At 60.0% G+C, this 54085-nt stretch carries 63 protein-coding genes and 2 pseudogenes (2 of these 65 cut by a window edge); 43 read left to right on the plus strand and 22 right to left on the minus strand.

Annotation, left to right across the window (positions count from 1 at the left end):
• Together Q7F16_RS25130 and Q7F16_RS25135 are read left to right on the plus strand one after the other, a co-directional pair.
• Window positions 1-56: the 3' end of a hypothetical protein gene (locus tag Q7F16_RS25130; RefSeq protein WP_046063005.1), read on the plus strand. The gene continues 352 nt to the left of window position 1, outside the view; only the last 56 of its 408 coding nucleotides appear in the window; the start codon falls outside the window, past its left edge; it ends in the stop codon at window positions 54-56.
• 388 nt (window positions 57-444) lie between these two features.
• Complete coding sequence (locus tag Q7F16_RS25135) at window positions 445-2538, plus strand: LTA synthase family protein (RefSeq protein ID WP_409556454.1); 2094 nt, start codon at window positions 445-447, stop codon at window positions 2536-2538.
• 62 nt (window positions 2539-2600) lie between these two features.
• On the opposite strand, the gene Q7F16_RS25140 is transcribed toward Q7F16_RS25135, so the two are convergent.
• Window positions 2601-2753 carry a DUF3309 family protein gene (locus Q7F16_RS25140; protein ID WP_003183939.1) on the minus strand — a complete coding sequence of 51 codons (153 nt, stop codon included), beginning with the start codon at window positions 2751-2753 and terminating at the stop codon, window positions 2601-2603.
• A gap of 230 nt (window positions 2754-2983) precedes the next feature.
• Here Q7F16_RS25140 and Q7F16_RS25145 point away from each other — a divergent pair, with 230 nt between their 5' ends.
• The 3 genes from Q7F16_RS25145 (at window position 2984) to csrA (ending at window position 4542) form a co-directional block, all read left to right on the plus strand.
• Window positions 2984-3799, plus strand: coding sequence for an SDR family oxidoreductase (locus Q7F16_RS25145; protein WP_046063007.1), 816 nt, complete (start codon window positions 2984-2986; stop codon window positions 3797-3799).
• A 57-nt stretch (window positions 3800-3856) separates the two neighbouring features.
• Window positions 3857-4189: a YnfA family protein gene (locus tag Q7F16_RS25150; RefSeq protein ID WP_046063054.1), complete on the plus strand. Its 333-nt coding sequence runs from the start codon at window positions 3857-3859 to the stop codon at window positions 4187-4189.
• A gap of 152 nt (window positions 4190-4341) precedes the next feature.
• Window positions 4342-4542 carry a carbon storage regulator CsrA gene (gene csrA, locus Q7F16_RS25155; protein ID WP_046063008.1) on the plus strand — a complete coding sequence of 67 codons (201 nt, stop codon included), beginning with the start codon at window positions 4342-4344 and terminating at the stop codon, window positions 4540-4542.
• On the opposite strand, the gene Q7F16_RS25160 is transcribed toward csrA, so the two are convergent.
• From Q7F16_RS25160 to Q7F16_RS25205, 10 genes are all read right to left on the minus strand, one after another.
• Window positions 4531-4758, minus strand: a complete 228-nt coding sequence (locus tag Q7F16_RS25160) for a YheU family protein (RefSeq protein WP_003199186.1) — start codon at window positions 4756-4758, stop codon at window positions 4531-4533. The two genes, csrA and Q7F16_RS25160, sit on opposite strands and share 12 nt — an antisense overlap.
• Window positions 4759-4940: 182 nt before the next feature.
• A complete protein-coding gene (locus Q7F16_RS25165; protein ID WP_014337201.1) occupies window positions 4941-6131 on the minus strand; it encodes an osmoprotectant NAGGN system M42 family peptidase in 1191 nt (396 codons plus the stop codon).
• Between the two features lie 180 nt (window positions 6132-6311).
• A complete protein-coding gene (gene ngg / locus Q7F16_RS25170) occupies window positions 6312-8057 on the minus strand; it encodes an N-acetylglutaminylglutamine synthetase (RefSeq protein WP_409556455.1) in 1746 nt (581 codons plus the stop codon).
• A 3-nt stretch (window positions 8058-8060) separates the two neighbouring features.
• Window positions 8061-9833, minus strand: a complete 1773-nt coding sequence (locus Q7F16_RS25175; protein WP_046063010.1) for an N-acetylglutaminylglutamine amidotransferase — start codon at window positions 9831-9833, stop codon at window positions 8061-8063.
• 36 nt (window positions 9834-9869) lie between these two features.
• On the minus strand, window positions 9870-11054 hold the full coding sequence (locus tag Q7F16_RS25180; RefSeq protein WP_409556456.1) for a tyrosine-type recombinase/integrase: 1185 nt from the start codon (window positions 11052-11054) through the stop codon (window positions 9870-9872).
• 171 nt (window positions 11055-11225) lie between these two features.
• A complete protein-coding gene (locus Q7F16_RS25185; protein ID WP_409556457.1) occupies window positions 11226-11441 on the minus strand; it encodes a hypothetical protein in 216 nt (71 codons plus the stop codon).
• Window positions 11438-11731 carry a CopG family ribbon-helix-helix protein gene (locus tag Q7F16_RS25190; protein ID WP_409556458.1) on the minus strand — a complete coding sequence of 98 codons (294 nt, stop codon included), beginning with the start codon at window positions 11729-11731 and terminating at the stop codon, window positions 11438-11440. The genes Q7F16_RS25185 and Q7F16_RS25190 overlap by 4 nt, the downstream gene beginning before the upstream one ends.
• On the minus strand, window positions 11728-11970 hold the full coding sequence (locus Q7F16_RS25195; protein ID WP_409556459.1) for a hypothetical protein: 243 nt from the start codon (window positions 11968-11970) through the stop codon (window positions 11728-11730). The genes Q7F16_RS25190 and Q7F16_RS25195 overlap by 4 nt, the downstream gene beginning before the upstream one ends.
• A gap of 63 nt (window positions 11971-12033) precedes the next feature.
• Entirely contained in the window at window positions 12034-12411 is a 378-nt protein-coding gene (locus Q7F16_RS25200) for a LuxR C-terminal-related transcriptional regulator (RefSeq protein WP_409556460.1), read from the minus strand.
• Between the two features lie 82 nt (window positions 12412-12493).
• Entirely contained in the window at window positions 12494-13255 is a 762-nt protein-coding gene (locus tag Q7F16_RS25205) for a LexA family transcriptional regulator (RefSeq protein ID WP_409556461.1), read from the minus strand.
• A gap of 111 nt (window positions 13256-13366) precedes the next feature.
• Between Q7F16_RS25205 and Q7F16_RS25210 the strand changes: the two genes are divergently transcribed.
• The 34 genes from Q7F16_RS25210 (at window position 13367) to Q7F16_RS25375 (ending at window position 42077) form a co-directional block, all read left to right on the plus strand.
• The gene (locus Q7F16_RS25210) at window positions 13367-13651 is read left to right on the plus strand and encodes a Cro/CI family transcriptional regulator (RefSeq protein ID WP_409556462.1); all 285 of its coding nucleotides are present in this window, start codon (window positions 13367-13369) and stop codon (window positions 13649-13651) included.
• Window positions 13652-14145: 494 nt separating this feature from the next.
• The gene (locus Q7F16_RS25215) at window positions 14146-14478 is read left to right on the plus strand and encodes a hypothetical protein (RefSeq protein WP_409556463.1); all 333 of its coding nucleotides are present in this window, start codon (window positions 14146-14148) and stop codon (window positions 14476-14478) included.
• Window positions 14475-14810 carry a hypothetical protein gene (locus tag Q7F16_RS25220; RefSeq protein WP_409556464.1) on the plus strand — a complete coding sequence of 112 codons (336 nt, stop codon included), beginning with the start codon at window positions 14475-14477 and terminating at the stop codon, window positions 14808-14810. Before Q7F16_RS25215 ends, Q7F16_RS25220 begins: the two co-directional genes overlap by 4 nt.
• Window positions 14807-15106, plus strand: coding sequence for a hypothetical protein (locus Q7F16_RS25225; RefSeq protein ID WP_409556465.1), 300 nt, complete (start codon window positions 14807-14809; stop codon window positions 15104-15106). The genes Q7F16_RS25220 and Q7F16_RS25225 overlap by 4 nt, the downstream gene beginning before the upstream one ends.
• Entirely contained in the window at window positions 15103-15855 is a 753-nt protein-coding gene (locus Q7F16_RS25230) for a Rha family transcriptional regulator (protein WP_409556466.1), read from the plus strand. The genes Q7F16_RS25225 and Q7F16_RS25230 overlap by 4 nt, the downstream gene beginning before the upstream one ends.
• Complete coding sequence (locus Q7F16_RS25235; protein WP_409556467.1) at window positions 15852-16445, plus strand: hypothetical protein; 594 nt, start codon at window positions 15852-15854, stop codon at window positions 16443-16445. The genes Q7F16_RS25230 and Q7F16_RS25235 overlap by 4 nt, the downstream gene beginning before the upstream one ends.
• Entirely contained in the window at window positions 16442-16678 is a 237-nt protein-coding gene (locus Q7F16_RS25240; RefSeq protein WP_409556468.1) for a hypothetical protein, read from the plus strand. Before Q7F16_RS25235 ends, Q7F16_RS25240 begins: the two co-directional genes overlap by 4 nt.
• Window positions 16675-17478: a helix-turn-helix domain-containing protein gene (locus tag Q7F16_RS25245; RefSeq protein WP_409556469.1), complete on the plus strand. Its 804-nt coding sequence runs from the start codon at window positions 16675-16677 to the stop codon at window positions 17476-17478. The genes Q7F16_RS25240 and Q7F16_RS25245 overlap by 4 nt, the downstream gene beginning before the upstream one ends.
• On the plus strand, window positions 17462-18295 hold the full coding sequence (locus tag Q7F16_RS25250) for an ATP-binding protein (RefSeq protein ID WP_409556470.1): 834 nt from the start codon (window positions 17462-17464) through the stop codon (window positions 18293-18295). Before Q7F16_RS25245 ends, Q7F16_RS25250 begins: the two co-directional genes overlap by 17 nt.
• Window positions 18292-19689 carry a replicative DNA helicase gene (locus tag Q7F16_RS25255; RefSeq protein WP_409556471.1) on the plus strand — a complete coding sequence of 466 codons (1398 nt, stop codon included), beginning with the start codon at window positions 18292-18294 and terminating at the stop codon, window positions 19687-19689. Before Q7F16_RS25250 ends, Q7F16_RS25255 begins: the two co-directional genes overlap by 4 nt.
• Window positions 19682-19969: a hypothetical protein gene (locus Q7F16_RS25260; RefSeq protein ID WP_409556472.1), complete on the plus strand. Its 288-nt coding sequence runs from the start codon at window positions 19682-19684 to the stop codon at window positions 19967-19969. Before Q7F16_RS25255 ends, Q7F16_RS25260 begins: the two co-directional genes overlap by 8 nt.
• Window positions 19966-20367: an antiterminator Q family protein gene (locus Q7F16_RS25265; protein ID WP_409556473.1), complete on the plus strand. Its 402-nt coding sequence runs from the start codon at window positions 19966-19968 to the stop codon at window positions 20365-20367. Before Q7F16_RS25260 ends, Q7F16_RS25265 begins: the two co-directional genes overlap by 4 nt.
• Window positions 20368-20543: 176 nt before the next feature.
• Window positions 20544-20720 carry a hypothetical protein gene (locus Q7F16_RS25270; protein WP_409556474.1) on the plus strand — a complete coding sequence of 59 codons (177 nt, stop codon included), beginning with the start codon at window positions 20544-20546 and terminating at the stop codon, window positions 20718-20720.
• A 39-nt stretch (window positions 20721-20759) separates the two neighbouring features.
• Window positions 20760-21071, plus strand: a complete 312-nt coding sequence (locus Q7F16_RS25275) for a hypothetical protein (RefSeq protein WP_409556475.1) — start codon at window positions 20760-20762, stop codon at window positions 21069-21071.
• 185 nt (window positions 21072-21256) lie between these two features.
• Complete coding sequence (locus Q7F16_RS25280) at window positions 21257-21508, plus strand: holin (protein WP_409556476.1); 252 nt, start codon at window positions 21257-21259, stop codon at window positions 21506-21508.
• Window positions 21505-22014 (plus strand): glycoside hydrolase family protein, encoded by a 510-nt coding sequence (locus Q7F16_RS25285; RefSeq protein ID WP_409556477.1) that lies wholly within the window; start codon window positions 21505-21507, stop codon window positions 22012-22014. Before Q7F16_RS25280 ends, Q7F16_RS25285 begins: the two co-directional genes overlap by 4 nt.
• Before the next feature lie 23 nt (window positions 22015-22037).
• Entirely contained in the window at window positions 22038-22376 is a 339-nt protein-coding gene (locus Q7F16_RS25290) for a Gp49 family protein (protein ID WP_409556478.1), read from the plus strand.
• Between the two features lie 7 nt (window positions 22377-22383).
• Window positions 22384-22836 (plus strand): lysis system i-spanin subunit Rz, encoded by a 453-nt coding sequence (locus Q7F16_RS25295; protein ID WP_409556479.1) that lies wholly within the window; start codon window positions 22384-22386, stop codon window positions 22834-22836.
• A gap of 89 nt (window positions 22837-22925) precedes the next feature.
• Window positions 22926-23063, plus strand: a complete 138-nt coding sequence (locus tag Q7F16_RS25300) for a hypothetical protein (RefSeq protein ID WP_409556480.1) — start codon at window positions 22926-22928, stop codon at window positions 23061-23063.
• A gap of 2 nt (window positions 23064-23065) precedes the next feature.
• Window positions 23066-23602 (plus strand): terminase small subunit, encoded by a 537-nt coding sequence (locus tag Q7F16_RS25305; RefSeq protein ID WP_409556481.1) that lies wholly within the window; start codon window positions 23066-23068, stop codon window positions 23600-23602.
• Window positions 23580-25085, plus strand: a complete 1506-nt coding sequence (locus Q7F16_RS25310) for a terminase (RefSeq protein WP_409556482.1) — start codon at window positions 23580-23582, stop codon at window positions 25083-25085. Before Q7F16_RS25305 ends, Q7F16_RS25310 begins: the two co-directional genes overlap by 23 nt.
• 29 nt (window positions 25086-25114) lie before the next feature.
• Window positions 25115-25438, plus strand: a complete 324-nt coding sequence (locus Q7F16_RS25315) for a hypothetical protein (protein WP_409556483.1) — start codon at window positions 25115-25117, stop codon at window positions 25436-25438.
• Between the two features lies 1 nt (window position 25439).
• Window positions 25440-27134 (plus strand): portal protein, encoded by a 1695-nt coding sequence (locus tag Q7F16_RS25320; protein ID WP_409556484.1) that lies wholly within the window; start codon window positions 25440-25442, stop codon window positions 27132-27134.
• The gene (locus Q7F16_RS25325; protein WP_409556485.1) at window positions 27134-27445 is read left to right on the plus strand and encodes a Bbp19 family protein; all 312 of its coding nucleotides are present in this window, start codon (window positions 27134-27136) and stop codon (window positions 27443-27445) included. The genes Q7F16_RS25320 and Q7F16_RS25325 overlap by 1 nt, the downstream gene beginning before the upstream one ends.
• Entirely contained in the window at window positions 27438-28109 is a 672-nt protein-coding gene (locus Q7F16_RS25330) for a hypothetical protein (RefSeq protein ID WP_409556486.1), read from the plus strand. Before Q7F16_RS25325 ends, Q7F16_RS25330 begins: the two co-directional genes overlap by 8 nt.
• 17 nt (window positions 28110-28126) lie before the next feature.
• Complete coding sequence (locus Q7F16_RS25335; protein WP_409556487.1) at window positions 28127-29119, plus strand: major capsid protein; 993 nt, start codon at window positions 28127-28129, stop codon at window positions 29117-29119.
• Between the two features lie 33 nt (window positions 29120-29152).
• Entirely contained in the window at window positions 29153-29593 is a 441-nt protein-coding gene (locus Q7F16_RS25340; protein ID WP_409556488.1) for a Bbp16 family capsid cement protein, read from the plus strand.
• Window positions 29594-29604: 11 nt separating this feature from the next.
• Window positions 29605-29943 carry a hypothetical protein gene (locus tag Q7F16_RS25345; RefSeq protein WP_409556489.1) on the plus strand — a complete coding sequence of 113 codons (339 nt, stop codon included), beginning with the start codon at window positions 29605-29607 and terminating at the stop codon, window positions 29941-29943.
• Between the two features lie 59 nt (window positions 29944-30002).
• Complete coding sequence (locus tag Q7F16_RS25350; protein ID WP_409556490.1) at window positions 30003-30602, plus strand: hypothetical protein; 600 nt, start codon at window positions 30003-30005, stop codon at window positions 30600-30602.
• Window positions 30599-32941: a hypothetical protein gene (locus Q7F16_RS25355; protein ID WP_409556491.1), complete on the plus strand. Its 2343-nt coding sequence runs from the start codon at window positions 30599-30601 to the stop codon at window positions 32939-32941. The genes Q7F16_RS25350 and Q7F16_RS25355 overlap by 4 nt, the downstream gene beginning before the upstream one ends.
• Window positions 32931-33395 carry a hypothetical protein gene (locus Q7F16_RS25360; protein WP_409556492.1) on the plus strand — a complete coding sequence of 155 codons (465 nt, stop codon included), beginning with the start codon at window positions 32931-32933 and terminating at the stop codon, window positions 33393-33395. The genes Q7F16_RS25355 and Q7F16_RS25360 overlap by 11 nt, the downstream gene beginning before the upstream one ends.
• Before the next feature lie 11 nt (window positions 33396-33406).
• The gene (locus Q7F16_RS25365; protein WP_409556493.1) at window positions 33407-33871 is read left to right on the plus strand and encodes a hypothetical protein; all 465 of its coding nucleotides are present in this window, start codon (window positions 33407-33409) and stop codon (window positions 33869-33871) included.
• The gene (locus Q7F16_RS25370; protein ID WP_409556494.1) at window positions 33868-35967 is read left to right on the plus strand and encodes a transglycosylase SLT domain-containing protein; all 2100 of its coding nucleotides are present in this window, start codon (window positions 33868-33870) and stop codon (window positions 35965-35967) included. The genes Q7F16_RS25365 and Q7F16_RS25370 overlap by 4 nt, the downstream gene beginning before the upstream one ends.
• Window positions 35964-42077 carry a hypothetical protein gene (locus Q7F16_RS25375; RefSeq protein WP_409556495.1) on the plus strand — a complete coding sequence of 2038 codons (6114 nt, stop codon included), beginning with the start codon at window positions 35964-35966 and terminating at the stop codon, window positions 42075-42077. Before Q7F16_RS25370 ends, Q7F16_RS25375 begins: the two co-directional genes overlap by 4 nt.
• Here Q7F16_RS25375 and Q7F16_RS25380 read toward each other — a convergent pair.
• Window positions 42074-42427 (minus strand): hypothetical protein, encoded by a 354-nt coding sequence (locus tag Q7F16_RS25380; RefSeq protein ID WP_409556496.1) that lies wholly within the window; start codon window positions 42425-42427, stop codon window positions 42074-42076. The genes Q7F16_RS25375 and Q7F16_RS25380 overlap by 4 nt on opposite strands.
• 103 nt (window positions 42428-42530) lie before the next feature.
• Between Q7F16_RS25380 and Q7F16_RS25385 the strand changes: the two genes are divergently transcribed.
• Both Q7F16_RS25385 and Q7F16_RS25390 read left to right on the plus strand, forming a co-directional pair.
• Window positions 42531-44906 carry a hypothetical protein gene (locus tag Q7F16_RS25385; protein WP_409556497.1) on the plus strand — a complete coding sequence of 792 codons (2376 nt, stop codon included), beginning with the start codon at window positions 42531-42533 and terminating at the stop codon, window positions 44904-44906.
• 72 nt (window positions 44907-44978) lie between these two features.
• Window positions 44979-45137, plus strand: a pseudogene (locus tag Q7F16_RS25390) (lysis protein); the annotation flags it as partial.
• A 174-nt stretch (window positions 45138-45311) separates the two neighbouring features.
• On the opposite strand, the gene Q7F16_RS25395 reads toward Q7F16_RS25390, so the two are convergent.
• The 9 genes and pseudogenes from Q7F16_RS25395 to Q7F16_RS25435 form a co-directional block, all read right to left on the minus strand.
• Window positions 45312-45647 carry a hypothetical protein gene (locus Q7F16_RS25395; protein WP_409556498.1) on the minus strand — a complete coding sequence of 112 codons (336 nt, stop codon included), beginning with the start codon at window positions 45645-45647 and terminating at the stop codon, window positions 45312-45314.
• 228 nt (window positions 45648-45875) lie between these two features.
• Complete coding sequence (locus Q7F16_RS25400) at window positions 45876-46598, minus strand: SOS response-associated peptidase (protein WP_409556499.1); 723 nt, start codon at window positions 46596-46598, stop codon at window positions 45876-45878.
• Window positions 46599-46600: 2 nt separating this feature from the next.
• Window positions 46601-47341 (minus strand): hypothetical protein, encoded by a 741-nt coding sequence (locus tag Q7F16_RS25405; RefSeq protein WP_409556500.1) that lies wholly within the window; start codon window positions 47339-47341, stop codon window positions 46601-46603.
• 89 nt (window positions 47342-47430) lie between these two features.
• Window positions 47431-47639: pseudogene (locus Q7F16_RS25410) on the minus strand (hypothetical protein).
• Window positions 47640-48017: 378 nt separating this feature from the next.
• Window positions 48018-48329: a helix-turn-helix domain-containing protein gene (locus tag Q7F16_RS25415; protein WP_409556501.1), complete on the minus strand. Its 312-nt coding sequence runs from the start codon at window positions 48327-48329 to the stop codon at window positions 48018-48020.
• A gap of 32 nt (window positions 48330-48361) precedes the next feature.
• Complete coding sequence (locus Q7F16_RS25420; protein WP_409556502.1) at window positions 48362-48580, minus strand: helix-turn-helix transcriptional regulator; 219 nt, start codon at window positions 48578-48580, stop codon at window positions 48362-48364.
• A 14-nt stretch (window positions 48581-48594) separates the two neighbouring features.
• Window positions 48595-48846 carry a hypothetical protein gene (locus Q7F16_RS25425; protein WP_409556503.1) on the minus strand — a complete coding sequence of 84 codons (252 nt, stop codon included), beginning with the start codon at window positions 48844-48846 and terminating at the stop codon, window positions 48595-48597.
• Window positions 48847-48882: 36 nt separating this feature from the next.
• The gene (locus Q7F16_RS25430; RefSeq protein ID WP_409556504.1) at window positions 48883-49251 is read right to left on the minus strand and encodes a hypothetical protein; all 369 of its coding nucleotides are present in this window, start codon (window positions 49249-49251) and stop codon (window positions 48883-48885) included.
• Between the two features lie 330 nt (window positions 49252-49581).
• Entirely contained in the window at window positions 49582-49734 is a 153-nt protein-coding gene (locus Q7F16_RS25435) for a hypothetical protein (protein ID WP_409556505.1), read from the minus strand.
• 819 nt (window positions 49735-50553) lie between these two features.
• On the opposite strand from Q7F16_RS25435, the gene Q7F16_RS25440 reads away from it, so the two are divergent.
• A complete protein-coding gene (locus Q7F16_RS25440; protein WP_409556506.1) occupies window positions 50554-50823 on the plus strand; it encodes a hypothetical protein in 270 nt (89 codons plus the stop codon).
• Window positions 50824-51208: 385 nt separating this feature from the next.
• Here the strand turns inward: Q7F16_RS25440 and mnmC are convergent, their stop codons facing one another.
• On the minus strand, window positions 51209-53191 hold the full coding sequence (mnmC, locus tag Q7F16_RS25445) for a bifunctional tRNA (5-methylaminomethyl-2-thiouridine)(34)-methyltransferase MnmD/FAD-dependent 5-carboxymethylaminomethyl-2-thiouridine(34) oxidoreductase MnmC (protein WP_409556507.1): 1983 nt from the start codon (window positions 53189-53191) through the stop codon (window positions 51209-51211).
• 150 nt (window positions 53192-53341) lie between these two features.
• On the opposite strand from mnmC, the gene pap reads away from it, so the two are divergent.
• Window positions 53342-54085, plus strand: partial view of a polyphosphate:AMP phosphotransferase gene (gene pap / locus Q7F16_RS25450; protein ID WP_409556508.1) — the 5' portion only. The gene runs 771 nt beyond the window's last position; only the first 744 of its 1515 coding nucleotides appear in the window; its start codon is at window positions 53342-53344; its stop codon lies off the right edge, out of view.

The following is a 54085-nucleotide window of genomic DNA, read 5'->3' on the forward strand; positions in this document are numbered from 1 at the left end:
GGGAAGACACCACCATCGAAGGCGTGCCAGCGGGCTTGGGGCGTCAGTTCCATTAAGCACCGGGAACCCCTGGAGCCAGGGGGCATCTGTGGGAGCAAAGCTTGCTCGCGATAAAGGCGATGCGGTCTTTCAGGAATCGAGGCGCCTGTTTCGCGAGCAAGCTTTGCTCCCACAGATAAATCCCCTCGCCACAACAGCATTCGGCCCAAGCGCATCAGCAGGCTGGGCTTTTTGTGTTTCTGAATATTCTTTGAACGAAATTTTCACCAAGTCTTGCGGACAATCTCCTGCGCTCATATCGCCGCCGGTTATTTAATGGCAATGCCATAGCCGTTCGTGCAACATCTGCGCACTCGCGCAAGCCCCGAGGCCAGGCTTTGGTCAACAGAGGGCGCGCCGTTGTTTCTTTTTGTCACTCCAATTCCGATAGGGTCCTTAAACGACATGGCAATCCCGGACGCCCTGAGTCAGCAGCGCACTACGCATCGCCTGCTGCAACCGACCGTCAAATCGCACCTGTCCTACACGTTGCTTTGTGCCCTGGTGATGATGGTCATGTTCAGCCTGCTGCGCGTGGCGCTGCTGGTCTATAACCGCGAAATGATCCTCGACACGCCGGCCTCGACCTTCGTTGAAGCCTTCGTCAACGGCCTGCGTTTCGATTTGCGCCTGGTGGTCTACCTCTGCATCCCGTTGCTGCTGGCGTTGTTCAGCGCCAGGGCCATGGCCGCCCGCGGATTCTTTCGTTTCTGGCTGACCGTCACCTCCAGCATCGCGCTGTTCCTCGGCTTGATGGAAATGGATTTCTATCGTGAATTCCACCAGCGCCTCAACGGCCTGGTCTTCCAGTATGTAAAGGAAGACCCGAAAACCGTGATGAGCATGCTCTGGTACGGTTTCCCGGTGGTGCGTTACCTGCTGGCCTGGGTCGGCGGCACCCTCATCCTTGCCCTGGCGTTCAAGGGCGCGGACCGTGCGACCCGCCCGCGTGGGCCGTTCAGTGGCGGTACCATTGGCACCCGGCAGATCGCTCCGTGGTACGGTCGTGTCGCAGTGTTCATCGTCTGCTTGCTGGTCGCCGTGACCGCAGCCCGTGGCACCTTGCGGCAAGGGCCGCCCCTGCGCTGGGGTGACGTCTACACCACCGATTCGAACTTCGCCAACCAGTTGGGCCTCAACGGTACGCTGTCGCTGGTGGCCGCGGCCAAGAGCCGGATGTCCGAAGACCGTGACAACATCTGGAAAGCCACCCTTGAGCAACCGCTGGCACAGCAGACCGTGCGCGACATGCTGGTGATGCCTGACGATAAATTGGTGGACACCGCGACAGCCGCCGTGCGCCGCGACTACACGCCGCCGGCGGACAAGACCCTGCCGATCAAGAACGTGGTCGTCATCCTCATGGAAAGCATGGCCGGTCACTCGGTGGGCGCCCTGGGCGCGCCGGGCAACATCACGCCTTACCTGGACACACTGTCCAAGGAAGGCTTGCTGTTCGACCGTTTCTTCTCCAACGGTACCCATACCCACCAAGGCATGTTCGCCACCATGGCGTGCTTCCCGAACCTGCCCGGTTTCGAATACCTGATGCAAACGCCGGAGGGCAGTCACAAACTGTCCGGCCTGCCGCAACTGCTCAGCGCCCGTGACTATGACGATGTGTATGTCTACAACGGCGATTTCGCCTGGGACAACCAATCGGGTTTCTTCAGCAGCCAGGGCATGACCACGTTCATCGGGCGTAACGACTTCGTGAACCCGGTGTTCTCCGATCCGACCTGGGGCGTGTCCGACCAGGACATGTTCGACCGTGGCCTGATCGAGCTCAAGGCGCGGGAAAACGGCAAGCCGTTCTATGCCTTGCTGCAAACCCTGTCCAACCACACGCCCTATGCGTTGCCGACGCCGTTGCCGGTAGAGCGGGTCACCGACCGTGGCAGCCTGAATGAACACCTGACCGCCATGCGCTATTCCGACTGGGCGCTGGGCCAGTTCTTCGAGAAGGCCCGCAAGGAGCCTTACTTCAAGGAAACACTGTTCGTCGTGGTCGGCGACCATGGCTTTGGCAACGAACGCCAGATCACCGAGATGGACCTGGGCCGTTTCAACGTGCCGATGCTATTGATCGGCCCGGGCATCCAGGAAAAATTCGGCCAGCGTAGCCACACCGTGGGTACTCAGGTCGACATCGTGCCGACCATCATGGGTCGGATTGGCGGGCAAGTGCGCAATCAGTGCTGGGGCCGTGACCTGCTGAACCTGCCGCAAGGCGATCCCGGTTTTGGTGTGATCAAACCATCGGGCAGCGAACAGACCACGGCGATCATCCGCGATGATCACATCCTGGTCCTGCCGAAGGAAAAGGAAATGGCGCCGAAGATGTATCGCTATGAACTGGGTGCCAACCCGCGAGCGGAAATCATCCCGGATGCACCGGACACCGCGCCGATGAAACTCAAGCTCGAATCTTTCCTGCAAACCGCGACCAAGAGCCTGCTGGATAACACCGCCGGCGTTGTTGACGGCAAGCCGGACTGATAAACGGCGAGCATAAAAAAGAGGCCTGAAAAGGCCTCTTTTTTTTGCACTTACTTAGTGGTTTATATCTTGCCCAGTAATAGCAGGACCAGCAGCACCACCAACACGACACCGATGATACCGGACGGGCCGTAACCCCAACTTCTGGAGTGCGGGAAGACCGGAAGGCCACCGATCAGCAGGAGAATCAGGATAATGATGAGAATTGTGCCCATTGTAGATTTCCTTATTGGTCAGTTCTGGAGTGATACAACTTTCAACTGCCAGCGCGCATGCGTTAAATCCGGGCGGCTTAATAAATCCGACCGTAGCGCTCTGTAGAAAATTCAAAGTTTTTATACGTCTACGGTTTGCCCTTGCCATTCAGCAATCTGATGGAGCTTGGTCCGTCGAACGCCTTCGCTACACTCGGCCTATCTCTCCCGGAACAACAAGGCTGTTTGCTATGCAAAATCGCATGATGATCACTGGTGCCGGCTCTGGCCTGGGTCGCGAAATCGCGCTGCGCTGGGCCCGTGAAGGCTGGCGCCTGGCCTTGTCGGATGTCAGCGAGCCGGGTCTTGTGGAAACCCTCAAGCTAGTACGCGCCGCCGGTGGCGACGGCTTCATCCAGCGCTGCGATGTGCGCGACTACAGCCAGTTGACTGCGTTCGCCCAGGCCTGCGAAGAGAAGCTCGGTGGCATCGATATCATCGTCAACAATGCCGGCGTGGCCTCGGGCGGCTTCTTCAGTGAACTTTCGCTGGAGGATTGGGACTGGCAGATCGCGATCAACCTCATGGGCGTGGTCAAGGGCTGCAAGGCGTTCTTGCCGCTGCTGGAAAAAAGCCGCGGCAAGATCATCAACATCGCCTCCATGGCAGCCCTGATGCAGGGGCCGGCCATGAGCAACTACAACGTAGCCAAGGCTGGCGTCGTGGCGTTGTCGGAAAGCCTGCTGGTGGAGCTGGCGCAACAGGAAGTTGGTGTACACGTGGTGTGCCCGTCGTTCTTCCAGACCAATCTGCTGGACTCCTTCCGCGGCCCGACCCCGGCCATGAAGGCCCAGGTTGGCAAGTTGCTGGAAAGCTCGCCGATCAGCGCCAAGGATATTGCCGACTACATCTACCAGCAGGTCGCCCAGGGCCAGTTCATGATCCTGCCCCACGAACAGGGACGCATGGCTTGGGCGCTCAAGCAGAAGAATCCGCAGTTGCTGTACGACGAAATGACCGTCATGGCCGACAAGATGCGCGCCAAGGCCCGGCAAAACCTCAATTGACCTGGATGCCCGATGTCCTCAGGATGGCGCCATTCGGCCTTCCTGATGGACATCTGCATGCTCAATTACCTGTGGTTTTTTCTCGCCGCGCTGTTTGAGATCGCTGGCTGCTACGCCTTCTGGATGTGGTTGCGCCAGGGCAAGAGCGCCTGGTGGATCGTTCCGGCGTTGCTCAGCCTCACGTTGTTCGCCCTGTTGCTGACCCGCATCGAAGCGACGTATGCCGGGCGCGCCTACGCCGCCTATGGCGGCATCTATATCATTGCCTCGATCGGTTGGTTGGCCGTGGTGGAGCGGGTCCGGCCACTGGCTTGCGACTGGATCGGTGTGGCGCTCTGCGTGCTGGGGGCAAGTGTGATTCTATTCGGTCCACGGTTCTCAGCTTCCTGAAATAACCTACGGTCCAACAGGTTTTTTGCAGGAAGTTTCCGTCAGTCACGAGAACTTTGCTTGTAGGGCCTTACTGAATTCTCTCGGGTGTCTTGAGAACAGGAAACAGGCCGGGCATGGTCAGGGTCCAGACATTCTTAAGGACAAGAACCATGCTTGTACTAAGCCGCGCTGTAGGTGAGTTGATTTCCATCGGTGACGATATTTCCGTCCGTGTGCTGTCGGTCAGCGGCGGCACCGTGCGTTTTGGCGTGGAAGCGCCACGGCACGTCGATGTCCATCGCTCCGAAATCTACGACAAGATCCAGAGGAAAAAGGCCCTTGCCACTCGCAAGGCCTGTTCAGTCGAATAGGTGCTTGGGCACGTCGTGCTTGAGCATCAGTTGGCACTGTTCGCTTTCGGGGTCGAAGACGATCAACGCCTGGCCTTTGGTCAGGGCTTGCCTGACCCGTAGAACCCGGGTTTCCAGGGGCGTGTCGTCACCATTGTCGGTGCCGTCGCGGGTCACGAAATCCTCGATCAGGCGAGTGAGCGTGTCGACTTCGAGTTGGTCGTGGGGGATGAGCATGGGGTACCTCGGCTAGACAATAGGGCGATGCTACGGCCAATGGGCTTTTGCGGCTAGCCTTGGGTTTTGCGGCGTTTGTTCAGACCTCATCGCGAGCAGGCTCGCTCCCACAGGGGAATGCATTTCAAGTGTGGGAGCGAGCTTGCTCGCGATGGCAATAGCCCAGACAGTGAAATGCTGGGTCAGTTGTCGGAGCGCTGCCCCACCAGGCTATCCACCGACGGCACCCGGGTATCGCTTTCCATTTGTGCATCGTGCTCGATCTGGTGACTGAAGCGGTCCAGCGAACCCTGGGCCGGTTGCGCGTCGCTGGCGAACACTGGCGGGCTGAGGATGTAGGCGCCGAGTAGGCGGCTGAGGGCGGCCAGGCTGTCGATGTGGGTGCGTTCGTAGCCATGGGTGGCGTCGCAGCCGAAGGCGAGCAGGGCGGTGCGAATGTCGTGGCCGGCGGTAATGGCCGAATGGGCATCGCTGAAGTAGTAGCGGAACAGGTCGCGGCGTGCCGGTACGTCGTTTTCCTTGGCCAGTTTCAGCAGGTGCCGCGACAAGTGATAGTCGTAAGGGCCTCCGGAGTCCTGCATCGCCACGCTGACTGCATGTTCGCTGGAGTGCTGGCCAGGTGCGACGGGCGCGATGTCGATGCCGACGAATTCGCTGACATCCCAGGGCAGTGCGGCGGCCGCACCGCTGCCGGTTTCCTCGGTGATGGTGAACAGTGGGTGACAATCGATCAGCAGTTCTTCACCGCTGTCGACAATCGCCTTGAGCGCCGCCAGCAACGCCGCGACCCCGGCCTTGTCGTCCAGGTGCCGGGCGCTGATATGGCCACTTTCGGTGAACTCCGGCAAGGGATCGAAGGCGACGTAATCGCCGATGCCCACCCCCAGGGTTTCGCAATCGGCGCGGGTGGCGCAGTAGGCGTCCAGGCGCAGCTCGATGTGGTCCCAACTGATGGGCATTTCATCCACGGCGGTGTTGAACGCGTGCCCGGACGCCATCAACGGCAGCACGCTGCCACGAATCACCCCGGTGTCGGTAAACAGGCTGACCCGGCTGCCTTCGGCAAAGCGGCTGGACCAGCAACCCACCGGGGCCAGGGTCAGGCGGCCGTTGTCCTTGATGGCCCGCACCGAGGCACCGATGGTATCCAGGTGCGCCGACACGGCCCGGTCGGGGCTGCTCTTGCGCCCCTTGAGCGTAGCGCGGATCGTGCCTCGGCGGGTCATTTCAAAAGCAATACCCAGCTCTTCGAGCCGCTCGGCGACATAACGCACGATGGTGTCGGTAAAGCCGGTAGGGCTGGGAATGGCGAGCATCTCCAGCAGGACCTTTTGCAGGTATTCGAGATCCGGTTCGGGAATTTTGCTGATCATGGAAACTCCTCACGGAACGTTAAGTTGAATTAGGGGAACCTTGTGGAGAGGGAGCTTGCTTGCGCTGGACCGCGAAGCGGTCCCCTTTGAGCTCCAGGTCAATGCACAAACCCGGAGGGTTACGGGGAAGGGCCGCTTCGCAGCCCAGCGGGAGCAAGCTCCCTCGCCACAGAAGCAGGGCTAAGCCACCGGCTGGCTATGAGGAAACAACAAATCCACAAAGCGCTCGGCGGTGGGTTGTGGTTCGTGATTGGCCAGGCCTGCGCGTTCGTTGGCTTCGATGAACACGTACTCGGGTTGATCGGCCGCCGGCACCAGCAGGTCGAGGCCGACCATGGGAATGTCCAGCGCCCGTGCGGCGCGTACCGCCGCATCAGCGAGGGTCGGATGCAGGATGCCGGTGACATCCTCCAGCACGCCGCCGGTATGCAGGTTCGCCGTACGCCGTACGAACAGGTGCTCCCCAGCGGGCAGCACGCTGTCGTAGTCGAACCCTGCCGCGCTGAGCGTGCGCAGCGTCTCGGCGTCCATCGGGATTTTGCTTTCGCCGCCCGTGGCCGCTTGCCGTCGGCGGCTCTGGGCTTCGATCAACGCACCGATGGTGTGCCGGCCATCGCCAATCACCTCCGCCGGGCGCCGGATTGCCGCCGCCACCACTTCAAAACCGATCACCAGGATGCGCAGGTCCAGCCCCTCGTGGAAGCTCTCCAGCAAGACCCGGCTATCGAACTGCCGGGCCGCTTCGATGGCGCTCTGCACCTCCTCAATGGTGCGCAAATCCACCGCCACGCCTTGGCCCTGTTCACCGTCCAACGGCTTGACCACCACCCGTTCGTGCTCGTCGAGAAACGCCAGGTTGTCATCGGCATTGCCCGCCAGCTGTTGGGCTGGCAGGTTCAGGCCGGCGTTTTTCAGCACTTTGTGGGTCAGGCTTTTGTTCTGGCACAGCGTCATGCTGATGGCGCTGGTCAGGTCGCTCAAGGATTCGCGGCATCGGACCCGGCGGCTGCCATGGACCAGGGTGAACAAGCCGGCCTCGGCATCGTCCACCTGCACGTCAATGCCTCGGCGGTGAGCTTCTTCGACAATGATTCGCGCATAAGGATTGAACTGCGCCTCAGGGCCTGGCCCGAGGAACAAAGGCTGGTTGATGCCGTTCTTGCGTTTGATGGCGAAGGTTGAAAGATTGCGAAAGCCGAGTTTGGCGTAGAGGTTTTTCGCCAGGCGATTGTCGTGCAACACCGATAGGTCGAGGTAACTCAAGCCACGGCTCATGAAATGCTCGATGAGGTGACGCACCAGCACTTCGCCAACACCGGGCCGCGGACATTGCGGGTCGACGGCCAGGCACCAGAGGCTGCTGCCGTTTTCCGGGTCGTTGAAGGCCTTCTGGTGATTCAGGCCCATGACGCTGCCGATCACCGCACCGGTGTCATCATCTTCGGCCAGCCAGTAGACCGGGCCGCCCTCATGACGCGGGGTCAGGCGCAGCGGGTCGATGGGCAGCATGCCCCGGGCCTGGTAGAGCTGGTTGATGGCCTGCCAGTCGGTCTCGCTCTGGGCCCGGCGAATCCGGAAACCGCGAAACACCCGTGTGGACTGGCGATAGTCGCTGAACCACAAGCGCAAGGTGTCGGACGGATCGAGGAACAGTTGTGCCGGTTCCAGCCCCAGCACTTGCTGGGGCGCGGCCACGTACAAGGCAATGTCGCGTTCGCCGGGTTGTTCGTTGAGCAGTTCCTGGGCCAGGCTTGCCGGGTCCGGGAAGGTGTGGCCGATCAACAGTCGGCCCCAGCCGCAATGCACTGCGATCGGGTCGGCACCCAACTCGCTGCCGTCTTCGGCCAGGCGTGCCTGCAGGCGTTCATAGGAGGGGGCCTGGCCGCGCAAGAGGCGTTGGTTGTGAACCGTTGCATGAGGTTTCATCGATCAGATTCCTTGCTCGCTGAGCCACAGGTTCAGCGCCGCCAGTTGCCACAGCCGCGAGCCGCGCAACGGCGTGAGCTGGCCGTTGGGGTCGGTCAGCAGGCGGTCGAGCATGGCCGGGTTGAACAGGCCGCGGTCCTGGCTCGGGTCCAGCAGCAACTCGCGAACCCAGGCCAGGGTGTTGCCTTCCAGGTGCTTGAGGCCTGGCACCGGGAAATAGCCTTTCTTGCGGTCGATCACCTCGCCGGGGATCACCCGTCGGGCGGCTTCCTTGAGCACCTGCTTGCCGCCATCGGGCAGTTTGAACTTCGCTGGGACCCGCGCCGAGAGTTCCACCAGGCGGTAGTCCAGGAAGGGTGTGCGCGCTTCCAGGCCCCAGGCCATGGTCATGTTGTCGACACGCTTGACCGGGTCGTCCACCAGCATCACGGTGCTGTCCAGGCGCAGGGCCTTGTCTACCGCCGCATCGGCCCCGGGCTGGGCGAAATGTTCTTTGACGAAATCACCGGCCGCGTCGTTGGCCGTCAGCCATTTGGGCTGCACGGTGGCGGCATATTCTTCGTAGCTGCGGTCGAAGAACGCGGCGCGATAGGCCGCGTACGGATCGCTGGCGCCATCGACCTGCGGGTACCAGTGGTAACCGGCGAACAGCTCGTCGGCGCCCTGGCCGCTTTGCACCACTTTGCAGTGCTTGGCCACTTCCCGCGACAGCAGGTAGAAGGCGATGCAATCGTGGCTGACCATCGGCTCGCTCATGGCACGAAACGCTGCCGGCAGTTGCTCGATGATCTCTTTCTCGTCGATGCGCAGTTGGTGATGGCGGGTGCCGTAATGCTTGGCGATCAGGTCCGAATACTGGAACTCGTCACCGCGCTCGCCGCCGGCATCCTGGAAACCGATGGAAAACGTGGACAGGTCTTCAACGCCCACTTCGCGCAACAGGCCCACCAACATGCTCGAGTCCACGCCACCGGAAAGTAGCACGCCGACATCCACGGCGGCGCGTTGGCGAATGGCGACCGCTTCACGGGTGCTGTCGAGCACGCGATCGATCCAGTCTTCCAGGTTCAGGTGCTGTTCATCGGCTCGAGGGCCGTAAGGCAAGGTCCACCAGGTTTTCTGCTCGGTGCTGCCGTCGGCTTCGATGCGCATCCAGGTGGCGGGCGGCAGTTTTTCAACACCGGCCAGCAAGGTGCGGGGTGCCGGGACCACCGCGTGGAAATTCAGGTAATGGTTGAGCGCCACTGGGTCGAGCATCGGGTTGATGTCGCCGCCCTTGAGCAGCGCCGGCAACGCCGAGGCGAAACGCAGCCGCTGGCCGGTGCGTGACAGGTACAGCGGCTTGACGCCGAGGCGGTCGCGGGCGATGAACAGCCGCTTGGCATCGCGTTCCCAGATGGCGAAGGCGAACATGCCGTTGAGCTTGGGCAGCAGCGCTTCGCCCCAGGCGTGATAGCCCTTGAGCAGCACTTCGGTGTCACCCCCGGAATAGAAGCTGTAGCCCAGGCCTTCGAGCTCGCTGCGCAGTTCCGGGTAGTTGTAGATCGCGCCGTTGAAAGCCAGGGACAGGCCCAGCTGATTATCGATCATCGGCTGGGCCGAGCCGTCCGACAGGTCCATGATTTTCAGGCGCCGATGGCCCAGGGCAATTGGCCCCTGGCTATGAAAACCCCAGGCGTCGGGGCCGCGAGGGGCCAGGTGATGGGTGATTCGCTCTACGGCCGCAAGGTCCGCAGGTTGTTGATCGAAACGTAACTCTCCAGCTAATCCGCACATGTACTGTGAACCCTTTGTATTTCGGCATGTGTGTCGCTACTGGTGATTCTCTCGTACCGTTTTCGTACCACTTTCTACTCGGTCCAGTTTGTCCAGCTCTGCCCAGTCACTCGGGGAACTGATCCACTTGGCGTAGGTGGAAAGCAGCACTTGCACGCTGTGCCCGAGTTGCGCGGCGATGAATGCTGGATTCATGCCGGACATCAAACACATCGTGGCGTACGTATGGCGCGTGTCATACATTCTGCGATGCCGAATTCCTAACTTCCGCAGCGCGCTCAGCCAGTAGCGTTTTGGACCTGTCTCGGATCGAATGAACAGCTCAGCTTTATCGCCCGATCCTTCCGGCGCGAACACGTAATCGGATCGTGCCGCCGTTAAAGGTCTGGCTTTTTCGAGTGCCCGTAGCGCTCGATCGTTCAATAAAACTTCCCGAGTGACCTTCGTCTTGGTCCGCTCCTGGATCTTTCCGTAGATGCGAATCCGACAGACTTTGGCTGTCCGCTTGCGAATGTCCACTTCGCTCCAGCGCAGCGCCATTGCCTCTCCTGGCCGCATCCCTGTGTAGAAAGAGAACTCAAAAAAGCACGCGTAGATCTGCTGCAAACCGCTCGTCAATTCGTACAATTTCTCGACGACCAGATCTGCCTCGGCACGGGTGAAAGGGTCCAGGTCTCGCTTGGGCACCCTGGTCGGCGCTATCGAGTTGGCCGGGTTCCGAGTGATCAACTCGTCACGCACCGCCTGGGTGAGGATCGTGGTGACCAGGCGAACGGCGTCGCGCCGGCGGACTGGGGAGGGCCACTGAATGTCATTGACGATCTTTCGCATCAGCACGGGCGTGATGGTGTCGATACGTTTGGTTGCGAGGTAGGGCACCCAGTACGTTTGCAAGGTGGACCGGTAGTTTTTTCGGGTGCTCTCCACAATCTGCAGGCCGTCGAGCCAGTCCTGGGCATAGTCGAAAAAAATCGGGGCTGCCTTGGCCTCCAGGCTCCGTGTCCCTGGGAATAGCTCGGCGTATTTCTCAACACTGAGGGCGCCGAGCTTGTCCAGTTGCTTTACTTGAGCACGTAGGCCCGCTGCAGCAGCGATCCCTTTCGGGGTTTGAGGGAGGGCGAGCGTTTCACAGCAGCGCTTCTTGTTCCAGGTGAAACGAATTCGGATTGATCGCCCGACAAGCTCCACCCCTGCTGGCAGGTCCACAGGCTTTCTATCCATTCGTCATATCTCCGCTTGCTGTACATGATCCGCCCATCAATCTTCGCCCATACCCAGACGGGTATGACGTTCCTCTCCCGCTTGCGCTGCAGGGCCTTGGCCGTGCAACCCACCAATTCAGCCATCCTCTTCTCAGTGACCTTGTCGTGGGCGGTGTCGTGAAGAAGCTCTTCAGCTGCTGACATGGTTTCTCTCCGTCGCTTCTTGCGACTCAGCCACCATGCGCAGCTTGAGATCGATCCAACAGGCTTGGGCTAGGCGCATCAGTTCGCTGACCGTGGTGCTCGGCTCCTGCATGGCCTGGCCGAAGCGGACCAGGCGGGAGCCGAGCTGGCTGAACTCATCTTTAAGAGCAATCCGGCTGCCACTTGGCGATGCGGCTGTCATGGCTGCTCGCTCCCACAGACAGAGCCTTGCTGGATCTGGGTTTCAGCAGTATTTGAGCCTTGTTCGCTCCCACAGATAGCGGGCAGTTGCTTGCGCGCGGATGCTGCGCGCAGGGCGTCCAGCAATAGCTCTTGGCGGCGATTGAAATCGAGGTGGTTTCGGATCGCCTGAACAATCACGCTATTCATGCTGCGGTCTTCGAAGACCGCCAAGGCCTCGACATCGGCTCGCATGTCGTCTGGTAGGCGCACCACGAATTTATCGGCGGTGCGGGAGTCGTGCCGCTTCATGGTTGCTTCTCCGTGGTTTCGGCTGAATGCCATTTGTTGATGATGTAAACAGCGATGCATGCGGTGCAGATGAGCCACAGGACCGAACCTGCGAACCCAACGAGAACAGCGCCGGTTGAGACGCTGCTGATCATTTCCGGCGCGGCGAAGCCAAACCACGCGACCGTGAGCGCGACGTAGACGAACATGAACATCAGCACCTCAAAGAGGCGCATTGCCGATAAGCGTTTCTGTGTCATCACTTTCTCCAGGCCGAGCGAATCCCGGCCGCGTTGTTGGCTGTCGCAAAAAGTCAGGTTGAATTAGGCGGTGAGGGCGACCTCAATGCGGCGGACGGCCACGCGGGTTTCGACACGGCGCTCGCCTGGGCGTCGGATTCGGCTGAGCGGGTTGTCGCTGGTTGCTGACTGGCCCACAAGGATGGCGCAAAGGGCCATTATCATCGGGCTGATTAGCCCGCGGCGCATGGCCTCGGCGACAAGGGCAGGACGTTTATAGACGCCGAGCTTAAACATGGCTGATTCGATACGGCCTTTGATTGACCGAGGAGATAGACCGTCACGCCGCGCTATTTCTTTGTCAGTGTGGCCGGCAGCAACGGCGAGGACACAGATAAGCTCGCGCTCTGCAAGACCGTTGCCTAGTAAGCCTTTCCATGAACCGCAGGTGATTGATGCCATTGCGCGACGCTCCAGATCTTATTGAAGATGGAGCAATAGTGCTTGCGGGATTAACTGCTGTCAATGCCTGCGGGATTATTTCTTACAGGCCGTCCATTTTTGCGTCAATGACCCGACCGATCAGTAGCCAATCTTCACCGATTTCGAGCGGTTTAAACGAGGCGTTCAGCGGTACAAGGTAAAAAGCCCCTGCCTCCTTTACGAGCTGCCTAAAGGTCTTCTCTCCGTCCTTATTTTCAGCGACGTAATACTTGCCGCTGATCAAATCGAACCCTTGCGGCTTGATCAAGATTCGGGTCCCAACTGGGAAGCTAGGACTTCCGCTGTGGCTCATGGAAGATCCCTCAACGGTGAGCCAGTAGCCATTCTCGCCAGCGTCCTCTGTTGACGGTAAATACTCCATCCCCTGTTGTATCCTCTTATTCCTCAGTGAATTCAGCGGATGAACCTGGTTGTCGGTTTCCGACCACGATATCAGTGGGTACTTCTTTGCCTTTATCCACCGCTGGACGGCCGGATCCAAAGTGGATTCGTCGCGCTCTCCCTGATGCATGTCTGCAAGCCCTTCACCAGAGATCGACCGAGTCATCATCGCTATGTGTTTTGCGATGCGAGGCGAGAAGCTCTCGACAGGCACTCCAAGAAGCCGCGATACCTGTACTGCGAAAGGGGTGTTTATCAAATTTCTGCCATTGAGGTAGTGGCTGAATGACCCTTGGTTCATTCCTAGCGCAGCGGCGGCTTTTTCTTGCGTCAAGCCGAGCGCTTTACGCTTCTCCATGAAGATGGCCTTCAGCGCAGCACATTCCTCTTTGCCTACAGGTGAGAGCTCTTTCTTTTTCATAAATCGACCATATGTCCGGCGGCATTAAAATTCAAATGCCGCAGGCATTGACTTTAAAAAATCCCGCCAGCACTATTTAAAGAGAGAAAACGAAATTGTGGAGTGACTCCGGTGCAACGAATTCCCCTCGCTGAGTACGCAGCAAAGCGACATGCCCGGACAGCCGAAAAGCTCGGAATGAGCCAGGGTTCTTTGAGCAAGGCTATCCGTGAAGGTCGCTCCATCTTCGTGATTGTGCGCGACGACGGCAATCTGTTTGCCTTTGAAGAAAAACCATTTCCTGGTCAGAAACGGCGTAACGCGCCCAGCCAATGCTCAAATCATAATCCCGCAAGGCCTGAAGCATCAGGTTCGGATGTACCTGTAAATCCATCCAGTGCTTGGTCAGAGTCATGAAAACTTTCGCATGCGAAAACTTTAGATATTCCGCGCATGCGCAGGTATTTGGATTATTCGCATGCTATTTACGCCAAATCGTATGTCGTTCAAGCCAAAAGCTCCGATCTTCAAATTTTCTTTCCTTATCGGGGGTAGTTGCCCAGCACTACTTAGGTAAGGGCAGCAAATTTCGGAGCTATCACATGACCTCGCAGACGCGCACACCCAGAAAATCGACCCTCCTGAGGCCCTCGGTTAATGGGTACCTTACGGACCTGCACGTTTCCGGTGAAAAAGGAAGGCCCTCGCCAGGGCCTGTTCAGAGACTTCCAATGGTTGGCTTTTGCCTGCCCAATTAAAAGGAATCCGGCATGAGCCAGCGCATCCCATCTCAATTTTTGCTGTCCGGCTGACTTTCTTCCGGGCAACAAAAAGCCCGCTTCGCAGGCGGGCTTCTTAACCAGACCCTTCGCAGGGGTCTTCGTACTACTTCGTCTGTGGAGGACGATTTCATGCACCTGAAAAATAGCACCACCCAACATGCAGCGCAAGCATTGCTAACTTCGCAGGTTGGATTTCTTAACACTCCCATCGACAACAAAGGCGTCCAGATGCTCAACGTTGCGGCCGGCACGAACGCAGAAGACGCGCTACAGGCGGCGAGGGTCCTTTCTTCTGGCCTTGGCCAGATCTGCCGGCACCTGCACGACAGCCTCAATATGGGCGAGCTGGCTTACTGCGACGGTGTCGCGGCGTTGGGCTTCCTGGCTGAGACTGTGAGCGCGCTGGTTTGGGCGGCTGAAAAAGGCGTAGAGGCACATGCGGCAGAAGGGGGTGCCCAATGAGCGCCCCGCATTGGAACGCCATTATCCACGACGTAGAAATGCACCCGCGTTACGCCTGCGTCAGTGGTGCCCCGCTCACCGCCGACCAAGTTAAGAAGCTTGAAACGATTGAGGAAGCCGCTGAGCAATACGGCGATTCGATCTTGTACGGGCTGTCGGCTATCGGAGAGCTACTGGTGCGCACCGCCGAGAGTGGTGAGCTGACCAAAGACCTTGCGATGAACACCGGCTGGCTGGTGGATAACCTGGCGCGCCTGGCCTCCACGCTTTACGAGCGGGGTGCCGCAGCTAACTACAAGCTGCACAACAACCCTCGGGAGGCTGCCAAATGAACAAGCCAATTCCGACTATGCAAGAGGCTGCACAAGAGGCCGAGTTTCAGTTGCTCGTCGCCAAAGACACGCTTGAGTGGCAGTTCGCGCTGATCAACGCTGTTCACCTGGACCATCTGCACGGGGATGGCAAATCTGCCGCCGCCCTGGTTCAGATTTCGAAGTACTTCAGTGACACCGGCTTCGGGGGCGTTTACAGCGCTATCGACCTGTTCAAGGGGCTCGGCGAGACGGAGCCCGCGGCACAAACCGTGCAGTCCAAAAACGTGGCGCGGGAAAGTGGGGGCGGCCAATGACCATCGCCAAATTCCCAGGCGGCGATGCCGTCACCATGTCCTCCCGCGAGATCGCTGATCTGGTCGGCTCTCGGCATGACAAGGTCAAGCAATCGATTGAGCGCTTGTCTGCTCGCATCGACAACAGTGGAAAGCCCGTTATCGATCTTCCCCCACTGGGGGAATACCTCGATAGCCTCGGCCGGCCTGCTACTGAGTACTTGGTCAACAAGCGCGACAGTTTCGTTGTTGTGGCGCAGCTTTGCCCGGAATTCACCGCTGCGTTGGTAGATCGCTGGCAGGCCCTGGAAGAGCAGGCGGCCCGCCCAATGACCCAGGCCGAGATCACCGCCGCCAACGCGAACCACCTGGTGGCCGTGGAGCGCCAGCAGCGGGAGCAGCAGGTCGCGCTGGAGCGCATCGAAACCCGAGTGGCCAATGTTGAACAGGTACGTTACCTGGACTCCAGGCCGGCAGGCTTCGAGTCGATGACCTCGATCCGTGAGCGCATCAACCTGCGTTTTGGCCTTCCTCAGTGGGTGGTCAACGCTGTCATGCGCGATATCCCAGGCGCGCCCTTGCCATTCGCCATGGTACGCAGCAAGCACGCCGATGACGGCGCCCAGCCATACGCGATCTGGCCCAAGGCCGACATCACCCGCCGTTTTGACCGGTTCGCCGCCGAATGCACCTTCGTCACGGCTGAGCGCGCGACCCATCCCGATATTCAGCAAGGCCGCTTCAAGCTGTGCCAGAGGAATCCCGCATGAAGAACATACTGAATTTCCCCCAGCCGGCGCAGATCGTGGAGCATATTGATGAGGCGCACTTTGAGAAGTATCCCGACGTCGCCCTGTTGCTGAAGTGCTTCGAGGTCGTCAAGGACGCCCTGGACGTTATCGACGAGCCTGAATATTCCATTGAAAAGGAGGATGACACGCACATCGACCTGTATCGCGCCTACTACGCACTCAAGGTGCTGTTCAGGCGCAGGACCGGTCACGATGCGAGGGAAGTTGCTCAAGATCACTGGGAGGCAATGACCCGCCACCTGCTGGCAGGTGAGCCGCGCCCTGAAAACAAAATCCCCGTCGTCGTGTACCCGGTCGAGTGCCTGCCTGATGAAGCGTTCGAAGGCCTGACTGACCAACAGCTGGCTTGCGCGGCGTTCAACTACAGCGATCGCGTTCGAGTTCTGATCATGGAACACACACCGCAGGCTTTGGCGTTGGACGAGGCGCGCACGGTCTCCATTGATTCCACTACAGCACTCCGGTTGCTGGTCTTGCGCCTGTCTGGCGGCTCAGTGGAAGCCATGGGTGCCGGGATGTGTCGCAAGCCAGGGGAGACATTGCAATGATCATCCCTCCGAAAACAACTACCCAGAATTTGGGTGGTTTACTCGCCCCAGCACCGGTGATCGTGGGCCCATGGCCCAGCTATGCCGCGTTCGCCGATCTGCCGGAACAGAAACGCTGGTTGATGTACTCAGGCGCAAAGGCCCACCGGGAAATGCTGGAACAGGCGGGTTTCGTCATGGCCGAGGCTTATGACGACTTCGTGCGCCGTGTGACGCGGGAGTTGGACATATGAGTGTTCAAGCCATGTCCTGGGCGCTTACCCAGCAGGTTGTCACCGACTCGCACACACGGCATGTGCTGTTGTGCCTGGCCAACTATGCCGACCAGTCCGGTCGCGCTGCATTCCCTGCCGTTTCGAGCCTAGCGCTTGATACCGGCCTGGCACCCCGTACCGTTCAATATCGCCTCCGTGAATTGGAGTCGATTGGGTTGATAAAGCGCGGAAATCAAGCAGTTGCCGCCGCCTATATCACGCAGCGCGATCGTGTTCCGGTCTGCTACGACCTCGACCTTTCGCGGGGTGCACAGGATGCACCCCGCTCCGAACGGGGTGCACCTGAAGACGCAACGGGGTGCACGCCAGAACAGAACGGGGTGCACACCACGACCGAACGGGGTGCACCGGGTGCACCCAATCCATCCCTTAACCACCCATTAACCATCCTTAACCAAAAAGAAGGCGCCAAGGCACCTCAGAAGGTCGGGAAGGGGAAAGCTCAAAAGTTCGATCCACTGTCCGCCAAGCCATCGAACGCCTCCGAAAATGCCTGGGCAGACTTCTGTGAAATGCGAAAGGCGAAGCGGGCACCGTTGACTCTGAGAGCCTGTGAGCTGATCGCCAAGAAGCTGGCCAACCATCCAGACCCGGATGCCGTCCTGGATAAGTCCACCACCAGCAGCTGGTCGGACATCTACCCGGATTCGGTTCTGCCTGGTGCTGGAGCTAAAAACGGCAAAGCGCCGGCCTACACCAACCTGCCCGAACACACCGAAGACATGTACCAAGGAGGCGGCAATGGCCCAGCGTTCTAATTTCCGCCGTCAGCCTGAGATGCGCTCGTTCAACGGCAGTTGCCCACATCACCCTGAGGTGGTGACGCGCAGCGAGGTCGAGCAGTTCGACGGGACGATGCAGGTGCGTGCTTGCAAAAGCTGCCAGTACCACGGGCTACGGATTGCCCCCACCGGCAGCGAGGAGCACTCCCAGGCCCTGGCCAACCTCAAGGCCGAGAGCGTCAACATCGCGCTTATAGGCTCTGGCATCACGCCGCGGTTTGCAGACAGTTCGTTCGACAACTATCGCGCCACGATACCGGCCATGAGCCAGGCTCTTGAGCTGTGCCGGAACTACGCGGACCACTTCGGCGACCATTACCGCGCCGGCCGAAATCTGCTGCTGACCGGAAACGTCGGTACCGGCAAGACGCACCTGGCCTGCAGCATCGTCCAGCAGTTGATTCGCCGTGAGAACGCCGTGGCGGTGATCACCACTGCGGCCGAGATCATCCGGGTGTTCAAGCGTTCTATGGCCCGAGACTCTGGCTATACCGAGGGCGACGTGATCGACGAACTGGCGAGCTTTGACCTGCTGGCGATTGACGAAGTCGGCGCCCAGGCGGGCACACAGTACGAGCTGGCGGTCCTGCATGAGGTGATCGACCGCCGGTATCAATTGGTCAGGCCAACTGTGGTGGTTTCTAACCTGCCTGCCAAATCGAAGCAGGACGCCGAAGGAAAGCATGCCCCGAGCCTGGAGCAGTACATCGGCGCCCGGGCGCTCGATCGACTCCGTGAGAACGGCGCGTTCCTGGCCGGGTTCAGTTGGGCCTCGGCAAGGGGGCGCACATGAGTCAGGCAAGGGAGTACTACCTGCCGGAGGCTGAATACGGGGTGCTCGGTGCGATCATGCGGGCATCGCTTCAGGGCGATTCGGCGCTGGTAGACGAAATTGTCTCGCAGATGAAGTCCGCCGACTTTCATCACGAGGACAACGCCGCGCTGTTCGATGTCATCCACGACTGTCTTGCCCAGAAAATGCCCGTTGATGCGGTGACTGTTGGATCAATCCAGCGGTCACTGCCCAGCGGACAATCCACGATGGCCTACGCCGCGACCTTGAGCAGGGACGTTCCATCCACCGCCAACTGGAAGGCTTACGCCGATCATGTGAAGCAGTGGGCGGTGATCAGGCAATTCATCGGCGTCGGCAACATCGCCGTCGATGGGTTCCAGGCCGGTCTTCCAGCCTCGGAGATCATCACGCAATGCAAGCAGGCCCTGGCCGATCTTCGCGACTTACAGAGCGGAGGGAAGGCCGGCTACAAGCTGATGGCGGACGTGCTGCCCAAGGTGCTGGCCAGCATGGATGACGTGCTCAACGACCGGGCGCCGCCGAAGCTGTCCACCGGCCTGGCGGATCTGGACAAGTTGATTGGCTTCCTCCGGCCAAAGTCGATGGTTGTGATCGCTGGGAGGCCAGGCAGCGGCAAAACCATGCTCGGTTTGCAGATCGTCAACCATGTCGCCATCCGTGGCCAAGGTGTGGGTCTGATCATCAGCTTGGAAATGGGTGAAGAGGAGCTGACTGTCCGGACCATCGCTGCTCAGGGCGGCATTGATTTGCGCCGAATGGAGGAGGTGAAGTGTCTTGAGCGAGAGGAATGGGACCGCATCGGCGTTGCCGCAGGAAAGATCAACGGCGCCAAGCTGTACTTAAACGACACCCCTGGGCTGACGATGTCCGCGATCCGATCCGAAGCCCTGAAGCTTCAGCGAGAAATCGGTCTCGACATCCTGATGGTGGACTATTTGGGGTTGGTGGGTTCAGACGGCAAGGCGCAGAACCGGGGTGAGGCCGTCGGCAAGATATCGATCGCAATGAAAAACCTCAGCAAGGAGCTCGGCGTCCCGGTCTTGGTGCTGGCGCAGCTCAACCGAAACCCGGCCAGCCGCCCCGGGAAAAAGCCACAGGCCAGTGACCTGCGTGACTCCGGACAGATTGAACAAGACGCCGACGCGGTGCTTCTGGTTCACCACGACCCAGAGTCGGAAATGGGGGAGCAGGGTGTCTCCGAGCTGATCCTGGACAAGGGGCGCCAAGCCCCAGCTGGGTCATGCATGGTTCAACGGCAAGGGCAGTTCGCCCGATTCGTCAACTTCGCAGGCCGCGAGCCCACGCAGGAGGAGGTCGAAGCAAATCGCCCCTTCGCCGACCGCATCAAGGGGAGAGCAATTCATGAGTAACGTCGGAGCGGCGCTGCCGCGCAAAGCTATGAGCGACATCGAGTGCCAGTTCCTGAAAATCGCAGGCGAGGAGTTGGCCAAGGTCAAAATGGGAGGCCCGGCCGCGCTGGCAGCTCTGTTGGATATGGTTGCCAGTTGGCACTCGAGTCGCTTGCAGATCGGCTTTCATGACTACGGTCAGCGCTGGCTGCTGGAAGGCAATGCGAAGAAATCTGCAGCCGACCGGTTGCTTCGAGACCTGTTTGGCCTGAGTGATCCTGACCCGAGGAAAGCAGCATGAAAAAGCGCACCTATACGGACAAGCCCCTGGGAGATACGGAGTACTTGCTCGAGCAGTGGGGTTGGTGGCGCATGGACGGAATGGGCGTGCCTCGGTATGTCTCGCCGCAATTGGCGCTCATGCGGGACAATGTTCAAATGCCCAGCGTTTCCAGCTACGTGATCACGGACGACCAAGCTCTGGCAGTGGATTCCGCTATGGCCAAGCTCACGCAGCGCAACGCACAGATGGGCCTGTTTCTCTGGCTTTACTTCGGTGCCAAGTGGACGATGGCTCGAATAGGGGAATCGGCGGGAGGCGGGGAGGCAGGTATTTCTGAGCGTTCAACGAGAGAGATAATCAAGTCAGGTGTTGGTTGGATTGATGGCGTCCTGCACGGAATGAGCGATGCCGCGTAAATAAACCTTTCATGCCGGATAAACACCTGCTTTCATGGCATGGTGTTCAGCTGTTCCAGCACGACTCCACATACAAAAGTCCCGGCCTTCGAGTCGGGATTTTTTTTGTTTTATCCTCTACGATGGCAAAGCGCCAGATGCTCTGGGCTTAAAGAACGCGTAAGGAAGGAGTCGCCATGATGGAATTATTCGATGAGCAGGGTAAACCCGCCGCTACTGTGTCCTTTGACACGCTGAAAGCGTTAAGTCCCCTGACTGCTAACCCATCCGAAACCCTTAAGAAATTAGGGATCGACGATGCAGCGTTGGAAGCAGCACTTACCGAGATCGCCAGAATCACAGCCTCCCGCTGAGATCGCATAAGCTGCGCACCCAGCGCTATCGAGGTTGATATGCATAGAAGCAAACCGCTACTTCACGCGATCATGGATTTTTGCGTAAACGGAACCTCCGAATGGAATCTCCAACTGACTCGCGGGCAACTGTACGAATCGCTCGACAGTGAGCATAAGGCGCAGTGGCCGGAAACAGTGATAGAAGGGCATGTGCGCATACTGGGAGATATGGGATGCGTAACGGTGGATAGCTTTGGAGGAGTCGCCTCGATCGTGAGGGTCACATCCGCCGGTTATGACTATCTCGATGCTATCGAAAGTGCGGAGGCTTTGAAGAACAATCCGTTCTTGCGTTACCAGCAAGAATGACTAGCTGATCGCCCCACCTGGTGTGGGGCTCTTTGTTTATGCAGGTGTGGAGCGCCGCCGCTCCTCAGGCCCGGCCATTGAGTCGGGCTTTTTTGTATCTGAAATTTAACCCTGAGCCTCGCCACCGTGCGGGGCTTTTTCGTTTCTGGAGGCCCACCATGGCAGCCCCAGGCAGGAGTTCAAGCATGGCCAGCCCGACGCCCGAGAGCATCGTAGAGGTGGTGGGAGCGTCAGTGGCCAACAAAGGCATGATGGTTGGTGCAAGTGCTGGTTTCATTGGCTGGCTGTCCCAGGTGAACTGGATCGGGATTGCCGGTGTTGTTGTTGCAGTGCTTGGCCTGTTGATCAGCACTTATTTCCAGGTCCGTCGGGATCGCCGGGAGCACGCCGAGAGCGCCGCCCGTATCCAGGCCCTGCGCGATCAATGCCGGCCATGAACAGCCGCCAGCGCGTTGTCGTGGGCCTGCTCACCATGAGCCTGGCCGGCATCGGTGCCTGGAAAACGAACGAGGGCTACACCGACCACGCGGTCATCCCCACCAAGGGCGATGTACCTACGATCGGCCACGGCTCGACCCGCTACGAAGACGGCACACCCGTCCGCATGGGCGACACCATCACCCGGAAACGGGCTGACGTGCTGGCCCGCAACCTGATCAGCCAGGACGAGAAGCTGTTTGCCGCGTCCATCAAGGGCGTGAAGCTGTACCAGGACGAGTTCGATCTGTACATGGACTTCATAGGCCAGTACGGCATCGGCACCTGGCGCAAGGGCTCGCCCCGCAAGAGCCTGATTGCCGGGAACTACGTCCAGGCCTGCCACGACCTGCTCAAGTATCGCTTCGCCGCGGGCTTCGACTGCTCCACCCCAGGCAACAAGCGTTGCCCGGGTGTATGGACGCGCCAGCTCCAGCGCTATGCCAAGTGCATGGCGGTTCAATAACCCGTGCCCACCGAGAAACTCCAATGACCGATCAAGCGATAGAAATGGAAATCCAAGCCAAGGGCCTGACCGCGCCGCGTGTCAGTTTCGCAGATATGCAAGCCAATATTGCTCACACGGAGATCGTTAAACACGTTTCTCCCTCTGGCCAGGTCCTGCGCTGGGCTGTACTGACCACCGTCAATGGCTTCGCCGTGACTGGCCGGCCATCCGCAAGCGCGTCCTCGGCGAACGACAACGCAGAGATCGGCGAGAAGATCGCCATTGAGAACGCCACCCAGGAACTGTGGCCGCTGATGGGCTATGAGCTGAAGGAGCGCCTATACCAGCGCCGACTGCCAGCCCAAGCGCCGACCGAATAATCGAGCCATGAACCGCTACCTGATCGCCGCCCTGGCCGCCTGCATCCTGCTGATGTGGGGCGGCTGGCAGAAGATCAAAGGCCAGTCCGCTGCATTGCAGGCTGCCGGCGAACAGATCCAGTCCATGGAGCGCGCCGCCGAATCCCGCCGCAACACTCAGAAGCTGCTGGCCCAACTCGACACCGAACACACAAAGGCCCTGACCGATGCTCAAGCCGCTAATAACCAGCTTCGCACTGACGTCCGCAATGGCGCTCTCCGGCTGTCAGTCAAAGCCACCTGTCCCGCTGTGCGAGACGCCACCACCTCCACCGGCCTGGGTGATGCAGAAGCGCGAGCCGAACTTGACCCAGCGGCTGGTGAACGAATTGTCGCCATCACCGACGACGGCGACCAAGGACTGATCGCTCTGCGTGCTGCTCAGGCCTACATCGCCAACGTCTGCTTGAAAGGAAACTGACCATACCTACCTTCAACGTCCGCACGTACGAAGAGAATGTTACCGTCACTGCTGACCGCGTTGAGTTCTGTACTGATGGCGTCCGCCTGATGTTCATCACTGCCGATAAGGTCACCGCAGGCTTCTCCCGTTATCTGTGGGTGCGAGAGATGAACCTGAAGCCGGAAGCCGCACCAGAAACGCCAGCGACTGAAGAGCCGGCGCCTGCTGAGCCGGTGAGCGAATAACCATGGCTGATCCAACCGGTAAGCGTGCTCGTTTTGTGGATGAGTACCTTATCGACCTGAATGCCACTCAGGCAGCCGTACGGGCCGGATACAGCGAAAAGACGGCTTACTCCCAGGGTCAGCGCCTGTTGAAAGATGTTGAGGTTCAGTCGCAGCTACAGAAGCGCATGCAAGACCGTGAGAAGCGTACCGAGATCAATGCCGATTACGTGCTGAAGCGCCTGGTTGAGATCGATCAGCTGGACGTGCTGGACATCCTGCAGGACGACATGAGCTTCAAACCTCTGTCGGAATGGCCGAAGGGTTGGCGCCAATATCTGGTCGGCTTCGATATCGCTGAAATGTTCAAAGGTCATGGCGAAGATCGCTCAATGGTCGGCCTGATGAAGAAGATCAAGTGGCCGGACAAGGTCAAGAACCTCGAACTCCTTGGCAAGCACGTCAATGTGAACGCCTTCCGCGACCAGGTGAGCGTTGATGTCAACGTTTCCCTATCTGAGCGGATGGCAAAAGCCCGTGAACGCGCCTGCAAAGATTGACCTCGAACAGCAACTGGTCGAGGACATCCTTTCATTTGCTGATGATCCACTGGGCTATGTCTGGTACGCGTTCCCCTGGGGTGAGCCGGGCACTGAGCTGGCGAACAAGACCGGGCCCAGGCAGTGGCAGATAGATGTCCTTGACTCGATTGGCAAGAAGATCCGGGCCGGCGCCAAGGACTTGGGCGATGTCATCCATGAGGCTGTAGCCAGCGGCCACGGCATCGGCAAGTCCGCCTTGGTGTCCTGGATCATCAAGTGGGCATTGGACACAGCCATCGACACGCGCGGCGTTGTGACGGCCAACACGGAAACCCAGCTCAGGACCAAGACCTGGCCCGAGGTGGCGAAGTGGAACCGGCTATCCATCACGTCGCACTGGTTCAGGCTCACAGCCACAGCGCTGATCAGCACTGATCCGGAGCACGAAAAGAACTGGCGTATCGACGCCGTGCCCTGGTCCGAGAGCAACACCGAGGCCTTCGCCGGCCTGCACAACGAAGGTAAGCGCCTGTTGCTGATCTTCGACGAGGCCTCAGCCATTGCTGACCTGGTATGGGAGGTGGCCGAGGGTGCGCTGACGGACGAGAACACCGAGATCATCTGGGCCGCATTCGGCAACCCGACTAAAAACACTGGCCGGTTCCGCGAGTGCTTCACCCGATACAAACACCGCTGGAGTCACCGGCAAGTCGATAGCCGCACGGTGGACGGCACCAACAAGACGCAAATCGCCAAATGGCAGGCGGACTACGGCGAAGACAGCGACTTCTTCCGTATCCGTGTTCGCGGCATGTTCCCGAGGGCTTCCGAATTGCAACTGATCCCGTCCGACTGGGTAGCCGCGGCGATGAAGCGCGAGCCTGTGTATGGCCTGGATGACGCCATGGTATGCGGGATAGACATCGCCCGGGGCGGCGCAGACAGCAACGTGATCGTGTTCCGGCGCGGTCTCGATGCCCGCTCGATCAAAGCCATGAGCATCCCAGGTAGTGAGACACGCGACACCACTCTGTTCATCGCCAAGGTCTGCACGGTGGTCAAGGAGCACCGGCCTGATGCTGTGTTCGTTGACTCGACCGGCGTTGGTGGTCCAGTTGCTGACCAGCTGCGCCGCCTGATGCCAGGCATCGTCATCCTCGACGTGAACTTCGCCAGCGCCGCACCTGATCGCCACTACGCCAACATGCGCACCTACATGTGGTGGAAGTTGCGTGAAGGCCTGCGCGCCGGCCTGGCGCTCGAGGAAAACACCGAGCTTGAGTCGGAGCTGACCTCGCCCATGTACGGGCACAACGGCAGCGACCAGATCGCGTTGGAAAAGAAAGACGCCATCAAGAAGCGCCTCGGCCTGTCGCCTGACTACGCCGATGCCCTGGCCCTGACCTACGCAATGCCCGTGATGAAGAGCCAGTACACCGGAACCGGTGGCGGCCCCAACAGCGAACTGGAATCCGATTACGACCCCTATGCGGAGGCATAAACATGTGCGGCAAAAAGATTAAGAAGCTGATGAACAAGGTCATCGACCTGGACCCACTGCGCGGCGGCGACGTGATCCTGGAAGGTATGGGCCTGCCGAACCTGACCGGCGAGAACACCGGCTTCCTGAACAAGGCCGAGCGCGACAAGGCCGCTGCCGAGGCCATGACCGGCTCGGGTACCACGGCCAACCCAGCGGCACCGACCACTAGCAGCGACTCGGTGCAGGCCGCCATTGACGCCGAACGCCGCCGGCGCCTGGCCCAGTCCGGGCAGAACGGCACCATCCTGACCGGTGCATCTGGCCTGCTTGGCGGTGCCAACACCGGCCAGAAAACGCTGTTGGGGGTGTAAGTTGGCTGACTCCCTGCGCGAACAGCTCGACAAGCGCCTGGCAAGGCTGAAGCAGGAGCGCGACAGTAACTGGCTGCCTGAGTGGCAGGAGCTGAGCGACTACATCCTGCCCCGGGCTGGCCGGTTCAACACCACTGACGTGAACCGCGGGCAGCGCCGGGACAAGAAGATCATCAACCCGCGCGCCACGTTCGCCGCTCGGGTCCTGGCCGCCGGCATGCACAGCGGCATGACTAGCCCGGCATCGCCCTGGTTCAAGCTCGGCACACCTGATCCAGGCCTGATGCAGTACGGCCCGGTGAAGGAATGGCTGTACGCCGTTGAGAAAGCCATGCGCGAGGTCATGGCCCGCTCGAACCTCTATAACGTGCTGCCCACCGTGTACGGGGAAGAGGGTGTGTTCGGCACTGCCGCCATGGCTGCGCTTCCTGATGAGCGCGACACCGTGCGGTTCTACCCGTTCACCTGTGGCAGCTACATGATCGCCAACAGCGACCGCCAGCAGGTGGACACGCTGTATCGCGAGTTCAAGATGACCGCCCGCCAGATGGAACAGCAGTTTGGCAAGGAGGCGCTAAGCCAGACCGTGCGGACGCTGCTCGACAGCAACAGCGAAGCTTGGGTGGACGTGTGCCACGCGACCGAACCCAACGACAAGCGCGAGCAGGGCCGCAAAGACAACACCAACATGGCCTATCGGTCCGTGTACTGGGAGAAGGGCGGCGACAAGGACAAGGTGCTGCGCCAGTCGGGCTTCCAGGAATTCCCGGTCATGGCGCCACGCTGGGACGTGCTTGGCGAGGATGTCTACGGCACCGGCCCGGGCTCCCAGTGCATTGGCTCCACCAAGGCGTTGCAGCTCATGGAGCGTCGCAAGGCGGAAATGATGGAGAAGGGCGTTCGCCCGCCAATGGGTGCGCCTGCCAGTCTCAAGGGACAGCGCGCCTCGATCCTGCCAGGCGGCATCACCTACCTGAACGACATGCAGATCGGCGCCAAGTTCGAGCCGCTGTATATGGTCAACCCAGCGTGGATCGGCCAGTTGCGCGGTGAGATCCAGGCAGAAGAGCAGATCGCCGACACCGCGTTCTTCGTTGACCTGTTCCTGATGATCAGCCAGATGGACAGCGTGCGCACGGCCTACGAGATCGCCACGCGCAAGGAAGAGAAGATGCTGATGCTCGGCCCAGTGCTTGAGCGCCAGAACGACGACCTCCTGGACCCGTGCATCGACCAGGTGTTTCACCTGATGGTTGAGCAATCGATCCCGCGCTGGATGGGCCTTCTCCCAGGTAACCCGCTGTTGCCACCGCCACCGAAGGAACTGGGCAACCTGGACCTGCGCATTGAATACACCAGCATCCTGGCCCAGGCCCAGCGCGCGGTGGAAGGTGGCAGCATTGAGCGCGCTATTGGGTTCGCCGGCACTGTCGCCAACATCAAGCAAGACCCGTCGGCCCTGGACCTGCTCGACACTGACAGCGCCCTGCGCGAGTACTTCAAGGCTGTCAGCGTGCCGCCGACGCTGGTCCGCTCTGACGATGCCGTCCTGGCGATTCGCGAGCAGCGTGACCAGGCCATGCAGGCGCAGCAGATGCAGCAGGATCTGGGTGCGGTTATCCAAGGCGCGCAACTGCTCAGCGAAACCGACACCAGCGGCAACAACGCCCTGACTCAGTTGGCGGGTGCCGTGTGATGGATGACGTCAACGAACAGGAAGCGAAAGCCAGGCTTGAGGAAATGACCGCCCGTGATCAGGAGATCGCCGACTTCCTATGGCTGATGGATGACCCTCGCGGACGACGCTTTATGTGGCGAATGATGGGGGAGTGCAAGGTGTTCCAGCCCTCATTCAGCACCCATGGGGGCGTGATGAACTTCAACGAAGGCCAACGAAATGTTGGCCTTTTTCTTTTGGGCGAAGTGAACAAGCTGTGTCCGGCGCGATTCGCCGTCATGGCCTCCGAAAACGCCACGCAACCAGTAGAGGAAGAATCCCATGACTGATGTAACAGCCGCTCCCGCTCAGGACGCCACCGCCGCGCCAGCAGCCGCAACGCAGTCGGATACCACCGTGCTCACTCCGAGCACTCCAGCAGCCGACCCGGCCCCAGCCGCTGCCGATGCAGTAGCCAAGCCGGATGACACCAAGCCAGCCGACGCAAAGCCCAAGGAAGGCGATGCGGCTAAGCCAGAGGGCGCGCCCGAGGCCTACGCCGACTTCACCCTGCCGGAAGGCATGGAGCTGGATGCCGACGTTCTTGGCGAGTTCACCGCCTTTGCGAAGGAGCTGAACCTGCCCCAGGACAAGGCACAGAAGATCGTCGACTTCCAAACCAAGCTGGCAACCAAGCAGGCCGAGGAGTACCAGGCCGCTGCACTCAAACAGGGCCAGGAGTGGGCCGCGGCAGTCAAGAACGATCCAGAACTTGGCGGCGCCAACTACGACAAGAGCGTAGCCAGTGCCGTGAAGGTGATTCAGTCGTTCGGCGATGAGGGGTTGCGGGAGCTGCTCAACGGCTCCGGCCTGGGCAATCACCCCGCGCTGTTCAAGTTCTGCCACCGCATCAGCCAGGCGATCTCGGAAGACAAGTTCGTCTTGCCGGGCAGCCAATCATCCACCGGCCGCAAGTCGAACGAAGAAGTGTTCTACGGCGGCAGCAAGTCTTAACCACGGAGTAAACACGCATGGCTACCATCGCGAATACCGCCATCACCCTGGCGGACTGGGCAAAGCGTCAAGACCCAGACAACAAGCAGGCCCGCATCGTGGAGATGTTGGACCAGACCAACGAGATCCTGACCGACATGCTTTGGCTGGAAGGCAACCTGCCAACCGGTCACCGCACCACGGCTCGCACCGGTCTGCCCTCCGGCACCTGGCGTGCACTGAATGGCGGTATCGCCACCGGTAAGTCCACCACCGCACAGATTGATGAAACCTGCGCGATGTTGGAAAACCTCGGCGTCGTGGACGTTGCGCTTGCCGATCTGAACGGCAACACCGCGGCGTTCCGCCTCTCGGAAAACTCGGCCTTCATCGAGGGCATGAACCAGGACATGGCTACCGGCCTGTTCTACAACAACGACTCGCTGGCCCCGGCCCAGTTCCTGGGACTGGCGCCGCGCTACAACGACAGCACCGCAAAGAACGGCCAGAACATCATCAAGATGGGCGGCGCTGGCTCGGACAACACCTCGATCTGGCTGGTTGTGTGGGGTGATCAGTGCGTGCATGGCATCTACCCGAAAGGTTCGAAGGCCGGCATCGAACACAACGACATGGGCATTGAGCTGGTGGACGACGGTACCGGGAAGAAATTCCGCGCCTACCGCGACCACTACAAGTGGGTACCGGGCATCGCGCTTCGCGACTGGCGCTATGCGGTCCGCATTTGCAACATCGATGTTTCCGACCTGCTCGCCGACACCACTGGCGCGACGGTGAAGATCATCGAGGCGATGATCCGTGCCGTTCACCGCATCCCGAACCTGAAGATGGGCCGCGCAGCGTTCTACATGAACCGCACCATCCTGGAATGCCTGGACATCCAGGCGATGAACAAGTCCAACGTCCAACTCAAGATCCAAGAGTACGACGGCGAGTTCATCACCAGCCTGCGCGGCGTGCCTTTCCGCACCGTTGACGCCCTGCTCAACAACGAGGCGCCAGTGGTCTAAGGCCGCTGTCCCTCGCTCATTGGAGACCTGAACATGATCACCGACAAACTCAACACCTTCAGCAATGGCCAGGCGGTCACGGCTTCTGCCGCGTCCACTGATGTCCTGGACCTGGGGCCGCTGACCCACGGCAACACCCGCCGCGACATTGGTGCGGGCGAGCCGATTTACCTGGTGGTTGCCGCACTGACCACCGCCACGGCAGCCGGCGCCGCCACCACCAACATCCAGCTCCAGACCAGTGACGACAACAGCACCTGGGTGACGTTGTTTGATTCCGGCTCGCTGGCCTTGTCCGCCCTCACCGCCGGCGCTCGCCCGGTTCAGGTGGCCGTTCCGCGTGGAGTGCGCCGCTATCTGCGCGTGAACTACGTCATCGGCACCGGTCCACTCACTGCTGGTAGCTTCTTTGCCGGCCTGGTCAAAGACGTACAGGACAACACCAAGTACGCCAGCGGCTTCGCGATCCTGTAAGGGGGTGATCCATGCAAGTTACAGCGAAAGAGCGCGGCTTCTACGGCGCTGGCATCAAGGACCCGGGCGACACCTTCGTGCTGACCGACAAGAAACACTTCAGCGATCAATGGATGGTCAAGGGTACGGAAGCCCCGGCCAAGGATGCGCAGTCCTTCACCGGCTACGTGTCTGCTCGCAGCGCCGCCGGAAAGTTCGTCGTCAAGGATGCAGCCGGCCAGATGATCGGCACCTTCACCGGCACCAAGGCTGAAGCCGATGCAGAGGCCGAGCGCCTGAACCAGGGCGGCGCCATTGCCCCGGCCAAGGATGCGCAGGGCGACGACGGCAACGACCTGCCCGACGCCTGATTCACCTGCAACAAACCTAAGGGCCCTTCGGGGCCCTTTCTAATTTCTGGGGTTCCCGAATGCCAAGCGATATCGAGATCTGCAACGTCGCGCTTTCGCGGGTTGCGCACACTCAGCCGATTGTGTCGTTCACGGAAAAGAGCAAGGCGGCCGAGCTGTGCAGCGTCTTCTACGCCACGTTGCGCGAACTGGTGCTGGCCGACTTCCCGTGGCCGTTCGCTGAATCCATCGTGACCCTGGCCGATGTCGGGAGCCCTGCGCCGGGCTGGCTGTATCGCTACCGCTACCCGGCCGACTGCCTCAAGGTCCGGGAGATCATCATCCCGGGCCAGCGCCGACCACTGTCGAGCGATCAGCAGATTCCGTACAAAATCGGCTACGACTCCGGCGGCCGGGTGATCCACACCGACCAGGAAGAGGCCGGTGTGCGGTTCACGTTCAAGGTTGAGGACTCGACTTTCTTCGACCCCTTGTTTGCCGACGCACTGGCCTGGCGCCTGGGGCAGGACCTGGCCTTGCCGCTCAGCTCCAAGCCTGACTTGCAGCAGTACTGTCAGCAGCAATACGAAATGGCGAAGACGCAGGCCCAGGGGGCGGCCTTCGAAGAATCCCAGGATGATCCTGAGCCTGAGAGCGAATTCGTCACGGTGCGCTCATGACCAGTGCCTTGCAGCCAACCTTCGCCGCCGGCGAGCTGTCGCCATCTGCCAGCGCGCGTACCGACATCGCCCGCTATTACACCGGCCTGAAGCTGTGCCGCAACTTTATGGTGATGCCGTACGGCGGTGTCCGTAATCGGCCTGGCACCAAGTTCGTGTGTGAGGCGGCCGATTCAACGAAGCTGACACGCCTGATCCCGTTCCAGTTCAACGATGAGCAGACCTACATCCTTCAGTTCAGCGACCTGCAGATGCGTGTGATCAAGGATGGCGGCCAGGTGCTGTTTGGTCCTGGGCCATTCGTGGGCCTGCCGTATCAAATCACCATGCCCTATGGTCAGTTCGACCTGAAGCAATTGAACTTCACCCAGTCAGCCGACGTGATGACGTTCGCCCACACGTCATACAAGCCACGGGAACTAAGTCGCCTGGCCCATGACAACTGGACGACTGCCGAGCTGAACCTTGCGCCGCGCATTGCGGCACCAGCCTCGGCCACAGCGGTAGCGGTGGCAGGCACTGGCGTCACCCAGTCGTGGCGCTACCAGGTCACCGCCGTGCTGGATGACGGCAACAGCCTGGATGAGTCCCTGCCGGTCACATCCAACGCCGTGACAATCTTTGCCGATACGGCCGCCGCCACGATCACCTGGCCGGCGGTCACTGGGGCCACGTACTACATCGTCTACAAGGACAATGCCGGCGCTGGGATCTATGGGTTCATTGGCCGCGCCACGGAACTGACCTTCACGGACCGCAACATCACCGCCGTGAAGACTGACACGCCGCCCAATGGCAATGACCCGTTCGTGGGAGCGAACAACTACCCGGGCGCCGTGGGCTACTTCCAGCAGCGCCTGGTCTTCGCCGGCAGCAACCTGAGCCCGCAAACCTTCTGGATGAGCAAGACCGGCCTGTTCAAGAACTTCGGCTACTCGATCCCGAACAAGGACGACGACTCGATCACGTTCACCATTGCCAGCACGGAGGTGAACAAAGTCCGGCACCTGATAGGCCTGCGCAAGCTGCTGGGCCTGACCTCGGGTGGTGAATGGACGTTCACCGGGGGTGATTCTGGACTGACAGCCAAAACGATCCAGGCCAGCCAGGAAGGGTATGACGGTTCCGCTCTGGTCCCACCGGTCGTGGTCGGCACCAGTGCCGTGTACGTCCAGGCCCGGGGTAACCGGGTTTCGTCGTTCGGCTACTCGCTCGACGCCGATGGGTTCGCCGCTGATGATCTGACGCTGTTCAGCGCTCACCTGTTCCGCGGTTACGAGCTGACCAGCGTGGCCTACCAGAAAATCCCAGACTCGATCGTCTGGTACGTGCGCGACGACGGGAAGCTTCTGGGCATGACCTATCTGCCCGAGCAACAGCTTGTGGGCTGGCACTGGCACGACACTGACGGGTTCGTCGAGTCCATCGCCTGCATCCCTGAGGGCCAGGAGGACGCGCTTTACATGGTAGTGCGCCGGACGATCAGTGGCGTCCAGAAGCGCTACGTCGAGCGCATGGCAACGCGTCAGGTGCTGGAGATTGAGGACGCGTTCTTTGTGGATTGCGGCCTGACCTACGACGGGCGCAACACTGACGCTGCCAAGACGATGCGGCTATCTGGCGGCACCACCTGGCAATATCCCGAAGTCGTGACGATGACGGCCTCAGGGCATGCGCCGTTCACCGCCGGGAGTGTTGGCGTCAATTATTCGCTGAAGCTGGACACCACTGATGCGAATGAAGACACCGCGACCGAATCGGTTCGGGTTGAGGTGGTCGGTTACACCAGCTCGACGGTGGTTACCGCCAAGCTGTTGATCGCTTGCCCTGATGCACTGCGCAACGTGGCTGTATCGGGCTGGGCCCGGCAGGCAAGGACCATTTCAGGCTTGGCCCATCTGGAAGGCAAGACCGTTTCCATACTGTCCGACGGCAGTGTTCACCCGCAACGCGTGGTATCTGGCGGCTCCGTCGTGCTGCAAGAAGCCGCGGGCGTGGCGCACATCGGCCTGCCGTACAAGTCCGACATGGAAACCCTCGACCTTGAGCTGAAGAACGGCAACGAGACGGTTCTTGACAAGAAAATCGCCTTCACGTCGCTGACGGTCATGGTCGAGGAATCACGCGGCATCTTCGCCGGCAAGGACAAGAACTCGCTGTACGAGGCCAAAACCGAGCGAGACACCTACGAGCAGGCTCTTGATTCGATCACCGGCCAGGTCGAGATCAACGTTTCGAATGACTGGCAGGGCAAGGGGAGGGTGTTCATTCGCCAGTCCGACCCGCTGCCCCTGTCCGTGCTGGCCGTCATTCCAGAGGTGACCATCGGTGGCCGCTGAAGTCCTGCCGGTATCGGCTGAGGATGTGCCGGCCATCCTGCCCCTGGTGCGCCAGGCAGACATAGACGAAATCACCGAAGCCTTAGGCATCCCCATGGAAGAGGCATTGATTGATGCCGTCACGGACAGCCTCAACGCCAAGAAGATCGTGGTGGATGGCGAGGTGGTCGCGGTGTTCGGCGATGCCACCTACAGCATCCTCGGCTCGGTCGGCGTTCCGTGGCTAATCAGCACCGTGCACGTCGAGCGCCACGCCCGGGCCTTCCTGAAGGTCTGCAAGCCTGAGGTGCAAGGCATGCTCACCCGGCACAGTCACCTCCTGAACTACGTTGACGCCCGCAACACAGCCGCCATCCGCTGGCTGAAGTGGCTGGGCTTCACCTTTGGCCCGGCCATCCCCTACGGCCACAAGGGCTTCCCGTTTCACCCATTCACATTGAACAGAGAGAATTGATTATGTGCTGGATGGCATTGATCCCGGTCGCCATATCCCTGGTCGGCGGAATGATGGGCGCGCAGAACGCCAAGCAGGAAGGCGCGTTCAGCGCCGCAATGCTCAACCGCAACGCCCAGTTGAAGGACCAGACGGCCCAGGAAACGCTGTTCGCGGGCGACACCTCGGCAGACTGGCAGCGCGTGCGTACCGGGCAGGCCATCGGCACGCAGCGCGCCGTGCAGGCCGCCAACGGCATCGACGTGAACAGCGGTAGCGCGGCCCAGCTTCAGGACGACACGTCCATGATTGGCGAGCTGGATGCCCTGACCATCCAGAACAACGCCGCCCGGGAGGCCTACGGCTACCGGATCCAGGCTGACCAGGACCGGATGAACGCCAGGCAGACCCTGACCAACGCCGGCAACAAGGCCACAGGTTCGATCCTGGGCGGCATCGGCGGCGCGTTTGGCTCGTTCGCCGGGGGCATGTCATGAGGGTGCCAACGTTCGACACGGCGCAGATCCAGCAGCAGCCAGGGCGTGCCGTCGAGTTGCGCGGCGTGGCGCCGGATAACTCAGGGATCGAGCAGGGGCTGCGTAGTTTTCAGCGTGGCGCTGAGATTCTGGCCAGCAGGTCGAGAGAACAGGCCGATACTGCGTCAATCATGGATGCCGATCGCAAGCTGACCGAATGGCAGCAGAGCACGATGTTCAACCCTGAGGGCGGCGTCTACACCCGCAAGGGCGCAGCCGCTCTGGACATCACCAATCAAACGTTGAGCCAGTTCGAGGAAACTCAAGCCAAGATCGGGCAGACCCTGACCAGCGAGCAGCAGAGGGCCAGGTATGCGCAAATTGTTGCAGGTCGCCGTACCTCGCTATCCAACGAGCTGAACAAATACGAGTTCACCCAGCGGGAGCAGTATTACGACGATACCGCCGAAGGGCAGCGCAAGAGCGCCATTCAGGGCGCATCGCTGTACGCCGATGACCCGCAGCAGTTGGCCTATTACCAGACCAAAATGAATATCGTTGAGGGGGCTGAGGCGCAGCGCAAAGGGCTTCCTGCTGAACTGGCGGAACAGAAGCGTCTGGAGGCCAACACCAGGTTGAACGCTGCAGTTATCGAACAGCTCGCCGCACGCGATCCGATGAAGGCCCGGGAATATTTCACCAGCAACGCCATCAACATGACCGCTGACGCACAGATCAAGGCAGCGGAAATGCTCAAGCCGCTGATCGACCGCCAGGTCGGCGTCAGCGTTGGTTCCAAGGCAGTCGAGGCCGTGAGCAGTCAGGACAATCGCGTGTTCGCCTCAATCCTGCAGGCTGAAAGCGGTGGCAAGCAGTTCGATCGCAATGGGGAACCAATGACCTCCAGTCGTGGCGCTATCGGCACCGCCCAGATCATGCCGAGTACGGGGCCAGAAGCGGCAAGGCTTGCTGGCGTTGAATGGGATGAAAACCGCTTTCGCAATGATGCCGACTACAACCGGCAACTGGGCCAGGCTTATTTCCAGAAACTGACCAATGACTTCCGGTCGCCCGCGTTAGCGGTGGCAGCCTACAACGCTGGCCCGGGCATGGTGAACGACTGGATCAACGGCACCAATGCCACCGGAAAGAACGAGAGCAAACTCAAGCTGGGCGATCCGCGAACCGGCGAAGTGAGCCAAACCGAGTTTCTCGACCGGATCCCATTCAAGGAAACCCGCGAGTACACCCAAAAGGTGCTGGGCAAGGCATTGCAGGCGCAAGAGCCAAGCTTTGGTGAGGTGGCCCAGGCCATCGACTCGAGAGGCGACCTCACGGCAGATCAGAAAGCGATTGCCTTGAAAGCGGCGAAGGACCGGATCGACTGGCAGGCCGAACAGCGCAAGCAGCAGGACGCCCATAATCTGGAGTCCGCGTGGGATACCGTCTTGCAGGGCAATAGCTGGGATTCAATACCGGCCGCCACCTGGGCCGCGCTGCCCGCCGCGGGTCGCAAGCAGATCATGGAATACAAGCCTGGCCGGCCAACGGACCAGGAAGTCTACTACCGGGCCCGCGACGAGATCGTCAGTGGCAACGAGATGAACCTGCTGGCCATGCGCGGAAAGCTTTCCGACACCGACTTCCAGGAGCTGACCAAGCTTCAGCAGGACCGTCGGGAGAAGGGCGCCGAAGCCACGGCATCCATCGGTAGCAATGACGACATCTTCAAGGAGGCCTTGCGCATCGCTGGAATCGATCCGAGCGCCAAGGCCGGCAAGGCCGACGCCAAGTCTGTAGCGGCCGCTCGACGGTACGTCGATACCCAGATCCGCGCCTTGGAGCAGGACCAGGGCAAGAAGGCAACACCCGACCAGGTGCAGAAGGTCGTGGACCGGGCATTCATTCAGGGTGACGTGTCGGGTTCCGGCTTGATGGGGCTGTTTTCCACCAAGAAACGCACCTTCGAACGCGAGCCTGGCGATCAAGTGATCGTCCGGGACATCAAGCAGATTCCAGCCGACGAGCACCAGCAGATCGTCGAAGCGCTCAAGCGCCATGGCCGCGTGGCAAATGACGCTGAAATCCTGAAACTCTTCAACGAGGCCAATCAATGAGCCGTTACGACGACATTCTTTCCAGTGCCGACGGCCAGGGTGAGCCCAACAAATACGATGCAGTGATCCAGCGGCAGCGCGACCTGCCAAACCCACGTACAGCCTTGAGCTATGTAGCCGACACCAACCCGGACGAGCAGGCCAATATCCAACGTTTGGCTGAGCTGACCGGCCTGGCGCCGGAAATGGTATCGCGCAACCGGCCAGAGGTTGAGCGCAAGGCGAAGCTCGATGCCGTGGACTATGACGCACTGCTGAGCCGTGCTCCGGTTACAAACCAGTTCCTGACCGACCCAAACAATGCCGGTGTGGCCCACGACGACATCGACGCGCTGTCGGATGTTGAGGGCGCCTTCGACAGCTTCGTCAAAGAGTCGGGGCAGCAGCACTCAACCGATACGACTGACGCGCTTTCTCGCGGCATTGGGCAGCTTGGCCTGATCGGCGAGGCCGGTGCAAACCTGCTGGACCGCTCGCTGTCCTCGGTCGGCGGGTTCTTCGTCAACATGCTGGCCCCGCAAAGCGCCCTGGACCGCAATGGGACGGATGAACCGAACTACACCAGCCAGAGCGAGGGCGGCGTTGTAAGCGCTGTCGAGGGCTACATGTCCATGCCGCGTGACCAGCGCATTGCATTCGCCGGCCAGGTGTTCGACCAAGCCCGGGCGGGCGGTGCCGGGTTTGGCAGTGCGGCGGCTGATAGTGGTCAGTATGCATTGCGTAACCCGGGCCTGATTGGCAACGCATTGACTGAGGCATTGCCAAGCCTCGTGGTTGGCGGTGGTCTGGGCGGTATTGCGGCGCAGCCGGCGAAGAGCCTTGCCGTCAGTCGCCTTGCCAGCACCTTCGCCCAGCGCGCCGCCGAGAAGGCTATCGTGGTGGGCGGCGTGAACTTCGGCGCCGGTGTTGCTGGCGGGGCCGGGGAGAACCTGGCGGAAGGCTTCAAGAAAACCGGCGACATTGACCAGTCCTACGCCTACAGCCTCAAGCGCACGCTGGCCGAGGCTTCGGTGAACGCCCTGGGCGGCATGCTGCCCATTCCATTCGCTGGGCGAGGCATTGGTGGCAAGCTTGGAAACATCGCGGTCGAAGGCACCGCCCAGGCCGCTGGTGGTGCTGGTGGCGCAGCAGCAGGCGCCGCGGCCGTGGGCGAAGAGGCCACCGGGGGTGAGCTTTTCCTGAATGCCGCCCTGGGGCTGGCGACGGCGCCGGTTGACGTCGCCATTGCAGGGGCAAGCTCTGGCCGTCGCTACTGGCAGATCGAGCAGGACCTGGCCGCCGTCCAGCGCCTGGGCGACATGGCCGAGAACTCCAAGCTGTTCAAGCGCTCCCCGCCGCGCGCCGAAGCGCTGATTGCTCGACTGAAAGAGCAGGCCGGCGGAAACGTGGAAAACATCCTGGTGCCGGCCGAGCAGTTCCAGCGCTATTTCCAGGAAAACAACCTGGACCCTGAGCAGTTCGCCACCGCAGCCACGGGCAACGCTGACGCACTGGCTGAAGCGCTGACCCTGGGCAGCGATATCTCGATCCCGTTGGAGAAGTGGGCTTCGGTCATCGCGAAGGATGGGCACCACCGGGGGCTGGAGCAGGATATGCGCGCCACCCCTGACGCCATGACCCTGCGCGAACTGGCAGAGTTTCAGCAGCGCGCCCCGGAAGAGCTGGACCGGCTGCGTGACCGGGTCGAGCAGGATGCGATTGCCGCGTCTGATCGCCGGGTATTCGAAGACGTGCGCGGCCAGTTGCTGGGCATTGGCCGCGAGGCACAGACCGCCGACCGGGAAGCATCTCTGTACCAGTCGGCATTCCGTTCCCTGGGCGAGCGCTCCGGCATTGATCCTTATGAGCTGTTCAGCCAGTACCAGCTTCGTGTTGGGCGTGACATCCCGGAGGTGCTGCGCCGTCCGGGCGGCGCCGATCAGTTGGACCTCCTGCTTGACCGTTTGCGCACTGGCGATATCCCGGACGACGCAGCAATCAATGGTCCATCGCTGATCGACTTCATCCGTGAGCGGGGCGGTATCAACGATGAAGGCGGTGAACTGGCCGCCCGGGACGCCGATGTCGGACGTAGAGGCAATAACCGTATAGCCAGGAAGGGCGGGCGCAGCCTTGACGACATGGCCACCCAGGCCGCCGAGGCGGGCTATCTTGGCAATGTCCCGACCGCCACCCCCGACATGCTGCTCGCAGCGCTCGACAAGGAGCTTCGCGGCCAGCGCCAGTCTGCCCCTGGCAACATCAACCAGGAGAAGCTTAACGCTCGCGGGGCCCTGGACGAGCTGCAGCGAGCCATTGACCAGTCAGGCCTGGACCTGAGCGTGCTCGACAACGCAGCGGTGCGCAAGGCGCTGCTGGGCAGTGATGCCGTTCGCTTCGACCAGGAGGAGGGTGGTGCCCGCGGATTCATCCAGTTCGATGCCGGGCGCAAGTTCAACATCAAGCTGACGGACAAGGCCAACCTGTCGACCTTCCTGCATGAAACCGGGCATTTCTACCTTGAGGTCATGGGCGACCTGGCGGCGCGCACTGATGTGCCTGACCAAGTAAAGCAGGACTACCAAACGATCCTCGACTGGTTTGGCGTGAATGATCGTTCCGGCATCAAGGTTGAGCAGCACGAGCAATTTGCCCGCGGCTTCGAGGCGTACCTGCGCGAGGGCAAGGCCCCCAGCGCTGCGTTGCAGTCGGCGTTCTCCCGGTTCAAGGCCTGGCTGACCCAGATCTACCGCGATGCCAGTCGCCTCAACGTCCAGCTCAACGACGAGGTTCGCCGGGTGTTCGACCGGCTGTTGGCCACCGACGATGAGATTGCCGTGGCCCAGGCCCCGTACCGAAATCTGTTCGCCGATGCCAAGGTCGCCGGTATGTCGCCGGCCGAGTTCGACGCGTACCGTGCCGCCGCCGACAAGGCAGGCCAGGCCGCCGAGGAACGCCTGACGGCCGAAGCCCTGCACGAGTTGACTCGCGAGCAACAGAAATGGTGGAAGGAAGCCCGCGTCGTCATGCAGAACGCGGTAACCAAGGAGGTCGATGCCCAGCCCGCATATCGGGTGCAGGATCTGCTGCTCAAAGGGGTTCAAACCGACGGCACCGTGGGTGAGCCAGTAAAGCTTGCCCGGGGACCGCTGGTGGAACGTTATGGGAAGCCGGTGGTGTCGCGCCTGCGCGGCATGACCAGCGATGATGGAATCCATCCTGATCTGGTGGCCGAACAGTTCGGTTACACCTCCGGCGACGAAATGGTCCAAGCCCTGGTTGGCGCGCGCGCGCGCAAGGATCTGATCCAGGCTGAAACTGAGGCCAGGATGCGCGCCGAGTATGGCGATATGCTCAACGACGGGTCGCTGGCTGACCGTGCAATCGAAGCCGTGCACAACGATGACCGCGCCCAGGTGGTTCGTGCTGAGCTGCGCGCAATCGATCGCTTGCGCCGCCAAGTTGAAAAAGTCCAGCGGGCCCAGGATTCGAACTCTCGAGAGTTGCGTAATGACTCCTACAGCGCCATCCCATCGCTGAAGGACATTCGGGCCGTCGCTACCCAGGTGATCGCCGAGAAGACGGTGCGCGATATCCAGCCGCACCTGTACCTGAACGCCGAGCGCAAGGCCAACCGTGACGCCTTCAACTTCGCCAGCAAAAAACGCTGGCAGGAAGCCGCTGAGGCCAAGCAGCGAGAGCTGCTGAACCACTACCTATACCGGGAGGCCACCGCCGCCCGCAAGGAAGAGGAAAAGATCTACACCTTCATGCGCCGATTCGAAAAAGCATCGACTCGCGAGCGAATCGGCAAGGCTGGCGCCAGTTACCTGGAACAGATCGAAGGGCTGCTGGATCAGTACGAGTTCCGCAAAGTCAGCGGATCGCAGGTAGAGCGCCGCCGAAGCCTGGCCCAGTTTGTCAGCGAGCAGGAAGCGGCGGGCAATGTGGTCACCGTGCCCCAGCACCTGATCGAGCAAAGCGCCAAGGTCAACTATCGAGACCTGACCTTTGAAGAACTGAACGGCGTGCGCGATGCCGTGGTGAACATCGAGCACCTTGCCAGGCTGAAGAACAAGCTGCTGAACCGTAAGGACAAGCGCGACTACGAGCAGGCTCGCAGTGACCTGATCGGCGCCCTCAATAAAAACGTGCCTGTCGACGCGCGTAAGGTAGCGACGTCGGAAAGCAGCGAGAGCACCACCGATAAAGCCTACAACGCCCTGTCCGGGCTCGACGCCTCGCTGACCCGCATGGAGAACGTGATCAATCGCCTGGACGGCAAGAACACCAGCGGCCCCTGGCATGAATTGGTGTGGAACCCGCTGGCCGAGGCTCAGGCCAACGAACGCACGCTGTTCAAGAATGGCATTCGCTCCATCGTCGAGCGCTTCGCCGGCATGGACTCCAAGCGCCTGGCTGACCGTTTCTACATCGCCAGTGCCGGGAAGTCGTTCAATCGTCGCGAGATCCTGATGCACGCGCTGAACACCGGCAACGAATCGAATCGTACCAAGCTGCTCAAGGGCAACAAGCTGAACGACGCGGCCCTGGCCGACATGCTGGGCCGCCTGGACAAGCAGGACTGGGACCTGGTGCAGTCGGTGTGGGATTCCTTCGATGCGCTGTGGCCGGACATCGCTGCCATGTACAAGCGCCTGTCTGGCGTGGCGCCACCGCGCATTGAGCCGAAGCCGGTGAATACCGCCTTTGGTGAATACCGTGGCGGGTACTTCCCGATCATGTACGACCGCAAGCGAGCTGGTGCGCCACCGGCTGCCGTGGGCGGCGAACTGTTCAATGAAGGGTTTGAGGGGGCGCTGCCTTCCAACGGCTTCACCAACCAGCGGAACGACAACGCCAGCGGCCCGCTGCTGCTGGACCTGAGCGCCATTCCCCAGCGCCTGGCGCAGCACGTCCACGACCTGACGCACCGGGAAGCCCTGCAGGATGCTCACCGCCTGACCAAGGACCCGCAAATCAGGGCGGTGCTGATCGACAAGCTTGGACCGCGCGGTGCGGATTCTTTCTTGCCGTGGCTCAAGGCGATCGCCAACGACCGCAACCCGCCGGAGACCGGCAACTTTAACCGGTTCCTGGATGCTGCACGGACAAACACGTCGATTGTCGGCCTCGGCCTTTCCAGCACCACCATGCTGGCGCAGATCGGCGGCCTGATCCCCGGGCTGCGGTACGTCAAGCCAAGGCTGCTGGCGCAAAGCCTGCTCGACGGTATCCGCTCGCCGGTCGAGACATACCGGATGATCACCGACGCATCCCCGGCCATGCGCCTGCGCTGGGACACGGAGGATGGCCGGCTGGCTTCCAGCATGGCCGACCTGATCGGCAAGAACGCCTTCTTCCGCAAGCGCGACGACCTGGTGCGGTTCTCGTTCAACCTGCTGGGCTATCTGGACCGCGGCATTTCCGGCGCAATCTGGCTCGCCAGCTACCGCGAAGGACTGGCAGCGGGCAAGGAACCGGCCGCCGCCGCGCTCGATGGCGACAACGCCGTGCGACTTTCGCAGGGCGGTACCGGGGCTATGGATATCGCAGCCATTCAGCGCAAGGACCAGGGTGCGGCCATGCGCCTGCTGACCATGTTCTACACGCCGTTCTCGGCCTACTACAACCAGAACCGCGACCTGGCCTTCGAGGCCAAGCAAGGAACACGCACAGTGGCCAGTGCGGTCGCCTCGATGATCGCGCTGGCGTTCTTCCAGGGCGTGGTGGGCGACCTGCTCACCGGCAAAGGCCCGGACGAAGACGACAACCTGGCCGCCTGGATGGCGAAAAGCACGCTTGGCTTCGGCGTCTCCGGCTTCCCAGTGATACGCGACACCCTGGGTGCAGCACTCAGCGGCCACGCCGGATCGCTATCGCCGGCCTGGCAGGCCATCAATGCTGGCCGACAAGCTGCTGGAGCGATTACCGGCCTGGCAACGGGTGACAAGGAGGCCGGTGCCGCAGTCAAGTCCATGGTCACGGCCGGCGGCTACCTGATGGGCATTCCCACCAAACCGATAACGCGCCAGGGCTCGTACCTGTGGAACGTAGCCGTCGGAGACGAGACCCCAGAAGACGCGCCTGCGTTCATCAAGGCTTTATTGCATGGCGCGCCGAAGCACTAACGATCAAATGCATCAGCAGAAAGCGCCACATAGCGCCATCCAATACCTGGGGTTGATTGGATGGATACCATGATTGATGCGCCTGAAATAACAATTGATAGAGCTGCCGCTACAGCAAATATCCCTAGGTTACTGGTTTTCTTGGACAGTACTTTCACCACCCGGTAGGCAATTACAAATGGAAGCACGACAGATGGAATTACCAAAACGCCGGCCGACCACCACAGGAGGATTGAAGATATAAAGGCTTCGTCACCCCAAGCGATCCAGATCGCCTTGAACAGGAAAAATATCACAAGCGCAATGAAGGACATCCAGGCCAAAAGCGATACGACCTTTGTTGATTCCATTGTTTAGATCCTCCATTCACTAGTACCTAGCGAAGATACACGAACCCCATCAAGCCCGCCGCCGCGCGGGCTTTTTTTCGTCCAGAGAAAAGGAGTCACGACAGTGACCGTACCAACTCTAAACAGCGTCGCCGAGTTTTCAACTAATGGGGTGACCACGAATTTCCCGTTCTTCTTCAAGTTTCTGGCGAACGAGGACCTGATCGTCACTTACGTCAGCCCGGTAGGAGTGAGCACGCCGCTGACGTACGGGTCGCAATACACCGTAAATGGTGCTGGCGATGAAGGCGGCGGCAGCATTGTGACCACGACGGCCTTGGCCGGCCCCGGGCAATTGATCGTGTCGCGGGAAATGGACGCCTATCAGCAAACGTCCTTGCGCAACCAGGGCAAGTTCCTGGCCGAGACGCATGAAGACGTCTTCGACCGACTGACAATGCTGATCCAGCAGGGGTTCTCGATCTTCAAGCGGGCGCTCGTTCGCCCTCTGGGGCGAGACTACTACGACGCCGAGAATCGACGGATCGCCAATGTCGCCAATCCCACCCAGGATCAGGACGCCGCAACAAAATGGTGGGTAACGAAGTACATCGGTGATTTGCTGGCGGCGATTCAGGGGCCGATCAACAACGCGCTCAACATTTTCTATCAATACCCAGACGGCACGGCGCACGTTGTTCAGGATCTCTCCGGGCCTACAGGGGCTAGCGGTATCGGCGCCCCAGGCGGGACTGTGGTGGACTATCTTCCGGCCAGGGTCCATGTGCGGAAATTTGGCGTGAAGTCCGACGGGATAACCGATGACTCGACCGCCCTCGAAAATGCTCTGCTCGCCGGCGTACCGCTTGACTTCGGATCTGGAATAATTCGGATCACTCGCGCTCTGGGCAACCAGGCCTTGATTCCTGGCGCGATCAACTGGAAATCTAACGGCGCGAAGATTCAGTTGGACTCGGCCGTCATTACAGAATCGATGCTGTATTTCTCGGTATTGCCACTGAGCCACCGTATTGAGGGCGTGCTCATTCTTGATGGAGCCAGCAAGGCCTTCTGCGGCCTCTACTTGCGCAACAACTCCACGGACTTCTTCCCGATTGGTTATGGCACTTTCTACAGCGCCGATACCCAAGTGCAAAACATTCGTCGCGCCGATTCTACCTATGCAAACGGGGACGGCATTCTCATTCGCGGCGGGTTTACGACGGTTGTGTTCGATAGGCCTGTAGTAAAGAACGTTGTCCTTGCTTCTGGCGCCGGAATCCCGGGAATTGTCGGTGTGAGCGGGATCACCATCTTTGGCAACAGTGATGGCATCGGGTATCCACGCAGTGTGACGATCAATGACCCTGTCATTGACAATATCAGCAGTGAGGACGCCGCCTATAACTCTGATCAAGACGGCATCCGCTGCTTTGGCCCGCATGCGGTGACCGCGGGTACGGCAGCAATCAACTCAACCTTCAGGGTAAACGGGGGAGTATTCACAAACTGCTGGGGTCGCAGCATCAAGTCTCAGATGACTACTGGCGAGATTGTTGGGTCTAAATTTATCAGAACCACAGGGCCAACGGTTGGCGGAAACGAGGAGATTGGATTCCAGCAGGGGGCGGGGTTCGTCCAGGACATCACCTGCCTGTATTACGGCGGCAACGTGCCGTATTGCGTAATCAACGGAGGGCAGGGGACCGTTGATCGCAGGCGTCCAGCCCTGAAAGTGAATGGTGTGTTTATCGTGAATCACTCCTCTCCGGCAATTCAACATATCGTGCAAACGTTCTCGCCGGCGAACGATGCGGGGCTTGTTTCTATATCGAAGGTTGAAGTGCAGGGGCCGATAGACCGTTTGGTCGAATATCTGGTCGACGGGGACGCGAACGCCCTGAGCATTTCCGATATTTGCGTGAACAACCTTTCGTCCGAGCTTGTCAGGGTTAAAACTAGCGGCCTGTCATCGCCATTTGCTGCGAAGGTGTTCGCCACGACTTGCTATAACAGCGGGTCGATCAAACCGCTGCTGACCCATCGCGTCGCTGGGAACTCGGTCACGGCGGAGCTCAGTGAATATGCTTGCACTGGGTTCACTCGGGTTGGCTCCGCTGACACCTTTCTGCCCAACCCAGGAAGTCTTATGCGTCCCTTCGCTATTGCTGGCGAAGGGCAGGCCATAGGCGGGAGCATGCGAGTTCAGGGCACGAGTATCGTCGCTGGGGCTACTGGCACGTTGGCGGGTCACGGAGTGAATAACGGTACATGCCTGGCACTGTTCTCAGTAAACCGAGGAAATTTGTCGCAGGCCCTAATAGCAATCTCTCCAACTGGGGTGACGCTGTTAACGGCAGGCAGCACTGACATTGTGGTCGGTACCACGGCAGAGCCTGCGTCAGGGACTATTCGCCTCTGGGCAGGTGCCGGAGGGTTGTTGAACATTCGGAACGGCGATGCAAGTTCCCGCACCTTTACGCTGGTCAGCATTGGGTGAGGTTGGTGTGCCTACAGATCAGATTTAGGACAGGGCAGGGCGGGCGCCTGGAGCTGGAACGCAGCGCCTCCCGCCGCCGTCTCCGGCGGCGTGGTTCATGGAAGGGCAAGAGCCCCACTTGACCCAGCGCATGCTCAACGAATTATCGCCATCACCGATGCCGGCGATCGGGGGTTGATCGCGATGCAGGCGTGCCAGGCGTATGCCAGGGAGATAAACGTTCAGAAATGAAAAGGCCCCGCAATATGCGAGGCCTGGAATTTTTCGCGGCTTATTAAGCTGCTTGCTTGGCGCCTACATGGGATGCCAATGCTTTTTCGGTAGCGTCAAGCTTGCTCTCGATGGATTCGAGAATAGCTGCGGCGCGTTTAGCCAGTTTGGCAAATTCGAAATCGCTTAGCTTTTTCAAAGGAATGGCCTCATATCTAGTTGTTTAACAAAGCTGTCGAGTGCGTCGGCGTCGTCTTCATCAATCGCCTTCGCAATACCTTCCATGCAGCTCACGTACTCAGTAGCTTTCTGCGCCGTGTGAGCATCATCAATTTGGGCGGCGAGCAAATCGATGATCGAGCATACTTCCCTGAACTGTGCTGCAATCTCAGCGTACGTCGGGTTTTCAAGCTTGAGGACGCTGATCGAATAGTTTTTTGCCTGGTGCAATACTCGGTTTGCAGCGTGTAGCACAGCATCGTAGAGAATTGCAACAGTTTTTTGCTTCTTGCTTAGCTCTTCCTGAACCATCCCCGACGACCCTGCTCTTTAGTAAAAGGTCGCGGGATTCTATAGCTATTGGTGAGACTGTCAATCTAGCTTTCGGGTCACAATCCAAATATGGGCTAGGTTTTGCGTCTCGTCAATAAGAGTTACTTATCCATTCAATTCGTTTAATTAATGCGTCTAGCACGTGACATAGCGATTAAAAAAAATTTCTGATACGTAACGTCTGACCTAAAAAGATCGGCAAATGCTTCATTTTTCTTGAGTGCCGCTCGTCGGATTTACATGATCAGGAGGAGCAAGAGACCTGATCAGCTCGGGGCCCTGGTTCCGCACGTTGCCGACGGATCGGTCTACCCTGAACCACTCGAAGGCATCGGCCGGCTCGCCCTGCTGCATGACGATCTGCTCGGCGCGCTCCTTGGGTGTGGCCGGGTCCAGCCATTCGCGGGCCAGGTCCGCCCCCAGCACCACCGGTCGACGGTCGTGGATGTCGACCATGCCGCCCGCGCTGTCGGCGGTGATGATCACAAAGCCGTCGTGCTCACCCGGCTCCCGGCCATCGGTGGGGAACTGGCCGATGGACGCGCACAGGACAGGAGCCTGGTCCCGCCGGCGGATCAGGTAGGGCTGCTTCTTCGGTCCACCCTCGTCGACCCATTCAAACCAGCTATTGATCGGTGTGATGGCGCGGTTCGGCCAGATCGACCGGTAGAACGGACCGTGGGCGACTTTCTCGACCCGGGCATTGATCGGCGCTGCCCGGTCCTTGGCCCATGCCGGCCGCCAGCCCCAGCGCACCAGATCGGCGTGTAGGACATCATCCTCCAAGTGGAAGAGGGCGAGCTGCTGCGACGGCGCTCCGTTGTACCTCTCCAGCGGCAGATCGCCGGCGGAATTGACCAAAGCGTTGGGCATGCTCAAGGCCGCCACGAAGTCATGGATGCCGGAGTACTGCGAGAGTCGTCCGCACATATTCAGCCCTCTGAATTATGAAGATAGCTACGGCTCAAGAGCTTGGGGACGAAACCCTGGCCGTCGCATGCAGTGCAATCCTCTCGTTTGCCAAAGCTGTCTAGGCACGTCGAGCACTGACGGAATCTCGCCAGTTCCAGGAAGGGCCTGATTCTCTCCACGATGTCGACGTCCCGGGTTTCAGTAGCGACCTGGACGACATCGACCATCCAGCGATACACGTCTGGATCCTCAATAGCTGTGTACACCTTTCCCTGCACCATCCGCCTGGCCTCGATCAGGTCGAACTGCCTTCCGTCTGCCATAGTCAGGACCAACCCCTCGATGCTCCCGGTTTCCGTCGAGGAACTGTATTTCAGCACCAGCCCAGTCTCGTCCCGGTAAACCTTCCCATCATACGGGCGGAGTGAATCGCTACTGCTTGCATCCAGGCGAAGAACAGAATGGAAAATCGTCCCGATCCTTGGCCCTCCGCCTCGAGGGAGGACGTCATAACCATATGAGGGCCGGAAAATAGTCGGGTTCGATTGCAGCTCTTCCACGGCGTGCCAGTACGCGGCGTTCGCCATTTCATCCATCTCGAACTGTTCAATCCGATCAATGAGCCCTTCCTCTGCTAGCCGGGCGCTTGACTCGAGGAGGGTGGAACGATGCGCCTCCGGGCTCTCCATTCGGAAGTCGTGGTCGTCGAGGGTTGTTCGCCAGAGCTGGATCCTCAGCGCCTTGGCCTGTTCAAAGTTCATGATGGGGATCGCTTGCTAGATACTGTTTGTATGCACAGTAATCGAGGCGATGTGACCCGGGCGAGAGTGAGCCGACGAGCAGCGTTATTTCATTCCGGCGCCATCAGCACGGCAAGCGTCAGCTTGATAAATTCTTCGTTCCTGTCGATGGTGTCCAAGGCGCCGCGCACGTTGTCGGCTACGTCAGCCGACAACGTGCCTCCACCCAATTGGATAGCTCCATGATGGCGGCCTCAAGCGCGAGCTGGTTCTCGTTGATCTTGCACAGCAGGGAAGGGAGAAGGTCCGAGTTGGGCATTGGTGAACTCCTTTCTGGGAGGCTCCTCTTGCGAGGCTTAGACTAAAGGGGGCGGGCTGAGTGAAGGTTTATTTTTCATGAGTGAGGGCGATCTCAAGCATGGTTGCTTTGTTATTCTTCGAGGTTTTCCGTTTACCAACCACTCCTCAAACCCATGCACATCGATCAAAATCCGGTTGTCAGGGGCTCGCTTCCATACGTGATCTTCAATCCATGTTCCATCGGCGATTTTTGCTCTTATTGCCGCTTCAGTGTACCCGGACTCGTTCGAGAACTTTCTGATGGTCAAATAGCGCATATTTCCGTCCTTCGCAGTGTCGCGGCTGAACTCTTGGGAGCCCGCACGGTATTCGTGACCTGCGATTCGTGTGAGCTTGATCAATGGCTCTGGTTCTTCGGCCTGGCCTGGAGTAACTCGTCTAGCTCTCGCGTGAGACGGGCTGGTGAATTTAATCCGTAGGCTCCTGCTTCACCGGCAGCGCTGGAGGCTGGGTTGCAATTTGAGTGTCGGGCGGACGTCACGCTTGCGTCAGCTTCCGCATCAATCAAGGCTCGCAGTCGTTCTTCGTGAACCCTTAAGGGCCCAAAGCTTCGCACGCATGGGATGCGGCCTTCCTTCGCGAGACGATAGGCAGTGGTGCGACCGATGCCCAATATAGCCGCGGCCTTCGTGATTGATATCAGCGTCAAGATAGTGCTCTCCTATTCACAGGCTGCCGTCATCACCAGGGCTGATCTTTATTCGGCGTGAACGAATCCATCCATTCAATGATCGCCGACTGACGCCACGCGACTGAATTGGGGCCTATCCTAAGCTGCTTTGGAAATGTGCCTTCTCTGATGCGGCGATATACCGTGTTACGGCCAAGGCCGGTGACGTGAAGTACCTCGTCAAGGCGCATGAAGCGATCGATGCTGTTTGTTCCGGCTCTGGTTGGCATGGGTTGCTCTCTCTTCAGCGAAGAGTTACGAGCGTCGGCGGCGGGCGCCGCTTCCTGCCCACCTTCGGAGTTTTGTTCTCGCCATCCCGGCAAGCGCGCAGAAACTCCTTCACATCATCCTTGAGCCAGCAATGCCTGGTGCCCATTTTGAATCCCTTCGGCAGCCAATCCACGCCGCGGCGAATCCCTTCTCTTACCGAGGCTTCAGTTCGCCCGAGCATTTTTCCTAAGCCTGCTACATATACGACCTCACATTCATCGTCCATAGGCAACTTCCCCAGCAACGTATGCTTAGATCCTGATTAGAGCTTCCGTTTTCGCTTGCCCAAGATCGACTCTATCAATCTGTCAAATTCTTCCTTGGTTGCGTGATCTGGCGCCGTTTTCCTATTGAACACTCCAGACTGCCGTCGCGAGATTGGCTGCGCAGCGGCCTCAGGTAGTTTCGTTGCTGTGGAGGTCGCAGGATGTTTTGCGATGGCATTGGCGGCAATGTACGCATCCGCCCAGGTATCTAGCTCCACACGGTCAAAGCCGACGCCCCGTTTGCCGATCGGGAACTCGCGCACGTTCGGCCGTACTGTCTTGTTGAACTCGTCCCGGCACATACCCAGGTAAGTTGGCGCTTGAGAGGCCCTAAGGATTCGGGGCTGAACAAGTGGTTTGGTCATGGGCGCACACTTTCACGCTTTATGGGAGGTACGGCCACCTCTTGCTGCGCAGCGGGCGACAGTTTGACTCAAGTAGGAGGGGCCGTACTCGTTTGAGCGTAGCAGCCGCTAAAACGGCTCGCCAGTTGGTGCGTTGAATGGCTTTACCGCCTTTATAGCCGTGGGCCGAACCATGCTGGGGTACGCTGTCGGCGTTTGAGGATTAATCCGGCACCATACTCGACGCATGCGGGAACCGCGAAAATGAGCTGGTACTCAGGCGAGAAGACAGTCGGGGAGGAAATCGATAAGGTTCGAATGGCCATGTTCGCGCCCATGACCACCCTAGCCTTACACCCTGTTTAAAACAAAAGCAGCAATTAGCCCCAGCACAACAGCGATTACTGGTGCGACGCCGCAGGTGCAAAGCACCCCAACGAAGCTGCCCAACGCCGTGAGGCGAAGGTGTAAAGCTGCTGAACCAGCTTGTTCAGAAATGCCCATGGCAATCCTCCCTAGCTGTTCTCCCGAGCTCATGAAGCAGTTGGCAAGGAGGTTCAGACTGTCTCTGCCTATTCCCTTTTTCCGCTCGCGCGGTGTTTCCAGGAGGACGGTGGCAGATACCCAACTGGCCGGTCGCAGCACGATAAGTCGCATCGTGTGGCTGATGTACAGAAGGTGGCCAAACACTATCACATGCTTTGGTGAGCTGTCATATTGCTGCTACACCGATTTTCAAACACCCCAAGATGAACCAGATTAGAGGGGCTGCATGTGACGATAGGGATATGCAAGCTGACGTTGAAGCCAGGGAAGTTTGTCAAATCTCACTTAATCCCTAGGGCATTCACAGCCCCAAGCGATGGGCGGTTCTTCATCGACTGCGCACCTGGCGACCGACCGACTAGAAGGCCGACCAGTTGGTATGATCGGGGGCTCGTTACCCGGGCAGGTGAAGACATACTTGCAGAATTGGATGATTTCGCCGCAACAGAACTTCGTAGAGCTCGACTAGTATGGAGCGGTTGGGGAAAAGAAGTTGAGCTGTTGGAATATTTCGTTGCCTATCCAGGCTCTCCATATTCAGTAAGGTTGATACCAGGTTTAGATGTTCTACAGTTGAGAGTTTTTTTTCTGAGTTTGTTATGGCGATCTGCGGCTTCAAGCCTGAGACAAAACTCTGATGTCCATCTAAATGAAAGCGATCTAGACCAACTACGTCAGATGGTACTAAAGAAAGACCCTTACCCCTTGAGCTTCATGCCAATCCAATTGACGCAGCTTACAACCAAGGGAGGAAGGCACAACCTAGGTCCTCTACATATGGAGATGCCCCTGCAGGGAGAGAGGGGCAAGCCTCCAGCAATCGCACACAGCTATCGCTTTTATTTCGACGGTCTGATTGCCAATATCATGTGTCAGTTACCTCCGGAGCACTTCGAGGGCGCCTCGGCAATTTATGTCGGCGGGCACGAGGAAGTGCTCACGCTTGGCGTAAAATTTGAAGAATCATTTCAGGCATACAACATGATGCAGCATCAACACGAGGCAGTTACGAACCATCCCGAAATAATGTGTAAGCTGCTCAAGTAGTCTCGTACCACTTTTCGTACCAATCTGGCATTTTAGAGGGGGAAAAAGGGGAGCTACGCCCCCCTGAAACCCTTTGAAATCCCCAGCTTCAATACTCCAGCTAATCCGCACATAAGTCCTTACCGGTTTTTCCGTTGGGGAGGGGTCAAGCCGCACCCGCCAAAAGGGCGGGTACCCTGAAACTGACCGGAGGGATTGCTGTGAGTTTTAGATCGATGCGTTATAAGCCGGCGGGTAGGGGGTTGCCCCATGCCTCACGGGGAACCTGTGGGAGCGAGCTTGCTCGCGATAGCTGTGGGTCAGTCAACTCAGATGCCAACTGATCCACCGCTATCGCGAGCAAGCTCGCTCCCACAGGGGATGGGGGCACACCATTAAATGGGTGTTAGGCCTTGCCCCGAATCAATGCCCGCAACGCAAACCGGTTCGGATGGCAGGCTTCGGCCACGCTGCGGGGCAGGGGCAGGGGTTCGTTGTCCAGCCAGGCGGCGATCAGTTCGCCCGACAGCGGCGCGGTGATCAGGCCGCGGGAGCCGTGGCCGCTGTTGATGTACAGGCCATCGAGCCACGGGCAGGGAGCGTCTGGCACCTGGCGGGCGTCCTTGCCCAGGGCCGCATAGGTCTCGGTAAAGGCCTGGCGGTCCGCTAACGGTCCGACAATCGGCAGGTAATCCGGGCTGGTGCAACGGAATGCCGCGCGACCTTCGAGGCGTTCCGGGTCGAGGCTGCCGGCGTTCAGGCGGTCCACCAGGTCTTGGGAGATTTCTTCGAGCATCTGCAGGTTGCCGGCGTGCTCGGCGGCCGTGGGCGTCAGGTCGTCGCTGTTGAAATCGAAACTGGCGCCCAGGGTGTGCTCGCCCAGCCGCGGCGGAGCCACATAGCCTTCGGCGCACACCACGGTTGCCAGGCTCTGGCTGCGGCTGGTTTGCGGCAGTCGGGTGATTTGCCCGCGAATGCGCTTGAGCGGCAAGTCGGCGGCCGGTTCGAAACGTTTGATTTCGGCGGCGCTGGCGAGGATCACCACCGGCGCGCTGGCCAGGCAGCGTTTTCCGTCCCATGCCTGCCATTGGCCGTCGACTCGGCGCAGTTGCAGCACTTCATGATGGGGTTGCACATCAATCGCCGGCCTCGAGGCTTGCCAGCGACACAACGCCGGTGGATGCACCCAGCCGCCCTCGGGGTAAAACAGACCGCCACAGGCCAGGCCGATGCCGGACCGCACCTGCGCCTCGGATTGATCGAGGGGGTGCAGCAAATCCCTTGGGAACGCCTCGGCCAGTTGCGCCTGACGCTCGGCTTCCTTGTTGTTGAAGGCCAGTTGCAAGACCCCGCAGGCGTCCCAGTCAATGCCGCGTTGCAGTTGCTCCAGCACACGCCGGGTGTAGCCGAAGCCGCTGAGGATCATCTGCGATAACGCCGTGCCGTGGGCCGACAGCTTGAGGTACAGCACACCCTGGGGGTTGCCGGAAGCTTCCTCGGCCAACCCGGCATGACGCTCCAGCAGCGTCACCTGCCAGCCACGCGCGGCGAGGCTGGCAGCGCTGGCACAACCGGCCAGGCCGCCGCCGATCACCAGTGCCCGGCGCTCGCCGGTCAGCGCGGTGGGGCGGGCGTACCAGGGTTTTGCCGGGGACGGCGCCGGTGTCTGCTCCGGCCAGCCGAGAAACACACCGCGCAGGATTTCCCACTTATGGCCGATGCCCGGCGTGCGCTTCATCTTGAAGCCCGCCGCGTTCAGCAACCGCCGGACCCAACCGGTGCTGGTGAAGGTGCTGAGGGTGGCGTCGGGTGCGGCCAGCCGGGCCAGTTCGGCGAACAGCTCGGCGGTCCACATCTCGGGATTCCTGGCCGGCGCAAAACCGTCGAGGAACCAGGCGTCGATCTGCCCGTCCAGTTGCGGCAACTGCTCCAGGGCATCGCCGATCAACAAGGTCAGCGTCACCCGTCCGTCCGCCAAGACCAGGCGCTGGAAACCCTGGTGGATCGCCACGTACTGCTCAAGCAATTGCTCCGCCTGAAGGCTCAGTTGCGGCCACAAGGCCAGGGCCCGGCGCAGGTCCTCGGGGCTCAAGGGGTACTTCTCGACACTGACGAAATGCAGCCGGGCGCCTGCCGGTGCGCACTGTTCGAACAGTTGCCAGGCGCAGAGGAAATTCAAGCCGGTGCCAAATCCGGTTTCGCCGATCACCAGCCGCCCGTCATCGGTCAGGGCCGTGAAACGCTCGGCCAGGTTGTTCTGCTCAAGGAACACATAACGGGTTTCTTCCAGCCCCGACTGGTCGGAAAAATACACATCGTCGAACACCCGCGAACGCGGGCGACCCTGATCATCCCAGTCGAGTTGGGCGTGTTGCTGGATGGGCGTCATGGCTGGCTCGGTCAAAACTGAGCGGCCATTCTAGCCGATCGGTATCGGCTTGCTTGACCCATCGCAACAGAGCGCGAATCTGGATGGAATCTGCTGCACAGGACCGCATCCAATCCGCTAGTCTTGGCCCATCCCCGGAAGGAGCTGCCCATGTTTGAATCCGCTGAAATCGGTCATGTCATCGATAAAGACACCTTTGAGGCCGAGGTGCCGGCCCTGCGTGAAGCGCTGCTGGAGGCGCAATTCGAGTTGCAGCAGCAGGGCCGGTTTCCGGTCATCGTGTTGATCAACGGCATCGAAGGTGCGGGCAAGGGCGAGACGGTGAAGTTGCTCAACGAGTGGATGGACCCGCGGCTGATCGAAGTGCGCACCTTCGACCAACAGACCGACGAGGAGCTGGCGCGGCCTCCGGCGTGGCGCTACTGGCGGATGCTGCCGGCCAAGGGGCGCATGGGGATTTTCTTCGGCAACTGGTACAGTCAGATGCTGCAGGGCCGGGTCCATGGCGAGATAAAGGACCCGCGGCTCGACCAGGCGATTGCCGGTGCCGAGCGCCTGGAGAAAATGCTTTGCGATGAAGGCGCGCTGATCTTCAAGTTCTGGTTCCACCTGTCCAAGAAACAGATGAAGGCTCGGCTCAAGGGGCTCAAGGATGACCCGCTGCACAGCTGGCGCATCAGCCCGCTGGACTGGCAGCAGTCCCAGACCTACGACAAGTTCGTCAAATACGGCGAGCGTGTGCTGCGCCGCACCAGTCGCGACTACGCGCCGTGGCATGTAATCGAAGGCATGGACAGCTGTTATCGCAGCCTCACCGTCGGGCGGATCCTGCTCGACGGCTTGCGACAGGCCCTGGACCGGTCGAAGATCAAGCCGCAAAAGGTCAACGTGGCG

Origin of the sequence: Pseudomonas sp. Lb2C2 (assembly GCF_052112205.1) — a bacterium.
Lineage (GTDB): Bacteria > Pseudomonadota > Gammaproteobacteria > Pseudomonadales > Pseudomonadaceae > Aquipseudomonas > Aquipseudomonas kilonensis.

What these genes read in the sequence shown, in the direction of transcription:
- Q7F16_RS25425 (WP_409556503.1), bottom strand. Translation starts at nt 48,846, where the DNA reads ATGGACGATGAATGTGAGGTCGTATATGTAGCAGGCTTAGGAAAAATG.
- Q7F16_RS25135 (WP_409556454.1), top strand. Translation starts at nt 445, where the DNA reads ATGGCAATCCCGGACGCCCTGAGTCAGCAGCGCACTACGCATCGCCTG.
- Q7F16_RS25200 (WP_409556460.1), bottom strand. Translation starts at nt 12,411, where the DNA reads ATGGCATCAATCACCTGCGGTTCATGGAAAGGCTTACTAGGCAACGGT.
- Q7F16_RS25370 (WP_409556494.1), top strand. Translation starts at nt 33,868, where the DNA reads ATGAGGGTGCCAACGTTCGACACGGCGCAGATCCAGCAGCAGCCAGGG.
- Q7F16_RS25325 (WP_409556485.1), top strand. Translation starts at nt 27,134, where the DNA reads ATGGATGACGTCAACGAACAGGAAGCGAAAGCCAGGCTTGAGGAAATG.
- Q7F16_RS25255 (WP_409556471.1), top strand. Translation starts at nt 18,292, where the DNA reads ATGAGTCAGGCAAGGGAGTACTACCTGCCGGAGGCTGAATACGGGGTG.
- Q7F16_RS25420 (WP_409556502.1), bottom strand. Translation starts at nt 48,580, where the DNA reads ATGCCAACCAGAGCCGGAACAAACAGCATCGATCGCTTCATGCGCCTT.
- Q7F16_RS25245 (WP_409556469.1), top strand. Translation starts at nt 16,675, where the DNA reads ATGAGTGTTCAAGCCATGTCCTGGGCGCTTACCCAGCAGGTTGTCACC.
- Q7F16_RS25405 (WP_409556500.1), bottom strand. Translation starts at nt 47,341, where the DNA reads ATGAACTTTGAACAGGCCAAGGCGCTGAGGATCCAGCTCTGGCGAACA.
- Q7F16_RS25280 (WP_409556476.1), top strand. Translation starts at nt 21,257, where the DNA reads ATGGCCAGCCCGACGCCCGAGAGCATCGTAGAGGTGGTGGGAGCGTCA.
- mnmC (WP_409556507.1), bottom strand. Translation starts at nt 53,191, where the DNA reads ATGACGCCCATCCAGCAACACGCCCAACTCGACTGGGATGATCAGGGT.
- Q7F16_RS25435 (WP_409556505.1), bottom strand. Translation starts at nt 49,734, where the DNA reads ATGGGCATTTCTGAACAAGCTGGTTCAGCAGCTTTACACCTTCGCCTC.
- Q7F16_RS25165 (WP_014337201.1), bottom strand. Translation starts at nt 6,131, where the DNA reads ATGATCAGCAAAATTCCCGAACCGGATCTCGAATACCTGCAAAAGGTC.
- Q7F16_RS25285 (WP_409556477.1), top strand. Translation starts at nt 21,505, where the DNA reads ATGAACAGCCGCCAGCGCGTTGTCGTGGGCCTGCTCACCATGAGCCTG.
- Q7F16_RS25145 (WP_046063007.1), top strand. Translation starts at nt 2,984, where the DNA reads ATGCAAAATCGCATGATGATCACTGGTGCCGGCTCTGGCCTGGGTCGC.
- Q7F16_RS25400 (WP_409556499.1), bottom strand. Translation starts at nt 46,598, where the DNA reads ATGTGCGGACGACTCTCGCAGTACTCCGGCATCCATGACTTCGTGGCG.
- Q7F16_RS25395 (WP_409556498.1), bottom strand. Translation starts at nt 45,647, where the DNA reads ATGGTTCAGGAAGAGCTAAGCAAGAAGCAAAAAACTGTTGCAATTCTC.
- Q7F16_RS25260 (WP_409556472.1), top strand. Translation starts at nt 19,682, where the DNA reads ATGAGTAACGTCGGAGCGGCGCTGCCGCGCAAAGCTATGAGCGACATC.
- Q7F16_RS25250 (WP_409556470.1), top strand. Translation starts at nt 17,462, where the DNA reads ATGGCCCAGCGTTCTAATTTCCGCCGTCAGCCTGAGATGCGCTCGTTC.
- Q7F16_RS25430 (WP_409556504.1), bottom strand. Translation starts at nt 49,251, where the DNA reads ATGACCAAACCACTTGTTCAGCCCCGAATCCTTAGGGCCTCTCAAGCG.
- Q7F16_RS25440 (WP_409556506.1), top strand. Translation starts at nt 50,554, where the DNA reads ATGGAGATGCCCCTGCAGGGAGAGAGGGGCAAGCCTCCAGCAATCGCA.
- Q7F16_RS25265 (WP_409556473.1), top strand. Translation starts at nt 19,966, where the DNA reads ATGAAAAAGCGCACCTATACGGACAAGCCCCTGGGAGATACGGAGTAC.
- Q7F16_RS25240 (WP_409556468.1), top strand. Translation starts at nt 16,442, where the DNA reads ATGATCATCCCTCCGAAAACAACTACCCAGAATTTGGGTGGTTTACTC.
- Q7F16_RS25300 (WP_409556480.1), top strand. Translation starts at nt 22,926, where the DNA reads ATGTTCATCACTGCCGATAAGGTCACCGCAGGCTTCTCCCGTTATCTG.
- Q7F16_RS25295 (WP_409556479.1), top strand. Translation starts at nt 22,384, where the DNA reads ATGAACCGCTACCTGATCGCCGCCCTGGCCGCCTGCATCCTGCTGATG.
- Q7F16_RS25195 (WP_409556459.1), bottom strand. Translation starts at nt 11,970, where the DNA reads ATGACACAGAAACGCTTATCGGCAATGCGCCTCTTTGAGGTGCTGATG.
- Q7F16_RS25215 (WP_409556463.1), top strand. Translation starts at nt 14,146, where the DNA reads ATGCACCTGAAAAATAGCACCACCCAACATGCAGCGCAAGCATTGCTA.
- Q7F16_RS25350 (WP_409556490.1), top strand. Translation starts at nt 30,003, where the DNA reads ATGCCAAGCGATATCGAGATCTGCAACGTCGCGCTTTCGCGGGTTGCG.
- Q7F16_RS25275 (WP_409556475.1), top strand. Translation starts at nt 20,760, where the DNA reads ATGCATAGAAGCAAACCGCTACTTCACGCGATCATGGATTTTTGCGTA.
- Q7F16_RS25345 (WP_409556489.1), top strand. Translation starts at nt 29,605, where the DNA reads ATGCAAGTTACAGCGAAAGAGCGCGGCTTCTACGGCGCTGGCATCAAG.
- Q7F16_RS25150 (WP_046063054.1), top strand. Translation starts at nt 3,857, where the DNA reads ATGCTCAATTACCTGTGGTTTTTTCTCGCCGCGCTGTTTGAGATCGCT.
- Q7F16_RS25185 (WP_409556457.1), bottom strand. Translation starts at nt 11,441, where the DNA reads ATGACAGCCGCATCGCCAAGTGGCAGCCGGATTGCTCTTAAAGATGAG.
- Q7F16_RS25335 (WP_409556487.1), top strand. Translation starts at nt 28,127, where the DNA reads ATGGCTACCATCGCGAATACCGCCATCACCCTGGCGGACTGGGCAAAG.
- ngg (WP_409556455.1), bottom strand. Translation starts at nt 8,057, where the DNA reads ATGAAACCTCATGCAACGGTTCACAACCAACGCCTCTTGCGCGGCCAG.
- Q7F16_RS25225 (WP_409556465.1), top strand. Translation starts at nt 14,807, where the DNA reads ATGAACAAGCCAATTCCGACTATGCAAGAGGCTGCACAAGAGGCCGAG.
- Q7F16_RS25175 (WP_046063010.1), bottom strand. Translation starts at nt 9,833, where the DNA reads ATGTGCGGATTAGCTGGAGAGTTACGTTTCGATCAACAACCTGCGGAC.
- Q7F16_RS25190 (WP_409556458.1), bottom strand. Translation starts at nt 11,731, where the DNA reads ATGAAGCGGCACGACTCCCGCACCGCCGATAAATTCGTGGTGCGCCTA.
- Q7F16_RS25180 (WP_409556456.1), bottom strand. Translation starts at nt 11,054, where the DNA reads ATGGATAGAAAGCCTGTGGACCTGCCAGCAGGGGTGGAGCTTGTCGGG.
- Q7F16_RS25290 (WP_409556478.1), top strand. Translation starts at nt 22,038, where the DNA reads ATGACCGATCAAGCGATAGAAATGGAAATCCAAGCCAAGGGCCTGACC.
- Q7F16_RS25380 (WP_409556496.1), bottom strand. Translation starts at nt 42,427, where the DNA reads ATGGAATCAACAAAGGTCGTATCGCTTTTGGCCTGGATGTCCTTCATT.
- Q7F16_RS25270 (WP_409556474.1), top strand. Translation starts at nt 20,544, where the DNA reads ATGATGGAATTATTCGATGAGCAGGGTAAACCCGCCGCTACTGTGTCC.
- Q7F16_RS25160 (WP_003199186.1), bottom strand. Translation starts at nt 4,758, where the DNA reads ATGCTCATCCCCCACGACCAACTCGAAGTCGACACGCTCACTCGCCTG.
- Q7F16_RS25315 (WP_409556483.1), top strand. Translation starts at nt 25,115, where the DNA reads ATGAACAAGGTCATCGACCTGGACCCACTGCGCGGCGGCGACGTGATC.
- Q7F16_RS25355 (WP_409556491.1), top strand. Translation starts at nt 30,599, where the DNA reads ATGACCAGTGCCTTGCAGCCAACCTTCGCCGCCGGCGAGCTGTCGCCA.
- Q7F16_RS25220 (WP_409556464.1), top strand. Translation starts at nt 14,475, where the DNA reads ATGAGCGCCCCGCATTGGAACGCCATTATCCACGACGTAGAAATGCAC.
- Q7F16_RS25330 (WP_409556486.1), top strand. Translation starts at nt 27,438, where the DNA reads ATGACTGATGTAACAGCCGCTCCCGCTCAGGACGCCACCGCCGCGCCA.
- Q7F16_RS25205 (WP_409556461.1), bottom strand. Translation starts at nt 13,255, where the DNA reads ATGAAAAAGAAAGAGCTCTCACCTGTAGGCAAAGAGGAATGTGCTGCG.
- Q7F16_RS25140 (WP_003183939.1), bottom strand. Translation starts at nt 2,753, where the DNA reads ATGGGCACAATTCTCATCATTATCCTGATTCTCCTGCTGATCGGTGGC.
- csrA (WP_046063008.1), top strand. Translation starts at nt 4,342, where the DNA reads ATGCTTGTACTAAGCCGCGCTGTAGGTGAGTTGATTTCCATCGGTGAC.
- Q7F16_RS25340 (WP_409556488.1), top strand. Translation starts at nt 29,153, where the DNA reads ATGATCACCGACAAACTCAACACCTTCAGCAATGGCCAGGCGGTCACG.
- Q7F16_RS25375 (WP_409556495.1), top strand. Translation starts at nt 35,964, where the DNA reads ATGAGCCGTTACGACGACATTCTTTCCAGTGCCGACGGCCAGGGTGAG.
- Q7F16_RS25365 (WP_409556493.1), top strand. Translation starts at nt 33,407, where the DNA reads ATGGCATTGATCCCGGTCGCCATATCCCTGGTCGGCGGAATGATGGGC.
- Q7F16_RS25305 (WP_409556481.1), top strand. Translation starts at nt 23,066, where the DNA reads ATGGCTGATCCAACCGGTAAGCGTGCTCGTTTTGTGGATGAGTACCTT.
- Q7F16_RS25235 (WP_409556467.1), top strand. Translation starts at nt 15,852, where the DNA reads ATGAAGAACATACTGAATTTCCCCCAGCCGGCGCAGATCGTGGAGCAT.
- Q7F16_RS25230 (WP_409556466.1), top strand. Translation starts at nt 15,103, where the DNA reads ATGACCATCGCCAAATTCCCAGGCGGCGATGCCGTCACCATGTCCTCC.